Origin of the sequence: Streptomyces solitudinis (assembly GCF_036323765.1) — a bacterium.
Classification (GTDB): domain Bacteria; phylum Actinomycetota; class Actinomycetes; order Streptomycetales; family Streptomycetaceae; genus Streptomyces.
Genome location: NZ_JAZDCW010000007.1, coordinates 1 through 56,588 on the forward strand (window position 1 = coordinate 1; position 56,588 = coordinate 56,588).

At 74.2% G+C, this 56,588-nt stretch carries 49 protein-coding genes, 3 tRNA genes, 1 other RNA gene and 2 pseudogenes (1 of these 55 running past the window's edge); 28 read left to right on the forward strand and 27 right to left on the reverse strand.

Annotation, left to right across the window (positions count from 1 at the left end; translation table 11 throughout):
- Positions 1-98 (forward strand): annotated as a pseudogene (locus tag V1J52_RS18625) (IS5/IS1182 family transposase); the annotation flags it as partial.
- A 205-nt stretch (positions 99-303) separates the two neighbouring features.
- On the opposite strand, the pseudogene V1J52_RS26170 reads toward V1J52_RS18625, so the two are convergent.
- From V1J52_RS26170 to V1J52_RS18640, 4 genes and pseudogenes are all read right to left on the reverse strand, one after another.
- A pseudogene (locus tag V1J52_RS26170) lies at positions 304-426 on the reverse strand (AlbA family DNA-binding domain-containing protein); the annotation flags it as partial.
- A 787-nt stretch (positions 427-1,213) separates the two neighbouring features.
- Positions 1,214-2,047: a cytochrome c oxidase assembly protein gene (locus tag V1J52_RS18630; protein WP_330141017.1), complete on the reverse strand. Its 834-nt coding sequence runs from the start codon at positions 2,045-2,047 to the stop codon at positions 1,214-1,216.
- Entirely contained in the window at positions 2,047-2,607 is a 561-nt protein-coding gene (locus tag V1J52_RS18635; protein ID WP_330141018.1) for a DUF2243 domain-containing protein, read from the reverse strand. Before V1J52_RS18635 ends, V1J52_RS18630 begins: the two co-directional genes overlap by 1 nt.
- A gap of 171 nt (positions 2,608-2,778) precedes the next feature.
- Entirely contained in the window at positions 2,779-3,186 is a 408-nt protein-coding gene (locus tag V1J52_RS18640) for a hypothetical protein (RefSeq protein WP_330141019.1), read from the reverse strand.
- 703 nt (positions 3,187-3,889) lie between these two features.
- On the opposite strand from V1J52_RS18640, the gene V1J52_RS18645 reads away from it, so the two are divergent.
- Entirely contained in the window at positions 3,890-4,522 is a 633-nt protein-coding gene (locus V1J52_RS18645) for a LysE/ArgO family amino acid transporter (RefSeq protein ID WP_330141020.1), read from the forward strand.
- Positions 4,523-4,605: 83 nt separating this feature from the next.
- Here the strand turns inward: V1J52_RS18645 and V1J52_RS18650 are convergent, their stop codons facing one another.
- Positions 4,606-4,959, reverse strand: coding sequence for a helix-turn-helix domain-containing protein (locus tag V1J52_RS18650; protein WP_330141021.1), 354 nt, complete (start codon positions 4,957-4,959; stop codon positions 4,606-4,608).
- Entirely contained in the window at positions 4,910-5,209 is a 300-nt protein-coding gene (locus V1J52_RS18655; RefSeq protein ID WP_330141022.1) for a hypothetical protein, read from the reverse strand. Before V1J52_RS18655 ends, V1J52_RS18650 begins: the two co-directional genes overlap by 50 nt.
- A gap of 561 nt (positions 5,210-5,770) precedes the next feature.
- Between V1J52_RS18655 and V1J52_RS18660 the strand changes: the two genes are divergently transcribed.
- From V1J52_RS18660 to V1J52_RS18670, 3 genes are all read left to right on the forward strand, one after another.
- Positions 5,771-6,001 (forward strand): hypothetical protein, encoded by a 231-nt coding sequence (locus V1J52_RS18660; RefSeq protein ID WP_330141023.1) that lies wholly within the window; start codon positions 5,771-5,773, stop codon positions 5,999-6,001.
- A gap of 297 nt (positions 6,002-6,298) precedes the next feature.
- Complete coding sequence (locus tag V1J52_RS18665) at positions 6,299-6,955, forward strand: SigE family RNA polymerase sigma factor (RefSeq protein ID WP_330141024.1); 657 nt, start codon at positions 6,299-6,301, stop codon at positions 6,953-6,955.
- Between the two features lie 186 nt (positions 6,956-7,141).
- Positions 7,142-8,806 carry a long-chain fatty acid--CoA ligase gene (locus V1J52_RS18670; protein ID WP_330141025.1) on the forward strand — a complete coding sequence of 555 codons (1,665 nt, stop codon included), beginning with the start codon at positions 7,142-7,144 and terminating at the stop codon, positions 8,804-8,806.
- 104 nt (positions 8,807-8,910) lie between these two features.
- Here the strand turns inward: V1J52_RS18670 and V1J52_RS18675 are convergent, their stop codons facing one another.
- Positions 8,911-12,624 carry a response regulator gene (locus tag V1J52_RS18675; protein WP_330141026.1) on the reverse strand — a complete coding sequence of 1,238 codons (3,714 nt, stop codon included), beginning with the start codon at positions 12,622-12,624 and terminating at the stop codon, positions 8,911-8,913.
- Between the two features lie 196 nt (positions 12,625-12,820).
- Positions 12,821-13,249, reverse strand: coding sequence for an SSI family serine proteinase inhibitor (locus V1J52_RS18680; RefSeq protein WP_330141027.1), 429 nt, complete (start codon positions 13,247-13,249; stop codon positions 12,821-12,823).
- A 294-nt stretch (positions 13,250-13,543) separates the two neighbouring features.
- Here V1J52_RS18680 and V1J52_RS18685 point away from each other — a divergent pair.
- Positions 13,544-13,633 (forward strand) — tRNA-Ser (locus V1J52_RS18685).
- A 157-nt stretch (positions 13,634-13,790) separates the two neighbouring features.
- Positions 13,791-13,863 (forward strand) — tRNA-Arg (locus V1J52_RS18690).
- An 84-nt stretch (positions 13,864-13,947) separates the two neighbouring features.
- Here the strand turns inward: V1J52_RS18690 and V1J52_RS18695 are convergent.
- Positions 13,948-14,070, reverse strand: coding sequence for a hypothetical protein (locus tag V1J52_RS18695; protein WP_330141028.1), 123 nt, complete (start codon positions 14,068-14,070; stop codon positions 13,948-13,950).
- Between V1J52_RS18695 and V1J52_RS18700 the strand changes: the two genes are divergently transcribed.
- Positions 14,069-14,293 carry a cold-shock protein gene (locus V1J52_RS18700; RefSeq protein ID WP_330141029.1) on the forward strand — a complete coding sequence of 75 codons (225 nt, stop codon included), beginning with the start codon at positions 14,069-14,071 and terminating at the stop codon, positions 14,291-14,293. The two genes, V1J52_RS18695 and V1J52_RS18700, sit on opposite strands and share 2 nt — an antisense overlap.
- Positions 14,294-14,552: 259 nt before the next feature.
- On the opposite strand, the gene V1J52_RS18705 is transcribed toward V1J52_RS18700, so the two are convergent.
- Positions 14,553-14,714, reverse strand: coding sequence for a hypothetical protein (locus V1J52_RS18705; protein WP_330141030.1), 162 nt, complete (start codon positions 14,712-14,714; stop codon positions 14,553-14,555).
- A 493-nt stretch (positions 14,715-15,207) separates the two neighbouring features.
- On the opposite strand from V1J52_RS18705, the gene V1J52_RS18710 reads away from it, so the two are divergent.
- Entirely contained in the window at positions 15,208-15,924 is a 717-nt protein-coding gene (locus V1J52_RS18710) for a GAF and ANTAR domain-containing protein (RefSeq protein WP_330141031.1), read from the forward strand.
- A 9-nt stretch (positions 15,925-15,933) separates the two neighbouring features.
- Here V1J52_RS18710 and V1J52_RS18715 read toward each other — a convergent pair whose 3' ends face one another.
- The 3 genes from V1J52_RS18715 to V1J52_RS18725 all read right to left on the reverse strand — a co-directional run bounded on the left by V1J52_RS18715 (position 15,934) and on the right by V1J52_RS18725 (position 18,532).
- Positions 15,934-17,103, reverse strand: coding sequence for an FAD-dependent oxidoreductase (locus tag V1J52_RS18715; RefSeq protein WP_330141032.1), 1,170 nt, complete (start codon positions 17,101-17,103; stop codon positions 15,934-15,936).
- Positions 17,100-17,666 (reverse strand): TetR/AcrR family transcriptional regulator, encoded by a 567-nt coding sequence (locus tag V1J52_RS18720; RefSeq protein ID WP_330141033.1) that lies wholly within the window; start codon positions 17,664-17,666, stop codon positions 17,100-17,102. Before V1J52_RS18720 ends, V1J52_RS18715 begins: the two co-directional genes overlap by 4 nt.
- 251 nt (positions 17,667-17,917) lie before the next feature.
- On the reverse strand, positions 17,918-18,532 hold the full coding sequence (locus tag V1J52_RS18725) for an HhH-GPD-type base excision DNA repair protein (protein ID WP_330141034.1): 615 nt from the start codon (positions 18,530-18,532) through the stop codon (positions 17,918-17,920).
- Positions 18,533-18,673: 141 nt separating this feature from the next.
- On the opposite strand from V1J52_RS18725, the gene V1J52_RS18730 reads away from it, so the two are divergent.
- Positions 18,674-19,405 (forward strand): Clp protease N-terminal domain-containing protein, encoded by a 732-nt coding sequence (locus V1J52_RS18730; protein WP_330141035.1) that lies wholly within the window; start codon positions 18,674-18,676, stop codon positions 19,403-19,405.
- 116 nt (positions 19,406-19,521) lie between these two features.
- On the opposite strand, the gene V1J52_RS18735 is transcribed toward V1J52_RS18730, so the two are convergent.
- The gene (locus tag V1J52_RS18735; RefSeq protein WP_330141036.1) at positions 19,522-21,885 is read right to left on the reverse strand and encodes an ATP-binding cassette domain-containing protein; all 2,364 of its coding nucleotides are present in this window, start codon (positions 21,883-21,885) and stop codon (positions 19,522-19,524) included.
- A 187-nt stretch (positions 21,886-22,072) separates the two neighbouring features.
- Here V1J52_RS18735 and V1J52_RS18740 point away from each other — a divergent pair, with 187 nt between their 5' ends.
- Both V1J52_RS18740 and V1J52_RS18745 read left to right on the forward strand, forming a co-directional pair.
- Entirely contained in the window at positions 22,073-22,894 is an 822-nt protein-coding gene (locus V1J52_RS18740) for a TetR/AcrR family transcriptional regulator (RefSeq protein ID WP_330141037.1), read from the forward strand.
- A 56-nt stretch (positions 22,895-22,950) separates the two neighbouring features.
- On the forward strand, positions 22,951-24,003 hold the full coding sequence (locus V1J52_RS18745) for a zinc-binding dehydrogenase (RefSeq protein WP_330141038.1): 1,053 nt from the start codon (positions 22,951-22,953) through the stop codon (positions 24,001-24,003).
- Here V1J52_RS18745 and V1J52_RS18750 read toward each other — a convergent pair.
- The 4 genes from V1J52_RS18750 to V1J52_RS18765 form a co-directional block, all read right to left on the reverse strand.
- Positions 23,993-24,874, reverse strand: coding sequence for a DUF72 domain-containing protein (locus tag V1J52_RS18750; protein ID WP_330141039.1), 882 nt, complete (start codon positions 24,872-24,874; stop codon positions 23,993-23,995). The genes V1J52_RS18745 and V1J52_RS18750 overlap by 11 nt on opposite strands.
- Before the next feature lie 116 nt (positions 24,875-24,990).
- Positions 24,991-25,428 (reverse strand): hypothetical protein, encoded by a 438-nt coding sequence (locus V1J52_RS18755; RefSeq protein WP_330141040.1) that lies wholly within the window; start codon positions 25,426-25,428, stop codon positions 24,991-24,993.
- A gap of 717 nt (positions 25,429-26,145) precedes the next feature.
- Entirely contained in the window at positions 26,146-27,168 is a 1,023-nt protein-coding gene (locus V1J52_RS18760; RefSeq protein ID WP_330141253.1) for a sodium:calcium antiporter, read from the reverse strand.
- A 2,601-nt stretch (positions 27,169-29,769) separates the two neighbouring features.
- Positions 29,770-29,854: transfer RNA gene (locus tag V1J52_RS18765), tRNA-Ser, on the reverse strand.
- A gap of 72 nt (positions 29,855-29,926) precedes the next feature.
- On the opposite strand from V1J52_RS18765, the gene ffs reads away from it, so the two are divergent.
- The 6 genes from ffs (at position 29,927) to V1J52_RS18795 (ending at position 34,873) form a co-directional block, all read left to right on the forward strand.
- An RNA gene (gene ffs, locus V1J52_RS18770) (signal recognition particle sRNA small type) lies at positions 29,927-30,025 on the forward strand.
- 45 nt (positions 30,026-30,070) lie between these two features.
- Entirely contained in the window at positions 30,071-32,416 is a 2,346-nt protein-coding gene (locus tag V1J52_RS18775) for a DNA polymerase III subunit gamma and tau (RefSeq protein ID WP_330141041.1), read from the forward strand.
- A 62-nt stretch (positions 32,417-32,478) separates the two neighbouring features.
- A complete protein-coding gene (locus tag V1J52_RS18780; RefSeq protein ID WP_330141042.1) occupies positions 32,479-32,820 on the forward strand; it encodes a YbaB/EbfC family nucleoid-associated protein in 342 nt (113 codons plus the stop codon).
- Positions 32,821-32,860: 40 nt separating this feature from the next.
- On the forward strand, positions 32,861-33,460 hold the full coding sequence (gene recR / locus V1J52_RS18785) for a recombination mediator RecR (protein ID WP_330141043.1): 600 nt from the start codon (positions 32,861-32,863) through the stop codon (positions 33,458-33,460).
- Entirely contained in the window at positions 33,453-34,187 is a 735-nt protein-coding gene (locus V1J52_RS18790) for a DUF5063 domain-containing protein (protein ID WP_330141044.1), read from the forward strand. The genes recR and V1J52_RS18790 overlap by 8 nt, the downstream gene beginning before the upstream one ends.
- Positions 34,188-34,306: 119 nt before the next feature.
- Positions 34,307-34,873 (forward strand): pyridoxamine 5'-phosphate oxidase family protein, encoded by a 567-nt coding sequence (locus V1J52_RS18795; protein WP_330141045.1) that lies wholly within the window; start codon positions 34,307-34,309, stop codon positions 34,871-34,873.
- A gap of 90 nt (positions 34,874-34,963) precedes the next feature.
- Here the strand turns inward: V1J52_RS18795 and V1J52_RS18800 are convergent, their stop codons facing one another.
- The 3 genes from V1J52_RS18800 to V1J52_RS18810 all read right to left on the reverse strand — a co-directional run bounded on the left by V1J52_RS18800 (position 34,964) and on the right by V1J52_RS18810 (position 41,330).
- Positions 34,964-35,992: a carbohydrate kinase family protein gene (locus tag V1J52_RS18800; RefSeq protein ID WP_330141046.1), complete on the reverse strand. Its 1,029-nt coding sequence runs from the start codon at positions 35,990-35,992 to the stop codon at positions 34,964-34,966.
- Positions 35,993-36,087: 95 nt separating this feature from the next.
- Complete coding sequence (locus V1J52_RS18805; protein ID WP_330141047.1) at positions 36,088-37,959, reverse strand: S8 family serine peptidase; 1,872 nt, start codon at positions 37,957-37,959, stop codon at positions 36,088-36,090.
- A gap of 608 nt (positions 37,960-38,567) precedes the next feature.
- A complete protein-coding gene (locus tag V1J52_RS18810) occupies positions 38,568-41,330 on the reverse strand; it encodes a helix-turn-helix transcriptional regulator (RefSeq protein WP_330141048.1) in 2,763 nt (920 codons plus the stop codon).
- A gap of 169 nt (positions 41,331-41,499) precedes the next feature.
- On the opposite strand from V1J52_RS18810, the gene V1J52_RS18815 reads away from it, so the two are divergent.
- The 5 genes from V1J52_RS18815 (at position 41,500) to dhaL (ending at position 45,880) form a co-directional block, all read left to right on the forward strand.
- Entirely contained in the window at positions 41,500-42,048 is a 549-nt protein-coding gene (locus V1J52_RS18815; protein WP_330141049.1) for an ATP-binding protein, read from the forward strand.
- 61 nt (positions 42,049-42,109) lie between these two features.
- The gene (locus V1J52_RS18820) at positions 42,110-42,811 is read left to right on the forward strand and encodes a DUF4232 domain-containing protein (protein WP_330141050.1); all 702 of its coding nucleotides are present in this window, start codon (positions 42,110-42,112) and stop codon (positions 42,809-42,811) included.
- A 303-nt stretch (positions 42,812-43,114) separates the two neighbouring features.
- Positions 43,115-44,014 carry an SGNH/GDSL hydrolase family protein gene (locus tag V1J52_RS18825; RefSeq protein WP_330141051.1) on the forward strand — a complete coding sequence of 300 codons (900 nt, stop codon included), beginning with the start codon at positions 43,115-43,117 and terminating at the stop codon, positions 44,012-44,014.
- Positions 44,015-44,193: 179 nt separating this feature from the next.
- Entirely contained in the window at positions 44,194-45,192 is a 999-nt protein-coding gene (locus tag V1J52_RS18830; protein WP_330141052.1) for a dihydroxyacetone kinase subunit DhaK, read from the forward strand.
- Between the two features lie 25 nt (positions 45,193-45,217).
- A complete protein-coding gene (gene dhaL / locus V1J52_RS18835) occupies positions 45,218-45,880 on the forward strand; it encodes a dihydroxyacetone kinase subunit DhaL (protein ID WP_330141053.1) in 663 nt (220 codons plus the stop codon).
- Between the two features lie 163 nt (positions 45,881-46,043).
- Here the strand turns inward: dhaL and V1J52_RS18840 are convergent, their stop codons facing one another.
- Both V1J52_RS18840 and V1J52_RS18845 read right to left on the reverse strand, forming a co-directional pair.
- Positions 46,044-46,739: an HAD family hydrolase gene (locus tag V1J52_RS18840; RefSeq protein WP_330141054.1), complete on the reverse strand. Its 696-nt coding sequence runs from the start codon at positions 46,737-46,739 to the stop codon at positions 46,044-46,046.
- Positions 46,740-47,058: 319 nt separating this feature from the next.
- Positions 47,059-47,988, reverse strand: coding sequence for a ScbA/BarX family gamma-butyrolactone biosynthesis protein (locus V1J52_RS18845; RefSeq protein ID WP_330141055.1), 930 nt, complete (start codon positions 47,986-47,988; stop codon positions 47,059-47,061).
- A gap of 176 nt (positions 47,989-48,164) precedes the next feature.
- On the opposite strand from V1J52_RS18845, the gene V1J52_RS18850 reads away from it, so the two are divergent.
- The gene (locus V1J52_RS18850) at positions 48,165-48,848 is read left to right on the forward strand and encodes a ScbR family autoregulator-binding transcription factor (protein ID WP_330141056.1); all 684 of its coding nucleotides are present in this window, start codon (positions 48,165-48,167) and stop codon (positions 48,846-48,848) included.
- On the opposite strand, the gene V1J52_RS18855 is transcribed toward V1J52_RS18850, so the two are convergent.
- Positions 48,838-49,065 carry a DUF5133 domain-containing protein gene (locus V1J52_RS18855; protein WP_330141057.1) on the reverse strand — a complete coding sequence of 76 codons (228 nt, stop codon included), beginning with the start codon at positions 49,063-49,065 and terminating at the stop codon, positions 48,838-48,840. The two genes, V1J52_RS18850 and V1J52_RS18855, sit on opposite strands and share 11 nt — an antisense overlap.
- A 181-nt stretch (positions 49,066-49,246) precedes the next feature.
- Complete coding sequence (locus tag V1J52_RS18860; protein WP_330141058.1) at positions 49,247-49,744, reverse strand: DinB family protein; 498 nt, start codon at positions 49,742-49,744, stop codon at positions 49,247-49,249.
- 225 nt (positions 49,745-49,969) lie between these two features.
- Between V1J52_RS18860 and V1J52_RS18865 the strand changes: the two genes are divergently transcribed.
- The 4 genes from V1J52_RS18865 to V1J52_RS18880 all read left to right on the forward strand — a co-directional run bounded on the left by V1J52_RS18865 (position 49,970) and on the right by V1J52_RS18880 (position 54,593).
- Positions 49,970-51,244: an aspartate kinase gene (locus tag V1J52_RS18865; protein ID WP_330141059.1), complete on the forward strand. Its 1,275-nt coding sequence runs from the start codon at positions 49,970-49,972 to the stop codon at positions 51,242-51,244.
- 418 nt (positions 51,245-51,662) lie between these two features.
- Positions 51,663-52,337 (forward strand): SigE family RNA polymerase sigma factor, encoded by a 675-nt coding sequence (locus tag V1J52_RS18870; protein WP_443075866.1) that lies wholly within the window; start codon positions 51,663-51,665, stop codon positions 52,335-52,337.
- Positions 52,334-53,551 carry a hypothetical protein gene (locus tag V1J52_RS18875; protein ID WP_330141060.1) on the forward strand — a complete coding sequence of 406 codons (1,218 nt, stop codon included), beginning with the start codon at positions 52,334-52,336 and terminating at the stop codon, positions 53,549-53,551. Before V1J52_RS18870 ends, V1J52_RS18875 begins: the two co-directional genes overlap by 4 nt.
- A 103-nt stretch (positions 53,552-53,654) precedes the next feature.
- Positions 53,655-54,593, forward strand: coding sequence for an SURF1 family protein (locus V1J52_RS18880; RefSeq protein WP_330141061.1), 939 nt, complete (start codon positions 53,655-53,657; stop codon positions 54,591-54,593).
- On the opposite strand, the gene V1J52_RS18885 is transcribed toward V1J52_RS18880, so the two are convergent.
- Complete coding sequence (locus V1J52_RS18885; protein ID WP_330141062.1) at positions 54,526-56,331, reverse strand: S9 family peptidase; 1,806 nt, start codon at positions 56,329-56,331, stop codon at positions 54,526-54,528. The two genes, V1J52_RS18880 and V1J52_RS18885, sit on opposite strands and share 68 nt — an antisense overlap.
- Before the next feature lie 157 nt (positions 56,332-56,488).
- A protein-coding gene (locus tag V1J52_RS18890) for a RidA family protein (RefSeq protein ID WP_330141063.1) crosses the window boundary here: on the reverse strand, positions 56,489-56,588 show its 3' end. The gene runs 374 nt beyond the window's last position; the window shows 100 of its 474 coding nt (coding positions 375-474); its start codon lies beyond the right edge, outside the window; its stop codon occupies positions 56,489-56,491.

Here is a 56,588-nt window from a genome sequence, read left to right on the forward strand (position 1 = left end):
GCCTGAAGTCCTGGAGGATCTTCCGCAGATCCCGATGCAGCCCCAACCGCATGACGTCAATCGTCAAAGCTGTCCTCACCCTGGAGCGGCAACGCTGAAGAGGCTCACTGACTCGAAGCCGGGATCCCGCCTACGGGCCTCGATCTTTCTTGTGGCAAGGGCGCTGGTCGCGTGGTGTCGGAGGGATCTGGCAGAGGATGACGTGATGCCTGTCGAGCTCCACGGTGGCCATCTCGGCGCGCACTGGCGGTTCCATCTCGCTACACACCGCAGCAAGATGCGCTTCAGTCTTCGCTGGCTCGCTTACACCGACAACGGTGAATCCGGATTTTCGTCCACGCCAAGGATAATGAGTCCGCCTTGGGCGTTCGCAAACGCGCTCACAGTTTCCCACATTGTGGCTGGCAAGCCGCCCTGCGAGCGCTTAACCTCGCACGTGTAGTGATCCGCCGAACCGACGAAGCTTCTCTAGCAAGTCATGCAGCTCGTTCTCAGTCACATGCCTACCTCCTGAGCACTGTGGTGCCTAAGAGTACCCCTCATGCAAGTGTCGGAACACTCATGAGACTGCATGAGAGCTCAGGGGGCTTGCATGATGTTGCATCGTCTGCATGAGAGTCGGCGAGTCGGAGGCGATCGCCGTCAGCCACCCAGTCCCCGACTTCCGTCCCATCTGCCTGGTTCGCCGACGGACGGGATAGGAGTCCCTCCACCGCTACGGCCCACCCGTCGGCACCCGCCCGTGGTCCTCTCCTCGAAGTCGGAGCCCGCCCGTCGAAGGCATCGGGCCGAACGCGAGGCGATCAGAGTGTGGACTCATCGGTTACCCCTCCTTGCGGATCGCGGGGCGGGAATCGCTCGCCACTCTTGCCGGCTGGTGCGGCAGTGGCTCTCACGGTCGCCGGGTCCCGGGGGCGGCCACTGGGCAGTCCGGCAGCCGGCCAGACTCACCTCGGTTGTCTCCAGCCCCAGTTGTCTGCAACTGACTTGAAAGCTGGCCAGTGCTGTGAGGGAAGGATCTTGAGCAAGCTGGCGGACTCCGGAATGCGGTGGCTCGTGGTCAGTTCGATGAGCTGTGCCGCGCCCACCGACCTCGTGAGGCAGCAGAGCGACCTCTTGCTCAGCAGGGTGTCCGAGCTTCAGCGGTAGACCGGCTGGAGGCTGCCCGAACGAGGTCCTGCCGGTGGTGGCGTAGGCGGCGTCAGGGAGGGCCCTACGCCCGCGCCGGGCCGGGGACGTGTGGGGTGCCCGGGGTGGGGTGTGGGCGGCGTTCGGGGCGCCAGGTGGCTACCAGGGCGGCGGCGAGGAGGAGTTCGGCGATGTCGCCGCCGTAGTACATGATCTCCGCGCCGCCCCGCACCTCGGGGATGGGGGCGTGGATGTGGGTCCCGAAGCCGCCGTACATCAGCTGCGAGACGGTGGCGTGCACGGCGATGGCGCAGCCGAGGTAGACGAGGCGGGTGCGTACGCCGGGGCGGGAGGGGGCGGGGTCGGGTCCGGCGATGGCGTGGGCGAAGAGGCAGCCGGACAGCAGGAAGTGGGCGTGCAGCAGCCAGTGCCAGCCCGGATGGGCCAGGGTGGCGTTGTACAGCGGGGTGAAGTAGAGCACCGCGAGGCTGCCGGTGGACAGCAGCAGGGCGACGGCCGGGTGGGCGAGGAACCGGGCGGGACGGCTGTGCAGCAGCGAGGTGAGCCGACGGGCCCGGGGGGCGGGCAGGGTCCGCAGCAGGAGCGTCACGGGAGCGCCGAGCACCAGGGCGAGCGGGGCGTACATGCCGATGAGCATGTGCTGGACCATGTGGCCGCGGAAGTCGCCGTGGGCGAAGGACGCGACCGGTGGCAGGAGCGCCACGGCGAGGAGGACCAGCCCGGTGAGGAATCCGGCCGTGCGCCAGGGGTTCCAGCCCCGCGCCGGGTTGCGGCTCCGCGCCTGGTGGACGAGGTGGAGGTAGCCGCCCGCGCAGGCCAGCACGGCGAGCGCGGGCGGCAGGATCTCCGGCAGGCCGGGGCCCGCGCTGCCGTGCACGGGATGCGCGTCGTGGTGCATCAGGCGTCTCGTGCCGTCCGGCGGGCTGCCGGGGCGTCGGGGTCGAAGGGGCGGCCGCTGCGCTGGAGCAGCCAGCCGCCGACGAGCAGCAGGGCGCCCAGGGCGAGGAAGCCGAGGTCCCACCAGAGCTGGTGGGGTCCGCCGTGGACGTGGTGGATGCCGAGGATGTGGTGGTCGAGGACGCCCTCGACGAGGTTGAAGAGGCCCCAGCCGGCCAGGACCCAGCCCCACAGCACGCGGGACGTCCACACCGCGCGCCGGTTGTGGGTGACCCGGGAGTACAGGACGGCCAGGCCGAGCAGGACGGCGAGCCAGCACACGGCGTGGAAGACGCCGTCCCACACGGTGTTCATCTCCAGCCCGGACACGGTGCCGGGGTCGTAGTACTTCACCCCGATGCGGTCGTCGTCGGTGCTGGTGAGCATGTGGTGCCACCGCAGGAGCTGGTGCAGCGCGATGCCGTCGACGAACCCGCCCAGCCCGACGCCCAGCACGGTTCCGGGCAGCTTCAGGCTGGCCGGTGCCGGGCCGGTCCTGGTCCCGCCCACGGTGGTTGCCATCGCCGCGTCTCCGTCCCGTAGGTACCCGTAGGTAACGGTGTGGGTGCTCTCCGACTGGACGGGGTATCCCGGATGGCCGCATGCAGTCTTACGCATCGCGGCTGGTTCTCGCGTCCGGCTGCCCGGCGCCCCGGTAGCCATCGGCTGCCGGGCGTCCGCGCCCTCGGGCCGTCAGGTGACGTGGGCTCGCAGGCGGTCGCTGAGCGCGACGTCGTGCGGCAGCTGTGCCAGCTCCGCCGCGCGCACGTCGGCACCGTGTCCCTTGAGGATGTCCGCCAGGTAGGCCCAGTGGGCGGCGGCCGCCTCCTCGTGGGTCCAGCCGTCGAAGGGTTCGTCCGGTCCGACCACCATCCGGGACGTCTCCTCGATGTCCTCGACCGAGGTCCACGCCCTGACGTCGGGCGGCTCGGCCGTGCGGGCGACGAAGGGCGTGGACGTCCAGCCCCGGTCGTTGAGCAGCGTCACGCTGCGGCCGTCGGCGAGTACGGCTTCCAGCCGGGCCGACACCGACAGGTTCCGGGCGTCCGTGGCGCCGTCGTTCAGGTCGACGTGGGTGACGAAGCGGATCACCGCTGTCATTCCGGCCTCCTCCCCGGCTCGCCGGGTGCTGGTCCGGGCGGGCTCCCGTCGTACGGTAGCGGGCCCGCGCGAGGTACCGGTAGCGGGTTTCGGGAGGGTTCCGGGGCGGCCCCCGGCGCACGGTGCCGGTACGGGTTCGGCGCGGCTGCTCCTCGTGCGCCTCCCGTGTTCTCCGCCCTCCCCGGGGCGCGTCATGCCTCCGCTCCGGAGAGCTTGACCCACCGTAGTGATCATGACCACCATGGGGTGGTCGTCAGGGGGCGGAGCAAGGGCGTGCGCGCCGGGGTGCGGAGCCGGGCGACGCCGGACGCGGGATGACCGGACACGCGGTTTCCGGTTCCAGCGGTTTCCTCCACGTGCGCGTGACCGAGTGCCGTGCGGCTTCCTGCACCCGAACGGAACGCTTCGTTCGTGCTTTTCGAGTGAGAGGCCTCGGTGGAAGGAAAGCCATGGCAGGTGGCCGAATACCGTCCGCGCCCCTGAGCGACGTCCCGTCCGGCGGGAGGAGACGCATGCCGAAGGGCGCCCGGATGTGCGCCCCGGGAAGAGGCGGGACCGGTGTGCTGGCGGCCTTACCGCCCGCCGGGACGGTCACGTGCGCCGGGACGGTCACACCCGGCTGGGCCGTCACGCCACACATCGAGACGTACAGCCGGACGTGCGGTGAGTCCTCCGCGGACGTCGTACGGCGCGCGTGCACGGCGTGGACGAAGGCCGGCCGGTGACCGTCCTGCTCGAAGGGTTCGTGCTCGGCCTCGCGTACGCGGCGCCGATCGGCGCGCAGAACGTCTACGTGATCCAGTCCGCCGCGGGCGGGCCGCTGCGGAAGTCCCTCCGCGTCGCCCTGGTGGTGGCCGCGATGGACATCTCCCTGGCGCTGGCCTGCCTGTACGGCCTGGGCGCCGTCCTGACGTGGCTGCCCTGGCTGCGCACGGCGATGCTGGTGGTCGGAGCCGCCTTCCTGCTCTGGATCGGCATCGGGCTGGCCCGCCGGAAGGCCGGGGCCGACGGGCCCTCCGAGGCGGAGGGAGGGCCGGCCACCTACGCCTGGGGTGCGGTCGCCGCCACGGCGTTCACCCTCACCTGGTTCAACCCGCAGGCGCTGATCGACGGCACGCTCCTGCTCGGCGGCTTCCGGGCGCAGCTCGCGGACGGGGAGGTGCCGGTGTTCGTCGCCGGGGTGGCCGCGGCGTCGACGTTGTGGTTCAGCACGCTGACGGTTCTCGTCGGTTCGTTCCGCAGCCGGATGGGGCCGCGCGTCATGACGTGGATCAACCGGGTCTGCGGCGTGGCCTTGTGCGCGCTGGGGGTGCGGCTGGCGGTCGGCCTGTTCTAGGCGCGGCGGGGCGGGCGCCGCGGAGGGCGGGCGCGCGCGCCCCGCTGGCGGTGCTGCAGCAAGGGCGGCTCCCCCCGGCGCGTTCAGCTCGCGCGGGGGTGCCCCTGGGCGTAGTGGCGCAGGGCTGACGCGGGGATGCGCGGGGCGCCGTCCAGGGTGACGGTGGGGAGCTGGCGGCTCTGTACGAGGCGGCGGACCTCGGCGCGGGTGGCGCCCAGCACGCGGGCGGCGTCCGCGTAGGTCAGAGCGGTCGTGGCGGGCCGTGGCGGGGACGAGGGCTCGATGGGCCCGTCCGCGTAGGCGGGCGTGGACCGGCTGACGGCGTCGGCGACCTGGTGCCAGAAGCCCGAGCGGGCCGGCCGGCAGGGCCGCCGGAAGGCCGGGGTGTCACGGGCCAGGGAGTTGCGCGTCGCGGCGCTGAGCGAGGAGTGGGACATCAGTGCCGGTGCCTCCTTCGGCAGCAGTGCTGCTCGGTTCCAGCGTGGACGGCGTGGTGTGGCGCATCAGCTGCTCCACGATCTTCGGAGCGGCGATGCCCACGATCAGGGCGCCCAGGGGCCCGGCGATCTGCTCTGAGGCGGCGAAGGCCGCTGCGAGCCCGGAGCCCAGGGCCGTCCGGATGACGACCGCGACGCAGTACGGCGTCAGCGGTACCTCGCCCGGCACGTTCCATGGGAACCCCTTCACTCGCTGGATAGCCCGGTACAGGTCGAGTCCTTCGACGGCTGCGGCGCCACCGAGGCCCCAGATGCAGGCTACCCACCACAGCACCGGATAGCCCCTCCTCCGCTGGCCGCAACACGGGTAGACATACAGCTTCGCGCGAGAGACGGCGCGGTTCCAGTCGGATGGGCGGAGACGGTCCGGTTCCGGCCAGGGGCGGGGGACGCCCACGCGGGTTCCCCTGCGGTCCACAGGCGTGGCGGGGACGGCGGGTCACCGCAGGAATTGGCCGAAAGCGGACGGGTGTGCTGACGGCGGTCGGCGGAGGCGCGCGGCCGGTCGGCACGGTGGGCGGCCGGTCGGCACGGTGCCCGGCGGGGCGGAACGCCGGAGCCGGGGATGAGAACGCGCCGCATAGGAGCGATAGAGGTTTATCTACACGTCGTCATTCGTGCGAGGGAAACGCGCCGGTGTGGGTGGTTGGCAGGGGTTTGCGCAGGGCAGCGTTGGCCCGACGATGTCGTCCGTGGCCGGGCGGTCGGCCAACTGACCCGGCGGCACCCCGAGTCCGTAACTGGAGGAAATATGGCACGTGTCCGTACTGCTCGCCTGGCCGCCGCTGTCGCCGCCGTGCCCCTGGCGTTAGCCCTCTCCGGCGGTGTGGCACAGGCCGACAACGGTGCCTTCGCGACCGGCGGGGCGCTCGCGGAGGTGACGGCCAACGAGCAGGCCAACACGGCCACGGTCAGCGGTGGCCCGGCCATCACGGCGATCGACCAGGAGAACGTGAACGTCACCTTCTCCCCGCTCTGGTGAGGGAGTAGACGCCTCCTGGGGAAGGGCGGCGTCAGGGAGACCGGAGAGGTACGCGCAGCGCGGCCGCACCGAGGTGCGGCCGCGCTGCCGTGTCGGCGGACGGACGGTGCCGTGCGGCGCGGCGCGGCGCGGGGACGGCGGGCGGCGCGGACCCGTGTCGGGGGCAGCCCTGAGAGCGGGACGGGGACTCCTCCACCCCTGGGAGGTGCGGTACGAAGGGCACTACAACCTGAGGCGGAGAACGCTCGGCACCTGCGGCCGATCCCCGTGTACCGCGCGCGCTCCTAGCGTTGAGCCATGACCACGCCTGGGGCCTCCGCCGGCATCACCGCCACCGTCACGCCGCTCGTGCCGAAGCGCTCGGCCGAGCGCGTCCCCGACCGTGCTGCCGCGTGCGACGACCGCGCGCCGCGCTCCGTCGCGCGGCCGGTGGGGCAGCGGACGGTGCCGCCGACGTTCACGTCCTACGTGCGGGCGCGCGGGCCGGTGCTCCTGCGCACCGCGCGCTCCCTCACCGCGAACCCCTGCGACGCCGAGGACCTGCTCCAGACGGCCCTCACCAAGACCTACCTCGCCTGGGAGCGCATCGAGGACCACCGCGCGCTGGACGGGTACGTGCGCCGGGCGCTGGTCAACACCCGCACGTCGCAGTGGCGCAAGCGCCGCGTGGACGAGTTCTCCTGCGAGGAGCTGCCCGAGCCGGACGCGGCGCCCGCCCCCGACCCGGCCGAGCAGCAGGCCGTGCGGGACGCGATGTGGCGGGCGGTGCTGAAGCTCCCGGCGCGGCAGCGGGCGATGGTGGTGCTGCGCTACTACGAGGACCTGAGCGAGGCGCAGACGGCCGAGGTGATGGGGGTGTCCGTGGGGACGGTCAAGAGCGCGGTCTCCCGGGCGCTGGCCAAGCTGCGGGAGGACCCGGAACTCGTCGCCGGCACCCGGGACGCCGCGGCCTGACCGCCAGGGGCGGTCAGGCCCGCCCCCACGTCCACGGGCGGGTGTGCCCGTGCGTGCTCCGAGCCGGACAAACGGACCCGGTCCGAAGCTCCGCCGGTGAACGACACGGCTCCCGGGTAGTGACATACCGCGCGGTATGCCATGAGAATCGCGGGACGATTACCCGTACGTAACCCGGGAGGACCCGTGCTCAGCACGATGCAGGACGTACCGCTCAACGTGAGCCGCATCCTCACGCACGGCGCGAAGGTGCACGCGAACGCTCAGGTCATCACGTGGACAGGCGGGGGCGAGCCGCAGCGGCGCAGCTTCGCGGAGATCGGGGCGCGGTCCGCGCAGCTCGCGCACGGCCTGCGCGACGAGCTCGGTGTCACGGGCGACGAACGTGTGGCGACCCTCATGTGGAACAACGGCGAGCACATGGAGGCGTACCTCGCCATCCCTTCCATGGGCGCCGTCCTGCACACGCTGAACCTGCGGCTTCCTCCGGCCCAGATCGCCTGGATCGCGGGCCACGCCGCCGACCGGGTCGTCATCGTCAACGGCACGCTGCTGCCGCTGCTGATCCCGCTGCTGCCGCACCTGGGGACGGTGGAGCACGTCGTCGTCGCGGGTGAGGGCGACCGGGCCGGTCTCGCGGGGGCCGCCGAGGCGGCCGGGGTACGGGTGCACGAGTACGAGGAGCTGATCGGCGGGCGTCCGACGACGTACGACTGGCCGGAGATCGACGAGCGCCAGGCCGCCTCCCTGTGCTACACCTCCGGCACCACGGGCGACCCGAAGGGCGTGCTGTTCAGCCACCGCTCCATCTACCTGCACGCCATGCAGACGAACACCTCCGAGGCGTTCGCCCTGGGCAGCGGTGACCTGTCCATGCCCGTGGTGCCGATGTTCCACGTCAACGCCTGGGGCATGCCGCACTCCGCCTTCATGGCGGGCACCTCGATGCTGATGACGGACCGCTTCCTCCAGCCCGGGCCCATCGCCGAGATGATCGAGACCCTCCGGCCCACGATGGGCGCCGCCGTCCCGACCATCTGGCAGGGCCTGCTCGCGGAGCTGGAGGCCAACCCGCGCGACGTGTCGTCCATGTCGCAGGTCGTCATCGGCGGTTCCGCCTGCCCGCCGAGCCTCATGCGGGCCTTCGAGGAGCGGCACGGCGTCACCCTCGTGCACGCCTGGGGCATGACGGAGACGTCGCCGCTGGGCACCGTCTCCCACCCGCCGGCGGGGCTGAGCGAGGAGGAGCGGTGGTCGTACCGGCTCACCCAGGGAAGGCTGCCCGCCTCCGTCGAGGCCCGGCTCGCGGCGCCCGACGGCACCTTCGCGCCCTGGGACGGCGAGAGCACCGGTGAGCTGGAGGTGCGCGGGCCCTGGATCGCCAGCGGCTACTACGGCGGCGCGGGCTCCGACGAGCCGCTGCGGCCGGAGGACAAGTTCAGCCCCGACGGCTGGCTGCGCACCGGGGACGTCGGCAAGATCTCGCCCGACGGCTACCTGACGCTGACGGACCGGGCCAAGGACGTCATCAAGTCCGGTGGCGAGTGGATCTCGTCCGTGGAGCTGGAGGGGCACCTCATGGCGCACCCGGACGTGGCGGAGGCGTGCGTCGTCGCGGTGCCGGACGAGAAGTGGGGCGAGCGTCCGCTCGCCACGGTCGTGCTGCGGGAGGGCGCGACGGCGGGCTTCGAGGAGCTGCGCGAGTTCCTCGGCCGCCACGTGGCGCGCTGGCAGCTCCCGGAGCGGTGGACGCTGATCCCGGAGGTGCCGAAGACGTCCGTGGGCAAGTTCGACAAGAAGGTGCTGCGGAAGCGGCACGCGGAGGGCGGACTGGACGTCACCACCCTCTGACGCGCCCCCGGCGGACGTACGCCCGCCCGCGTACGTCCGCCCGGGTGCGTCCGCCCGGGCGGGGTGTGCGCTCGCGTGCCGGGGGGCCGGGGGCCGGTGGGCCGCTAGTTCGCGCCGATCTTCGCCAGCAGGTCCACGATGCGCCCCTGCACCTCGGCGCTCGTCGAGCGCTCAGCGAGGAACAGGACCGTCTCGCCCGAGGCGAGGAGGTCCAGCTCGGCCGGTTCCATGCGCGCGGAGGTGTAGACGACGAACGGGGTGCGGTTGAGGTGCCCGTTCACCCGCAGCCAGTCGATGACGCCCGCGCGGCGGCGGCGGATCTGGCACAGGTCCATCACGACGAGGTTGGGCCGGAGCTGCGCCGCCAGGGCCGCCGCCTCGCTGTCGCTCGACGCGTGCGTCACCTGCATGCCGCGGCGCTCCAGCGTGGCGGTGAACGCCTCGGCGATCGCCGCCTGCTCCTCCACGAGCAGCACCCGGGGCGGGTGCTGCTCACTGTCGCGCGGTGCGAGCGCCTTCAGGAGGACGGCCGGGTCGGCTCCGTACGCCGCCTCCCTGCTGGCCTGCCCGAGCCCCGCCGTGACGAGGACGGGCACCTCGGCGGCGACGGCCGCCTGCCGCAGCGACTGGAGGGCGGTCCGGGTGATCGGGCCGGTCAGCGGATCGACGAAGAGGGCCGCCGGGTAGGCCGCCATCTGCGCGTCGACCTCCTCACGCGAGTGCACGAGCACCGGACGGTAGCCGCGGTCGGTCAGCGCCTGCTGCGTCGAGACGTCCGGCTCGGGCCAGACGAGGAGGCGCCGGGGGTTGTCCAGCGGCTCGGGCGGCAGTTCGTCGTCCATGTCGCGGGGGCGCGGCGGCGTCCCCGCGCCGCTGTCGGTGACCTCGACGGCGCCGTTCGGGCCGTCCAGCGGCTCGGGACCCTCGGCGGCCCCGGCCGCCGGGGCGCCTATGGCGAACTCCCGGGCCAGGCCGTCGGAGGCGGCCGAGGGGGCGGGACCGGCGCTTCCCTGCGCGGCTCCGGGCGCGGGGGCGGGACCGGCCGGGCGGTGCGGTGTGCGGTGCGGGGGCGCGGGCGGCTGCTCGGGGACGTGCTGCCGTTCGGGCGCGCGCTCGGGCGGCGGCGTCGCGGTGCGCTCGCGTTCACCCTCCGCGGGCGGCGTGGCCAGCTTGCGGCGCCGCCCGGTACCGGCTGGCGGCGTCGCGGGGGCGGGCTGGCTGCCGGACGGGACGGCGGGGGCGCCCTGCGCGGACGCCGGAGACGGGTCCGGGGGCGGGGTCGGCGGCACCGGGGGGCGGGGCGGGAGCACCGGCTGCGGGGCTTCCGCCTCCTCGGGGGCGGTCTCGCCGGGGCGGCGGCCGAACGGCAGGCCCTGGCCGAGGGTGCGCACGCTGAAGCCGCCCGAGGAGGAGTCCGCGGGCGGTTCCGCGCCGGGCGCGGGGAGCGCGGGCTGACCCGGCTGCGGGGCCTGCGGCGGGTGCGGCGCGGGGTACGGGGCGTCGCCGCCCAGTATCGGGCTGCGGGCCACCATGGGCTGTCCGGCGTGCGGGTCCTCCGCCCCCGGCGGCTCCTGGGCGGGCTCGTGGGCCTGTTCCCGGGGAGGCACGGGGGGCGCCTGTTCCTGGGGAGGCGCGGGCTTCCGGCGACGCCCGGTGGGCCGGTCCTGCGGCACGGCCGCCGGTTCCGCCGCACCGGCCGGGACTCCCGGTTCCGGGGCGTGCGGCATCCCCGGTCCGGACGCACCGCCCGCCCCCGGTTCCGGGGCGTGCGCGCCGGGCGGCACGGGGAGACGCGGCGGTTCGTGGGGGGCCGGGACGCGCGGTTCGTGGGCGCCGGGGACCCGCGGTTCCGGGGAGCCGGGCACGCGCGGTCCGGGGGAGCCGGGCGTGCCCCGTTCGAGGGAACCGGGCACGCGGGGTGACGGAACCGGGGCGCCCGGCGCCGCGCCGGTTCCGGGCGCGGCAGGACCCGGCCCGCCCGGACCGGGCACCGGCGTCCCCGGAACCGGCGCGTCCGGCGCCGCCGGTTCCGTCTCCGGCGCCCGGTCGGCCGCCGCGGGCGGCAGCGCGAAGGCGGCCCGCCGCGGAGCCGCTGCTGCCGCCGCCCCGTCCTCCGGACCGGGCCGGGCACGACGGCCCCGCCGTCCGGTACCGGGCGCCACCTGCTGCGGGATCTGGCCCGCCACGGAATCGCCCGCCCCGTCCGACTCCTCGCCCACCGGACGCAGGGCACGCCGTGCCCGCCGCCCCGTCGGCGTCTCCGCGACCGGCTGCCCCGGCACCGGAGCCGCCCCGGGGGCCGCCGGAGCCGCCTCCGGCTTCCGCTCCGGCACCAGGCTCTCGTCCACGTCGCCGAGCGGCACCTCCAGCACGTACGCGCTGCCGCCCGGCACCTCGTGCGTCTGGAGCACACCGCCGTGCAGCCGGACGATGCCGCGCACCACGGGCAGGTGCACCGGGCTGCCCCCGCCGTGCGGGCCGCGCACCTCGATCCGCGCCACCGCCGCGTCGCCCCCGCGCTTGGCGGCGGCCACCACGATCGTCGAGTCGCCGCCCCCGGCCGTCGCGTTGCCCGTCGCGTCCACCCCGGCGACGTCCGCGATCAGGTGGGCGACGGCGAGCGCGAGACGGTCCGGGTCCACCACGGCCTGCACCGGCGGGGCGTGCACCGCGAACTGCGCACGCCCCGGGCCGATCAGTTCCACCGCGCCCTCGACGCCCGCCGAGATCACCGCGTCCAGCGCGACCTGCTTGCGCTCCAGCGCGTCCTGCCCCGTCTCCAGCCGCTGGAAGCTCATGACGTTGTCCATGAGCGTCGTCATCCGCGTGTACCCGGCGGACAGGTAGTGCAGCACCTGGTTGGCCTCGGGCCACAGCTGGCCCGCCGGGTCCGCCGCGAGGCCGCCCAGCTGGCGGCGCAGCTCGTCCAGCGGACCGCGCAGCGCGTCGTTGACCACCGCGAGGAGCTGCTCGTGCCGCGCCTCCAGCGAGTCCAGCGCCCGCCGGTCGGTGAACGTGATGACGGCGCCGACGAGCTGGTCGCCGTCCCGCACCGGGGCCGTCGTGATGTCCACCGGCACCGGACGGCCGTCCTTCGCCCACAGCACCTGGCTGCGCACCCGGTGCTTCCGCCCGGAGCGCAGCGTGTCGGCCAGCGGCGTCTCCTCGTACGGCAACGGCGAACCGTCGGCCCGGGAGTGGTGCACCAGCGGATGGAGCTGCTGCCCGCCCAGGTCGCTGGCCCGGTAGCCGAGGATCGTCGCGGCGGCGGGGTTGACGAGCACGACCCGGCCCTCGGTGTCCGTGCCGATCACGCCCTCGGCGGCGGCCCGCAGGATCATCTCCGTCTGCCGCTGCTGCCGCGCCAGCTCCGCCTCGGTGTCCAGCGTGCCCGTCAGGTCCCGCACCACGAGCATGAGCAGCTCGTTGCCGGTGTAGCTGTTGCCGTGGTCGGCGTAGGCCGCCTCGAACGGCGACTCGTACGTGGTGCGGCCGTCCTCCAGGTTCGCGCTCGTGACCTCGACGGGGAACTCGGCGCCGTCGATCCGGCGCGCGATCATCCGCGTCGGCGGCGTCCGCCCCTCCACCTGCTCATCGGGCCTGCGCATCGACCCGGGGATGCGCTTGGAGTCGAAGGCGGGCAGCAGGTCGAGCAGCCCGCGTCCGATGAGCGCGGTCCCGGGGGCCTCGAAGACCTCCAGGGCGATGCTGTTGGCGTTCACGACGGTGCCGTTCGCGTTGACCAGCAACAACGCGTCGGGCAGGGCGTCGAGTATGGCGGCGAGGCGAGCAGCGCCTCGGGACGGCCTGCTGCTCACGTCGGCGTTCCTCCCTGCTGTGCACGTGGGAGCCCGGTCGGTCTGCCTGCGGCGCCGGGCGTGTCACACAGGGAGTCTACGGGCACCCGGCGGTCGTGCCACGGTGGATGCGGGCGGCCGGACGGCACGCGGGAGGAAGCCGCCGCACCCACCCGGAGCGGGCCAATCCGGGGGTTTCCGGGGCCATCCGGGGGCGTCAGCGCACCTCGGGCAGCGCCGGCGTCATGGCGTCCCAGCGGTCGATCTCGCAGCCGTTCGTCCGCTCGAACCGGGAGTCCACCTGCCGTCCACCCCACGTTCCGGTCACCCGGGCGGTCTGCGGGCCGCCGTAGATCTGCGTGCACATCACGTCCTGGCCCACCGGCTCCCACAGACTCCTGGCCCGGGTGCGGGTGGCCTGGTCCACGGCCGCGCAGGCGTCCTGCGCCGCCGGGTGCGTTCCCCCGGCGGGGTGGCACCGCAGCTCGAACTGCTCGGCCTCGGCCGCGTCCTCCTCCTGGTACGTGATGACCAGCCGGTCCGCCGGAGCCTGGGAGGGGGGCGGGGCCGGGCAGGCCAGCGCGGACCCGGTCACAACGGACAGCGCGGCGGTGAAGACGACGGTGATGGCGGTACGGCGCAACATGACGGCTCCCTTGGGTGAGGGGCCACGCTCCGGCCCCACCTACCTAACGCTGCACCGCGCCCCCCGTTGCGCAACTCGACCCGAAGGGAGCACCGGCCACCCGGGCGAACCGCCCTCCCGGGGGAACCCGTCCGGGCAGCCGCGCCGCGTGGAACGGGCCCGGGCGGGACTGCCGTGGGCCGCCGGAGGGCTTTGCCCAGCCGCCCGTCCGCCGGGTAGTCTGAGCGGCGATTGGCAGCAGCCCCGCAAGCTGTGCCATCATCTGCGCACACGCCGCGTCGTAGCGGGGTGTCGGGAGGCTTCGCCTAGTCTGGTCTATGGCGCCGCACTGCTAATGCGGTTTGGGGTTACCCCCCATCCCGGGTTCAAATCCCGGAGCCTCCGCTCGATCACCATGATCACCAAAGCCCCGGCCCGAGCGCCGGGGCTTTCGCGTTTTCCCAGCTCAGGCCGGGTGCGGGCAATGGATTTCGTCTCCAGGCGGAGGTCATGTAATGTTGTTCCCGCAACGCCGACCGGCCGAAAAACGCCGGGTCGACAAGCGCTCGTAGCTTAACGGATAGAGCATCTGACTACGGATCAGAAGGTTGCAGGTTCGAATCCTGCCGAGCGCGCAGCAGATCAAAGCCCCCTCGGGATCATCCCAGAGGGGGCTTTTCCGTGGCTGTGGCTGCGAGCAGCGAAGTACAGCAACGGCGTCAGCCGCTACCGCCCACCGCGTCCGACAGCTTGCCGATCGCGTCGCGCACCCCGTCCTCGCCCGCCTCGGCGTAGACCTCCATCGTCATGGCGATCCGCGAGTGCCGTAGGGTTCCGTCCATGGTGACTGCGACTGTCCGCCAGTGGGACGACGAGGAGGGGTGGGGCGTCCTCGACTCCCCCGAAACCCCCGGCGGTTGCTTCGGTCACTTCTCCGACATCCAGGTGACCGGCTTCCGCACGCTGTCGCCCGGACAGCAGGTCGACCTCACGTGGGAGGCACCCGGCTTCAAGCAGGACGGGTACGACTACCGCGCGGTCAGCATCGTGCCCCGGTCCGCCTGACCTCCACAGCCGACACCGACGACGGCGTCCGCCCACGTCCCCCGGCGGCCCGCCACGCCACCGCCCCCTTCAGCACCCAGCAGACCCGCGCCTCGTGCCCCATCCGCTGGCAGTCCTACGGCAGTCGCGCGTCAGCCTCGTCGTGTTCCGACCTCGTCCGCGGCCTCCTCCGTCCGCCGAGTCCGGCACCTCGAACTCGTACCCCACGCGGACCGTGGGTGCGGGCTGGCGGTCGTCGGCCAGGGCGCGTGCAGGAAGATCAGTAGAGGATGACTCTCCAGCGCTCGACCCATTGGAGCCGTTCGCCGCCTGTTCCGCGGATCAGAATCCGGTCGTCCTCCACTTGCCACACGGTGCCGTACAGCGTTGCGTGTGGGAGGTCTGCCCGTACGGTGTCGTACACCTCCAGGTCGGTTTCCACCGGCCGGGACCAGCCATGTCCGCAGCGGTCGCAGTTGTATCCGACCACATGGCTGCCCGCGAGATGGGCCGGTGCGCCCAGACGGACTGCCTCGTGGAAGCAGCGGGGGCACGGATCTGCGGTATGAGCGCCTGAGGACCGGGACACCAGGAAATTCTGCCGCAGCGAAGCACAGCAATCCAAGCGGGCGCCGGCGTCCGACAACGCCCGCCGCGCCCCGGCCCGCAGCCTGTACGGCGCCCCATGACCGATCCGGTCGGAGCCGCGGTCCGATCGTTGCCGGTCCGACGGTGCGGGACGGGCGTGGGCCCCGGGGTCGGGCGGTTCCCGCCCCGGGGTGGGGCGGACGTTTGTGCGATGCTGGAGGCGGCGTCCTGTCCGGCTGTGGCCGGGTGGGCGTCTGACGCTGGGAGGTCTTCTCGGCTCGCTCCCGTAGCCCCTGGCGCCGTTCACCGGCATCTACGGCGGGCGAGGTGTCCGCACTGGGGTTTCCATGGCACACGACGGCCCGGATCTGACGAGTCTCCTGCTGGAGACCGACTCCCTCGACGGGTTTCTCGACGCGCTGGCCGCCCACGCGCTGGCGTGCACGCCGACGGCCAGGGGATGCGGCATCACCGTCAGCCGCGAGGGCCGCCCCGTGACGGTGGCCAGCGCGGGGAGCAGCGCCACGGAGCTGGACGAGAAGCAGTACGGGCTGGACGACGGGCCGTGCCTGCGGGCTCTGCGCTTGGGCGAGGAGATCATGGTGCCGGACATGCTCGCCGAGCGGCGTTGGGGCCCCTACCCCTCCTACGCCGTGGCGAGCGGCGTTCGCTCCTCGTTCTCCGTGCCCGTCGCCGCCCGCACCCACACGGCCGGCGCGCTGAACCTGTACTCGGCCGAGCCGGAGGGCTTCGCCGAGTCGGACGTGACCCGGCTGCGCGGGATCGCGGCCGAGGCGACCGGTGCGATCGCGCTGGCGCAGCGGATCTCCGACGCTCAGGAGTTCGCGGAGCACCTTCAGACCGCGCTGGCGTCGCGCACCGTCATCGACCAGGCCATCGGCATCATCATGGGGCAGCGGCGCTGTGACGCCGAGCAGGCGTTCGACGTGCTGCGCGGTGCCTCGCAGAACCGGAACGTCAAGCTCCGGGATCTGTGTGCCGACCTGGTGACCAACGTCGGCGGGCGGCCGCCCCAGGAGCGCGGGCTCCGGCCACGTCCCTGAGCCGGGACGTCAGGGGCGGGGGACGACGGTGGTGGGCTTGCCGACCAGGGCCGTGGCGACGTAGCGGTCCACGCCCGGCAGCGCGGTGGCGCGCAGGGCGATCCGGCGCAGCAGCAGTTCCCACGGGGAACCGGGCAGGAACCAGCGGGCGGCGTTGCGGGCCACGCGCTGTTTGCCGACGGTGACGGGGTGCCACGCGCGTTCGTAGCCGTCCAGCGCCGCCGGGACGGACGCGGCCCGTTCCAGGTGCCGGGCGAGGACATGGGCTCCGGCGACGGCGAGGGACGCGCCCTGGCCCGCGAGGAGCGAGACGGCGTAGCAGGCGTCGCCCAGGAGCACGGTCCGCCCGTGGCTCCAGCGGTCCATGGTGACCTGGGCCACCTGGTCGTAGTACACCTCGTCGGACGGCGGGCACAGATCGAGGGCGCGTGGGGTGATCCAGCCGAGCCCGGCGTAGGCGCGGCGGACGGCGGCCCGGGGATCGGCCGGGAGGGACGGGTCCGGAGTGCGGTGGACGGTGAACGCGGCGACGCGGCCGTCCCGCAGGCCGTAGAAGCCCATCTGGCGTCCGGCGGTGTCGGTGAGGTTGAACCGGCCGGCGACGGCGTCGCGCAGTCCGGGGTCGGTGAAGAGGTAGGCGGCCGTGTGGAAGCCGAGGTAGCGCAGGAACCGGTCCTCCGGGCCGAAGACGAGTTCCCTGACGGTGGAGTGGATGCCGTCCGCGCCGACGAGGAGGTCGGCGTCCAGGGCGGTGCCGTCGGTGAGGGTGACGCGGACGCCGTCCGGGGTGTCGTCCACCGCACGGGGGCCGGTGCCGTAGCGCAGTTCCACACCGGGGCGCAGGTGTGCGCGCAGGGCTCGTTCGAGGTCGGGGCGCATGATGCTGAAGAGGCGGCCGTCCAGGGCGTCGGCGAAGCGCTCGTAGCTGAGCCCGGCCCGGCGCCGTCCGCGTGCGTCCCGGTACGCGGCTTCCTCGACGCGGTAGGAGACGTCCAGCAGCGCGGGCAGGACGCCCATGTCCTCGGCGGCGTCGTAACCGGGGCCGAAGAAGTCGATCATGTAACCCTGGGCGCGCGGCCCGGGTGCCTTCTCCAGGACGACGACGTCCCAGCCGAGGGTGTCCAGGCGCTGGGCGCAGGCGAGACCCGCGATGCCCGCGCCGCAGATCACGGCCTTCACCGGTGGTCACCGGCCTCCCGCTGGGTGAGCATGCGGCGGAGTACGGGTCCCACGGCCGCCGGGGTCAGCGCCGGGTTGAGCGGGCGGTGCAGCATGACGCCGTCGACGGCGGCCGTCAGGACGGCGGCCGTCGGTCCCGGGGTTTCGGCACCGTGTTCCGTGAGCCAGCGGGCGATCCGGTCCCGGGCGTCCGTGAGGACGTCCGCGATGCCGTCCCGCAGTGCGGCGTCCCGGGCGGCCCGCAGGTACGCCTCGGAGAACAGCAGCGACGCGGTGTCCTGGGCCGAGTGGCCGTCGAGCGAGGCGAGCAGCCGCTCCAGACCCGCGTCGAGCGAGCCCGCGTCGTCGAGGAGGGCGGCGAGTCCGTCGAGGAGGCCGCGCATGCGGTCGAGCGCGGCCTCGGTGAGCAGCGCGTCGAGTGAGGCGAAGTGGTAGTGGACGAGCCCGGCTCCCACACCGGCGCGTTCGGCCAGCGAGCGGGTGCTGACGGCGGACCATCCGCGTTCCGCGATCAGCTCCACCGCCGCGTCGAGCATCTTGCGCCGTACGTCCTGCGTGGCCATGTCCGCTCCCGGGGTCCGCGGGCCGCCTGGGATGCCCGCCTTGGGCGAACGTACTGGGCGACCGCTTTGGGCGTCTGCCCAAAGCGTAGGACGCCGAGGAACCCCGGACAAGTGCGGAGGCCGCGCCGTCGGCGCCGGGCGGGGTGAGAAGCAGGGCGCCGCGCGGCTGTCCCGCGTCCGCGGGCTCCCCGGCGGCCGTTGGGGGGGGAGGACGGGGCGGGGCTCCGCCGGGAGTCGTCAGGCGCCAGCGGTCAGCCGTTCCCGGCGGCGCGTCCTCGCCGCCCTGCCGGGGTCTGCTTCGCGGCGCGTTTCAGTTCCTGCTTGTGGGCGCGGACCTTGGCCAGGGACTCCGGTCCCGTGATGTCGGCCGCCGAGCGGTGGGCGCCCTCCTCGCCGTACGGGCCCGCGGCCTCCCGCCAGCCCTCGGGGGTGACGCCGAGCTGCTTGCCGAGCAGGGCCAGGAAGATCTGCGCCTTCTGCCGCCCGAACCCGGGCAGCTCGTGCAGCCGTTTCAGGAGTTCCGCGCCGGAGGCGGCGTCGCGCCACACCGCCTGGGCGTCGCCGTCGTAGTGCTCGACGAGGTACTGGCAGAGCTGCTGCACGCGCTTGGCCATGGCGCCGGGGTAGCGGTGGACGGCGGGTTTGGCGGCGAGCAGGCCGGCGAACGCCTCCGGCTCGCAGGCGGCGATGCGGTGGGCGTCCAGGTCGTCGTCGCCCAGCCGTCGCGCGATGGTGTGGGGGCCGGAGAAGGCCCACTCCATCGGGACCTGCTGGTCCAGCAGCATGCCGACGAGTGCGGCCAGCGGGCTGCGGCTGAGCAGCGCGTCGGCTTCCGGCTGCTGCGCGAGGCGGAGGGAGGGTGTCATGTCTTCATGGTGGCCCCGCCCGGGAGCCCTCGCACACCGTCGAGGGAGCGGTCGGAGCGGTCGGGCCGGACGGACCGGACGGACCGGGGAAACTGTCAACCTCGGGTTGACGCACGTCAAGTGTCAACCTACGGTTGACGCATGGGAGAACCAGTGCGCATGACCAACACCGTTCGCCTCGACGACCTGATCGAGGCCATCAAGAAGGTCCACACCGACGCCCTCGACCAGCTCTCCGACGCGGTCATCGCCGCGGACCACCTCGGTGACGTGGCCGACCACCTCATCGGCCACTTCGTCGACCAGGCCCGGCGCTCGGGTGCCTCCTGGACGGACATCGGCAGGAGCATGGGCGTCAGCAGGCAGGCGGCGCAGAAGCGGTTCGTGCCCAAGGACGCGGCACAGCCGAACGACCTCGACCCGAGCCAGGGCTTCGGCCGCTTCACACCGCGGGCCAAGAACGTCGTGGTGGCGTCGCAGAACGAGGCCCGCGCGGCGGGCAACGAGCGCATCCGGACCGAGCACCTCGTGCTCGGCCTGCTGAGCGAGTCCGACGGCCTCGCCGCACAGGCGATCACCGCGCAGGGCATGACGCTGGACACCGTCCGGCGGGCGGCCGTCACGGCGCTGCCGCCGTCCGCCGGGGAGGTGCCCGACCTCGTTCCCTACGACCCATCGGCGCAGAAGGCGCTCGAACTCACCTTCCGGGAGGCGCTGCGGCTGGGCCACAACTACGTCGGCACCGAGCACGTCCTCCTCGGGCTGCTGGAGCAGGAGAACGGTGACGGCGTGCTGACCGGCCTCGGGGTGCGCAAGGCGGCCGTCGAGGAGTACGTCGCCACCGCCCTGGCGTCCTTCACCGCCGGGGAGTAGGCGCGGCGCGTGCCGCGCCCCCGCACCCCTGCGCGCCCGCGCCACCCGCGCCCCCGGGCCGTCCGCCCCCGGACCGGCGCAGGGCGGGGGCGGACGTGCGGTGGCGGGGGCTGACGTCAGGCGGTCGCCGCCGCGCCCCCCGGGCCCGCGCCCACGTACGCGCGCAGGTGCGTGGCGGTGAGCGTGTCGCCGTGCGCGACGAGGTCGGCGGGCGTGCCGGTGAAGACGACCCGGCCGCCGTCGTGGCCGCCGCCGGGCCCGAGGTCGACCAGCCAGTCGGCGTGGGCCATGACGGCCTGGTGGTGCTCGATGACGACGACCGTGTTGCCCGCGTCCACCAGCCGGTCGAGCAGGGCGAGGAGCTGGTCCACGTCCGCCAGGTGCAGCCCGGTCGTGGGCTCGTCCAGGACGTACGTCGCGGCCTTCTCCGCCATGTGGATGGCCAGCTTGAGCCGCTGCCGTTCGCCGCCGGAGAGGGTCGTCAGCGGCTGGCCGAGACGCAGGTAGCTCAGGCCCACGTCCACCAGGCGGCCCAGGACGGCGTTGGCCTGCCCGGTGGGGAAGAACGCGTGTGCCTCGGCGACGGACATGGCGAGTACGTCGCTGATGTTCTTCCCGCGCAGGGTGTAGGTCAGCACCTCGGGGGTGAAGCGTTTGCCCTCGCACTGTTCGCAGACGGAGGCGACCCCCGCCATCATGGCCAGGTCCGTGTAGACGAGCCCGATGCCGTTGCAGTTGGGGCAGGCGCCTTCGGAGTTGGCGCTGAACAGCGCGGCCTTCACGCCGTTGGCCTTGGCGAACGCGGTGCGGACGGGGTTCAGCAGGCCCGTGTACGTCGCCGGGTTGCTGCGCCGTGAGCCGCGGATCGGGGACTGGTCGGCGACGACGACGCCCTCCCGGCCCGAGAGCGAGCCGTGGATCAGCGAACTCTTCCCGGACCCGGCGACGCCGGTGACGACCGTGAGCACGCCCTGCGGGATCTCGACGCTGACGTCCCTGAGGTTGTGCAGCCGGGCGCCGGTGATCGACAGGTGGCCGCGCGGCCGGCGCACCTCCTCCCGGAGCCGGGCGCGGTGCTCCAGGTGGCGCCCGGTGAGCGTTCCCGAGGCGCGCAGCCCGGCCACGTCGCCGCTGTAGCAGATCTCGCCGCCCGCCGAGCCCGCGCCGGGGCCGAGGTCCACGACGTGGTCGGCCAGCGTGATCACCTCGGGTTTGTGCTCGACGACCAGCACCGTGTTGCCCTTGTCGCGCAACCGCAGCAGCAGGTCGTTCATGCGCTGGATGTCGTGCGGGTGCAGCCCGATGGTGGGCTCGTCGAAGACGTAGGTGACGTCCGTGAGGCTGGAGCCCAGGTGACGGACCATCTTCACCCGCTGCGACTCGCCGCCCGACAGCGTCGCGGAGGACCGGTCCAGGCTGAGGTAGCCGAGTCCGATCTCGACCAGCGAGTCCAGCAGGTCGCGCAGCCCGCCCAGCAGCGGCGCGACGGACGGGTGGTCGACGCGGCGGACGAACGCGGCGAGGTCGCTGATCTGCATGGCCGAGCACTCGGCGATGTTGACGCCGTCGATCACCGAGGACAGGGCGGCGGCGTTCAGCCGGGCGCCGCCGCAGTCCGGACAGTCGGCGAAGACGACGGCGCGGTCCACGAAGGCCCGGATGTGGGACTGCATCGAGTCGCGGTCCTTGGCCAGGTAGAGCCGCCTGACCTTGGTGACGAGCCCTTCGTACGTGACGTTGTTCGCGCCGATCCTGATCTTCGTCGCGGGCTTGTGGAGGAAGTCCTCGCGCTCGGCCGGGGTGAAGTCCCTGACCTTCGTGTCCGGGTCGAAGAGGCCGGAGTGGGCCAGCCCCTGCCAGTACCAGGAGCCGACGGCGAAGCCGGGGGCGGTGATCGCGCCCTCGTTCAGCGACCGCTCGGCGTCCACCAGCTCGGCCACGTCGATGTCGGACACCTGGCCGATGCCCTCGCACGTCGGACACATGCCCTCGGCGGTGTTGAAGCTGAAGGCGGTGGAGGTGCCGACGTGCGGGGTGCCCAGGCGGCTGAAGACGATCCGCAGCATCGTGTAGGCGTCGGTGACCGTGCCGACGGTCGAGCGCGAGTTGGCGCCCATCCGCTCCTGGTCCACGACGATCGCCGCGCTGAGGTTGCGCAGCTCGTCCACGTCGGGGCGGCCCGCACTCGGCATGAACGACTGGATGAACGCGGTGTACGTCTCGTTGATCAGGCGCTGGGACTCCGCGGCGATGGTGCCGAAGACGAGCGAGGACTTGCCCGACCCGGAGACGCCGGTGAAGACGGTCAGGCGGCGCTTGGGGAGGTCGACGGAGACGTCGCGCAGGTTGTTCTCCCGCGCGCCGCGGACCTGGATGACGGTGTGGCGGTCCGCCGGCTGGAGGCGGCCGGAGGGGGCTGCGGCCTCTGCGGGCGCTTCGGCCTCTGCTGGGGCTTCGGGTGTTTCGGTTTCGCGGTGCATCCGGCTGGTCCCTTGCTGCGAGTCGCGGTCTGGGGCGTCGGGGCTGAGACGTGACAGGTGAGGCCTGGGGCTGAGGGCGTGGGGCTCGGTGGGCGCGCTGTTTAGCGTACAGCGTACTCTATACAACGTACAAGAAACGCCGGACCCGGGTGCGCGGACCGCTCCGGAAGCCGGGAAGGATGGCCGCATGGCCAAGGAACGAAGCAGCTCGGGCGACCCGGCCCGCACCCTGGAACTGCTGTGGCGCGAGCCGGGGAGCGAGGGCGCCCGGCGCGGACCCCGGCAGGTCCTCAGCGTGGACGCCGTCGTCCTGGCCGCCGTCGGTGTCGCCGACGCGGGCGGGCTGGAGGCGCTCACCATGCGCGGCCTCGCCCGGCGCCTCGGCGTCACGCCGATGACCCTCTACACCTACGTCCCCGGCAAGGCGGAGCTGCTCGACCTGATGCTCGACGCCGTCTACCTGCGGATGCCGCGCACCGACCACGCCGGGCAGCCCTGGCGCGACCGGGTCGCCGCCGTCGCAAGCGAGAACCGCGAGCTGTACCGGCGCCACCCGTGGGTGGCGGTCCTCGGCGTCTCCCGGCCCCCGCTCGGGCCGGGGACGATGGCCAAGTACGAGCACGAGCTGACCGCCTTCGACGGCCTCGGGCTGGACGACGTCTCCATGGACGCGGCCCTCACCTTCGTGCTCGGCTTCGTCCACTCCGTCGCGCGCACCGCCATTGAGGCCGAGGACACCGACCGGGACAGCGCCCTCTCCGACGCCCAGTGGTGGGCCGTGAACGCGCCGCTGCTGGACCGCGTCCTCGACCCCGGGCGGTACCCGCTCGCCACCCGCGTGGGCAGTGCGGCGGGCCAGGCCCACCAGGGCGTGTACGACGCGGAACACGCCTACGCGTTCGGGCTGCGGCGGGTACTGGACGGCCTGGCCCGCCTCGTCGAGGGGCCCGGCGCCTCCGGCTCCACCCCGCCCGGCGCCTCCGGCTCCGACCCGCGCGGAGACGCGTAAGGACGCCCGGGCCGGGGAACCGGGGGCCCGGACACCTCCTACGGAAGGACCGCGTCATGCCGAAGACCATGCTCGCCGGACGGCTCGACGTCCGGGCCGGGAGCTTCGCCGTGGAGAACGTGCCCGTGCCGGAGCCGGGACCGGGCCAGGTCCGCGTCCGGGTGCGCGCCGCGGGCGTCTGCCTCTCCGACGTCCACCTCATCGACGGCAGCCTGCGCCCCCAGTTCCTCACCGGGGACCACGTCACCCTCGGGCACGAGGTGTCCGGGGAGATCGACGCGCTCGGCGAGGACGTCCCCGACCGGTGGACGCCCGGCGACCGGGTCCTGCTCCAGGCCGGGGAGCGCTGCGGGATGTGCCCCAACTGCGTCCGGATGCGCGAACCGTGCCTCCAGGTGCGCACCCGCGGCGTCGACTACGACGGGGGCTGGGCCGAGTACGCGCTCGCCACCCACCACACGCTGGTGCCCCTCCCCGACGACCTGCCGTTCGAACAGGCCGCCATCATCCCGGACGCCGTCTCGACCCCCTGGGCCGCGATCACCGCCACCGGACGCACCCGGGCGGGGCACCCGGCGGGGGTGTGGGGCGTGGGCGGGCTCGGCGCGCACGCCGTCCAGCTCCTGCGGCTCGTCGGCGCCGCGCCCATCGTCGCCGTCGACCCGTCCGGGGCCGCCCGGGAACGGGCCCTGGAGTACGGCGCCGACCTGGCGCTCGACTCCGCGGACCCGGAACTGGCCCGGCAGGTCCAGTCGGTGACCGGCGGGCAGGGCCTGGACGTCGCCTTCGACATGGCGGGTGTCCCCGCCGTACGGGAACAGGCGCTGACCTGCCTCGCCCGGGAAGGCCGGCTCGTCCTGGTCGGCCTCACCCCGCAGCCGCTCACCGTCCGCGACGGGACCCGGTTCAGCTACCTCGGACAGGAACTGCTCGGCCACTACGGCTCCGAGGCGGAGCACGTCACCCAGCTCGTGGACCTCACCCGGTACCACCGCCTCGACCTCGCCCGGTCCCTCAGCGGCACCCTGCCCCTGGCGGACGCGGCCGACGCCGTACGGCGCCTGGAGGACAAGAACGACAACCCGGTCCGCCTGATCCTCACCCCCTGACCCCGCACGCCGCTCCCTCCGCCAGCAGACGGCGCATCGACGCCGCGGCGGTGACGGCGGCGTCGGCGCAGCAGTTGTTGAACAGCACGTGCACCTCGTCGGCCTCCTCCGCCATGGCACGGACGCGCGGCACCCACTCCGCCAGCTCACCGGACGTGTAGGAGTGGCGGAACCGGTCCTCCTTGGAGCCCGTCCCCCAGTCGGGGCTGCGGCCGTGGAACCGGACGACCGCGAGCCGCCGCGCGGTGACGGGAGCGACCGGCGGCAGCGAACCGGGCAGCCCCTGGGCCACGTCCACCGCCACGGCGGAGAAGTCGCGCCGCGCCAGCCCGGCCTCCGTCGCGGCCCGCCGGTCACCGCGCCACCAGTCCGGATGGCGGAACTCGACGGCCACGGGCCAGCCGTCGGTGCGCGTCCGGCACGCGTCGAGGAACGCCTCGGCGCGCGGGCCGGGCGCGAACCACGGCGGGAACTGGAACAGCACGGCACCCAGCCGGCCCGCCCGCCGCAGCGGCTCCAGCGCCCCGCCGAACCGCTGCCACACCTCGTCCAGCAGCCCCGGATCGGCGCCGTGCCGGGACAGGGCGGGCCGCAGCTCGGCGGGCAGCGCCGCCGGACGCGTCGGATGACCGGTCAGCAGCGAGAACGCCTTGACGTCGAAGCGGAACCCCGGTGGCGTCCGCTCCGCCCACAGGTGGCTGTTGCGGGTGCCGGGCAGCCCGTAGTACGTCGCGTCCACCTCCACGACGGGGAACCGCTCGGCGTAGTACCGCAACCGCCCCTCCGGCGTACGCCGCTCCGCCGGGTACCACCCGCTCGCCAGCAACGCCCGGTCCGTCCACGAACACGTCCCCACCGCGACCTCACCCATACCGCCCGGCTACCCGGACCCGAACCGAACGTGCCCCGCACCCCGCACCGGTCCCGGCGTCCTGGCCTGCCCGGGCTGTCCGTGTGCCTCCGGCGGACCGCCGTGCGGTGTCCCGGCTAGTGCCGGGGGCCCGGTGGTCGTCGCAGGCTCAGGTACGCGTTGATCAACGCGATGTCGGCCATGTCCTTGGGCCGTGGGGAAGCGGTCTTCCACGCGAGGACTGTCCGCAGGGGGCAGAAGGGTATGTCTTGCACCAGCTCCGCCGAGTCGATGAGGACGTCCGGTTCCGGTACGCCGGGAAGCCACCGGTCGAAGACCTCGATGTCACCGCCGAAGAGCCGCACCACGCGGCCATGGCCGGACGAGGCGGGACTTGGGTCGGCCCTGCTCAGTGCCTTCTCCCACGCCGCGCCCCGCGCGACGACGTCGAGGTCCCCGACCCCGTCCCTGAGCCCGTGGGCGAGCAGCGGGCCGCTGCCGGCCACCACGTAGTCGGTCGTCGGCATGCCGAGCGACAGCAACGTGCGGATGAGGAAGTGCCGACACAGTGCCAAAGGATCTCCTGGGGGCTGTCAGTCCGACTGCGGCACGTGCGACCGTATCCATCACCGATGACGCGGTGGCGCCGGTCGGCGTGGCGATCACGGCACCTCTCGACACGTGCCCGTGATGAACCGGGCAACCGGGCGGAGCGGTGCCGTTCCCTCACCAGAGCCCGGCGCGGCCCTGCGGGGTCACAGGTCCTCGGTGCGTCCGGTGCGTCGAGGTCGGTGCCGGTCTCGACGTGGGAAGGCTCCTCGTCCAGGATGACCTTGCCCATCGCCTCCGCGATGCTGCTGAGCAGCGCCGCCTTGCGAGCGGCGAAGAAGGCGTCGAAGTCGTCGGCGGCCACGAGATCCGGGCGGGCCAGGTGCGAACGGATGCGTTCGTGCACGCCTTCGGCGGAGGTCTCCGCGTTCTTCACCAGCCGCTCCGGGTACGCGGACGGAGCCGCGCCCCCGATCACCCTGTTGGTACGGGTGGTCAACGGCCTTGTTGACGGTCGGGTCGTACGCGTGCGAGGTGTGCCCCGCCTTCTCACACCACGTCTTGGGGACGATGTGGTGGAAGCAGGCGAACTCCCCGCCCCGGCAGGCCGAGTACCGTGCCGATGGCCGGATATCGCGTGTCGCGCACGAGGTTCTGGGCGCGACGTGACGACGACGCACCGATGGGAGGAGGCTCTGGGGCCGCGTGCACAGGGGCGGTCCGGGGGTGGGACCGGGGGCCGGTCAGAAGGCGAGGGTGGCGGTGATGGCGATGTAGACGCCGACGAGGAGGATGCCGTCGAAGCCGAGGCGCATCCATCCGCGCCGCTGCCGTATGAGGAGCCCGCCGAGCAGCACGGTGGTCATGACGAGGGCGCCGGCGGTGAGGAAGAGCTGGTCGACTCCCGCCGCGTGGTGGAGGGAGCCGCCCCGGTAGGCGATGTCACCGATGACGAGGTTGAGGGCGTCCAGGCAGTTGCCGCCGATGATCGCGGCGATGGCGAGGGTCAGCGCGCCCCGGCGGACGGCGGCGAGCGCGGTGACCGTCTCCGGCAGCGCGTTCACCACGCCCATGAGGACGGCGCCGACGAAGCCCTCGGACAGGCCGCTCTCGTCCACCAGGGTCTCGGCGGCGCGCGCCACGGTCCAGCCGGTGACCACCACGAGCGCGGCGAACGCGCCGAACCGGACCCACAGTCCGCTGAGCCGCCGCCCGGCGGCCGGGTCCGTCTCGTCCGGCTCGTCGGGGACGGTGTCCTCGGTGCGTATGGCCACCCACGACGACGGCGGCCGGTCGCTGATCAGCCGCAGCCCGCCCCAGTAGACCGCGACCATCACGGCGGAGGCCGGGTGCACGCCCAGCAGCGTGGCATCCGGGCTGAAGGCCGCCATGAGGGCGACGCCGAGGAGGACGATGAGCAGGCAGCCGAAGAGGATGTTCGGCAGCGAGGCGGCGGCGTGCTCCAGGTTCACCCTGCGGTACGCGGCGTCCGCGACGACGACGGCGAGCGTCTGCGCGGCGATGCCGCCGACGGCGTTGCTGTAGGCCAGTTCCGGTCGGTCGCCGGCGGCGCTCACCGCGGTCATGACGATGCCCGACAGCGAGGTCACCAGGCCGAAGAACACCGCGCCGAACAGCGCCTCCCCCTGCCCGGTGCGGTCGGCGAGCACGTCACCGAGACCGGCCAGCCGGACGCTGGCCACCACCATGACCGCCCCCGCGACGGCGAACAGGGCGAGGCTCCACCCCAACGGCCACGGGCCCATCAGGGCATCGAACACTGCGCACTCCTCGCTGGCGTCGGCTGGCCGGACCCCCTATCCGCTACCACCGAAAGCGGCCGGTAAGCGTGCGTGCTCCCGGGCGGACGTGCCCGTCCGGGCCTCACGGGCGGGGCGCCGGGTGGGTCCCCGGCCCCTCCGGCCGGGTGGCGGTGCGGCGGGGACCGGTGGTTTCGGCGGTGACGAGCCGGCGCGCGCCGTGCGTCCGGAGCGCGGGAGGCGGGCCAGGGCGCCCGCCGCGTCCGCTGGCCACGGCCTGCGAACGCACCGCCGGGTGGCACAGAAAACCTGCCATGGCGAATGTAGACATCCGCTCTCGGTTCGGTTAGTGTTTCCAGTGTTGCGACGGAAGGTCTGCGATACGCGGTAGAGGACGAACTACCGCGCACAGGACATGGCGTGGCAGCGGGGTGCGAGGCCCGGATGTTGGCAGGGGTCTCGGGCCGGCTGCCAGGCCGGGCGGCTCCAGGGCCGCCGACGCAGGAGTACAAGGCAGTACCCGTTACACGGAGATGAGAGGAGCCGGACGCCATCAGGATCGCCCGCACCGGAGCATGCTGACCTGTGCGGGAACCGCAAGGCCCCGGATTGGAAGGTGGTCCCCGGTCACGCAGCCGCGATCCCCGCACCCCGCCCGCTTCCGTGGGCGCCCGTGCGGATACAACAGGCCGACATGAACACCAGTCGGTAGATGGTGTTGAAACCTCGGGGCCCCGGCGCTGAAGAAGCGCCGGGGCCCCCGTACGCGTGGCCGGAAGAACCAGTGGATCCCGGGGGCGGACGAGGCCGGAATGCGACCTGGACGGGCGGCGTGACGGCGCCGAGGTCGCCGGTACCGGCCAGGACTTACGCGTGCCTGTCGGCTCTCTCGTCACCGGACACGAGGAGCAGCCGCAGTGAGGAATTTACATACCTCCTGCCGGAGGAGAAGCTCCCTGGGTACTCTGCGACCGCACGCACGTCATCACCCGCGACAAGGTTCCTGTCGCCCTTCTCGCAGACCCTCACCTGGGGGCGGAAGAGTCAGGGCCGAGTGCAGAAACCGTATTCCGCGAGCTGCTCTCTGATGAGCTGACTCAGGTACTCCCGGCTGGGCGGAGCACCCGGGTCGCCCTGCGGGCCGCGGGGCCCCCGGGGGCCCGCACAGCCGGGAGGCCCGGGTTCACCCTGGGGGCCCTGGGGCCCCCTGGGCCCGGGAGGTCCTTCGCGGCCGTCCGCACCGGCCTGACCGTGCTCGCCGGGCTTCCCGTCCCTGCCGTCCCTGCCGGGTGGGCCTTCGCTGCCCTCCGGCCCCTGGGGGCCTTCGGGGCCGGGGGGGCCGCAAGGTCCGTCACGGCCCTGCGGCCCCTCCGGTCCCCGCGGCCCCTGCGGTCCGGGGGGACCCTCCGGGCCGGGTGCACCGGGCGGGCCTGTGGCCCCGGTGCACCCGGCAGGACCGGCGGGGCCCGCGGGGCCCGTGCACCCGGTGCGGCCGGGAGGGCCCTGTGGCCCCGGTGGCCCCTGCGGACCGGCTGGCCCTTCCGGGCCGCACGGTTGTTCCGGAGGTGGGGTGCATGGGGGGCTGGGGTCGCACGCGCCGGTGTCAGCGGCGCGAAGCTCCTGGTCGGTGGGAGTGCTTGTCTGAGCCGTTGGTGGGGTGGTCATGGAACCTCCCGGTTTCTTCGAACACACAGCACACGGTGGTGGCGGCCCCGGGCAGGAGTGATCGCATCACCGGACGAGACGACACTCGTCGCGCGTCATGACGGGACGACTCCGAAAAGAGCGGATAATGCGTTCATCTTGTCGACGACCCGCATGCGGTAAGAAAACGAACGATCATTCCGCTTTCCGTGTCTCCTCTCAATATTCCACATCCCTGGTGGATTAAGCTCACTCAAAAAGGATCGAACAAAGTGGTATGAAAGAAAAGCTTCTCATTCTCATTTAATTTCGATGTTGCCGACGTGTGCTGGTGGGGCGTAGCCGTGTGAGCGGCGGACGACGCCCTGCGTGAGGCGGGAGCTCCGCCTGCCCGCCTGCCCGAACCCTGAGCCCGGGCAGCGTGCGCCGTCGCTCGGCCAGCGCCGTGCGGCGGTAGACCACTTCCTCGTGGGGCGCGAGTGACCGCACGGCCTCTCCTGCGGCCGGGCACCCCGGACCGGCGTCGGCGATGTTCGCGGAGGGGCGTCGCGGCGGGAGGAGATGGCGTCCGCGGTGCTTCCGCCACCTCCAGATTCGGACGAACGTGGCCGGCGACGAGGGCGCCACACTTGCTGCCCGTCGGTGCCGGTCACTGTGGCGAGGCACACTCGGGCTGGTTCCCGCCCGCCGGGTGCCTGCCGGAGAAGCCTGTGCCTGCCGGAGGAGAAGGCGGTGCACCTTGAAGACGCTCGTGCCGTCGAGCACGGCGGGGGAGGGCGCGCCGGCTCTACGCGCCCGGGCGGGGGAGGGCCGGGCGGGCGGGACATGTGGTCCCGGCGGCGGCCTGAGCGCTGGCGGCAGGCGGCCCGGCGAGCAGACCTCTCCCGGCGCCGCGACCACTGACGCCGAAGGCCCCCACAGCAGGCTGCGGGGGCCTTCGACGTTCAGCCCGGTGAGGCTGGGCGGAGGATACGAGATTCGAACTCGTGAGGGGTTGCCCCCAACACGCTTTCCAAGCGTGCGCCCTAGGCCACTAGGCGAATCCTCCGCCGTGAACAATACAAGACGCTGGGGGGTGGTTGCGAACTCGAACCCTGGGCGGGGGATCGGGTAGGGTGGCGGCAGCCCCTCACGTGGCGCTATCTGACTGAACTCCCCCAGGGCCGGAAGGCAGCAAGGGTAGGTTGGCTCTGGCGGGTGCGTGAGGGGCGTTGACGTTCGCGGGGCGGGCCGCTTGTCCGTGGGCTCCGATACCGTCGTACGCGTGTCGTCCCTCGCGCTGTACCGCCGCTACCGCCCCGAGACCTTCGCCGAGGTCATCGGGCAGGAGCATGTGACCGACCCGTTGCAGCAGGCGCTGCGGAACAACCGGGTCAACCACGCGTACCTGTTCAGCGGGCCGCGCGGGTGCGGGAAGACGACCAGCGCGCGCATCCTGGCGCGGTGCCTGAACTGCGAGCAGGGGCCCACGCCGACGCCGTGCGGGGAGTGCCAGTCGTGTGTGGACCTGGCCAGGAACGGCGGCGGTTCCATCGACGTGATCGAGATCGACGCCGCCTCGCACGGTGGTGTGGACGACGCGCGTGAGCTGCGGGAGAAGGCGTTCTTCGGGCCCGCGTCGAGCCGTTACAAGATCTACATCATCGACGAGGCCCACATGGTCACGTCGGCGGGGTTCAACGCGCTGCTGAAGGTGGTCGAGGAGCCGCCGGAGCACTTGAAGTTCATCTTCGCCACGACGGAGCCGGAGAAGGTGATCGGCACCATCCGGTCGCGCACCCACCACTATCCGTTCCGGCTGGTGCCGCCGGGCACGCTGCGGGACTACCTGCACGAGGTGTGCGGGCGGGAGCGGATCCCGGTGGACGAGGCGGTGCTGCCGCTGGTGGTGCGGGCCGGGGCCGGTTCCGTGCGGGACTCCATGTCGGTGATGGACCAGCTGCTCGCCGGGGCCGACGAGGCCGGTGTGACGTACGCCATGGCGACGGGGCTGCTCGGGTACACGGACGCGGCACTGCTGGACGAGGTGGTGGACGCGTTCGCGGCCGGGGACGGCGCGGCGGCGTTCACGGTCGTGGACCGGGTCATCGAGGGCGGTCACGACCCGCGCCGGTTCGTGACGGATCTGCTGGAGCGGCTGCGGGACCTGGTGATCCTCGCCGCGGTGCCGGACGCGGCGGAGAAGGGCCTCATCGAGGCTCCGGTGGACGTGCTGGAGCGGATGCAGGCACAGGCCGGCGTGTACGGCGCCGCCGAGCTGAGCCGTGCCGCCGATCTCGTGAACGCCGGGCTGACGGAGATGCGCGGCGCGACGTCGCCCAGGCTGCAACTGGAACTGATCTGCGCCCGCGTGCTGCTGCCGGGCGCGTACGCGGACGAGCGGTCGACGCAGGCCCGGCTGGAACGGCTGGAGCGCGGCGTGGGGGCGCTGGGGACGGGTTCCGGGGCTGTGTCCGGGGCGGCCGGAGCGGCCGGGACGCCGCCCGTCCCGGCCTCGCCCCCTGGCCCGGCACCGGCACCGGCACCGTCCCCGGGCGCGGGGCACGGAGCTGCGGAGGCGCCCGCGCCCGCCCCCGTCCCTTCCTCCTCGCCCGCGCCCGCGTCGGAGGCTTCGGCGCCGGGTGGCGGCGGGCGGCGGCCCGGGGCGTGGCCGACGGCGGGCGCCGGCGCGGAGGCGCCCGCACCGGCCGCTCCCGCGCCGCAGGCGCAGCCCCCGGCACCGGCACCCGCTCCGGTCGCGCAGGGGGCGGCTTCCGGGCCGGGCGGCGGTGACGTGACGCAGGTGCAGCGCATGTGGTCCGACGTGCTGGACGCCGTGAAGAGCCGACGCCGGTTCACCTGGATTCTGCTCAGCCAGAACGCGCAGGTCAGCGGGTTCGACGGCACGACCTTGCAGCTCGGGTTCTCCAACGCCGGGGCGCGGGACAGTTTCGTGAGCGGCGGCAGCGAGGACGTGCTGCGCACCGTGCTGAGCGAGCGGTTCGGCGTGCAGTGGAAGATCGACTGCGTGGTGGACGCCGGCGGCCCCGGCGGAACCGGCGGCGCCCCCGGCTCCGGTGCCCCCGGCGGCTTCGGCGGTGGCGCGGGGGCTCCGGGCGGCGGGTTCCGCGGCGCCCAGGCCCCGCCGCAGGCGGCGGCCCCCGCGCAGCCGTCGGGGTTCGGCGGGCCGTCCGCGGCACCCGGGCCCGGTTCCGGGCCGCCGCCGTCCGCGGCTGCCGGGCCGCCGCCGGTTCCGTCCGCGTACCGCGGTCCTGAGTCCTCGGCGCCGGGGTCCGGCGCGGGTCCGGCACAGTCCGCGCGCCCCGGCCCGGCGAGCGGTTCCGGCCCGGCCGGTTCCCACGCGGCCGGTTCCCACGCGACCGGTCCGCCCCCCGCCGGCCGCGGCCCCACCGGTTCCCACCCCACCACCGGCCCCACCGGGACCGGGGCCGGAACCGGCCCGGCCCCCGGTCCGGGGCGCCCCGGACCGTCCGCGCCGCCGCCCGTCTCCGTCGAGGACGACATCCCCGAGGACGACGACCCGGACCTGGACGAGACAGCGCTCTCCGGCCACGACCTGTTCGTCCGCGAACTGGGTGCGACGGTCGTCGAGGAGATCGAGCACGAGTGAACCGGACGGCAGCGCGGCGGACCACGTAGGCTCGGCACACGAGCGAACGAGAAGGAGAAGCCGTGTTTCCCGGTGGTGGGCAGGGCGACATGCAGCAGCTGCTGCAGCAGGCCCAGAAAATGCAGCAGGACCTCGCCGCGGCCCAGCAGGAGCTGGCCGAGACGCCCGTGGAGGGCTCGTCCGGCGGTGGTCTGGTGAAGGCGACGGTCTCGGGGGCGGGCGAGCTGAAGGGGCTCGTCATCGACCCCAAGGCGGTGGACCCGGACGACACCGAGACGCTGGCCGATCTCGTCCTGGCGGCCGTGCGGGACGCGAACGCCGCGGCCCAGCAGTTGCAGCAGGCCAAGCTCGGCCCGCTCGCGCAGGGGCTGGGCGGCGGCGGCATGCCCGGGCTCCCCTTCTGACGGACGTCTTGGATCGACCTCACGGATACGGGGAGCAGCGGTGTACGAAGGCGTCGTCCAGGACCTCATCGACGAGTTGGGCCGGTTGCCCGGCGTCGGTCCCAAGAGCGCCCAGCGGATCGCCTTCCACGTCCTCCAGGCCGATCCGGTGGACGTGCGGCGTCTCGCGCAGGCGCTGACCGAGGTCAAGGCGAAGGTGCGGTTCTGCGTGGTGTGCGGGAACGTGGCGGAGGAGGAGCAGTGCCGCGTCTGCCGTGATCCGCGCCGTGACGCGTCGGTGATCTGTGTGGTCGAGGAGCCGAAGGACGTGGTGGCGATCGAGCGGACGCGCGAGTTCCGCGGCCGGTACCACGTGCTCGGCGGCGCGATCAGCCCCATCGAGGGCGTCGGCCCGGACGATCTGCGCATCCGGGAGCTGCTGGCGCGGCTCGCGGACGGCGCGGTGAAGGAGCTGATCCTGGCCACGGACCCGAACCTGGAGGGCGAGGCCACGGCGACGTACCTGGCGCGCATGGTCTCGTCCATGGGTTTGCGGGTCACACGCCTGGCCAGCGGTCTGCCGGTCGGGGGAGACTTGGAGTACGCCGATGAGGTCACGCTGGGGCGGGCCTTCGAGGGGAGAAGGTTGCTCGATGTCTGACATCACCCAGTCCGGCACCGCGCGGCAGTCCGGTGCCGCTGAGCCCGGTGGCGCTCAGCGGGAGGATCTGCGGCACGACGGCGGGGCCCGCCCCGACGACTTCGCCGTGCAGATCGCCGACCAGATCGAGAGCTTCATCGTCGCCGTCACCGAGGTGGCGAAGGGGGACGAGCCCGCGAGCGCGGTGCCGTTCCTGCTCCTGGAGGTGTCGCAGCTCCTGCTGGCGGGTGGCCGTCTGGGCGCGCACCAGGACATCGTCCCCGAGGAGCGGTACGAGCCGGACACCGGCCCGGAGCCGGACGACGTGGACCAGCTCCGCGAGCAGCTGGCCACCCTGCTGGACCCGGTGGACGTCTACTCCGAGGTCTTCGACCCCTACGTGCCGCGCAAGGCTCCCGTCGCCTGCCGCATCTCGGACGACATGGCGGACGTGATCACCGACCTGCGGCACGGCATGGCGCACTACCGGGCGGGCCGCACGTCCGAGGCGCTGTGGTGGTGGCAGTTCTCGTACCTGTCCAACTGGGGCTCGACGGCGTCGGCCGCGCTGCGGGCGCTCCAGTCGCTGGTCGCGCACGTCCGGCTGGACACGCCGCTGGGCGAGCTGGACGGCCTGGACACCGACAGCGACGCCGCCGGGGACGACGGCGAGCTGGAGCGGGAGGCCGGTGCGGTGATGGTGGCGGAGATCGCCGTACCGCTGGGCATGAGGCCGAACGGCGGCTGACGGAACGATCCGCCCCCGGGACGGCGCCCCGGGGGCGCGTGCCGGTGGCCGTCCGCCGCGATGAGTTCCGCCGACGGGCGGGGTCCGAACAGGTGAGGACACCCGACGGAGGAGTGGCGATGACCGAGCGGATGAGGACGGGCCGGACGACGACGGCCACGACGGCCCGGGAGCCGCAGGCGGTGCTGGACGGCCGGTTCAGCGACGCGGAGGCGGCGGCGACGCCGTGGCCGGTGGCGGCCGAGGGGCTGGCGGCGGCGCCGCTGTACTGGCTGACGACGGTGCGCGCGGACGGCCGCCCGCATGTGACGCCGCTGATCGGCGTGTGGCACGAGGACGCGCTGCACTTCTGCACCGGCCCCGGCGAGCAGAAGGCACGCAACCTCGCGCACAGTCCGCACTGCGCGCTGACGACCGGCCGCAACACGCTGGACGAGGGCGTGGACCTGGTCGTGGAGGGCGAGGCGAGCCCGGTGACGGACGCGGCACGGCTGGCGGCGCTGGCGGCGGCGTACGTGGCGAAGTACGGCGAGGACTGGCGCTTCGAGGTGCGGGACGGCGCGTTCCACGGCGGAGGGGGCCGGGCGCAGGTCTTCGCGGTGGTGCCGACGCGGGCCTTCGGCTTCGCCAAGGGCGGCAGCTTCGGCCAGACCACCTACCGCTTCCCGCCCAGCACGACCCGGTGACCCCACCCGGTGATCCCACGCGGTGACGCCTGTGCGGCTACGCGGAGACGCCCCCCCCGACGTCATCGGACGTTCAGCCGGGGCGGGGCCTCAACCGGTGACGGCGTCCAGCGCGGCGCGGGTGGGCGGGTCGGCTCCGGGGCGGGCGCAGGCGAGCGCGGCGGCGGCGGTGCAGCGGTTCAGCACGGCCGTGATCTCCCCGGCGGTCGTGAGCGGGGCCCCGGAGGCGACGGCGTCGAGGAGTGCGGCCTGGAAGGCGTCCCCGGCGCCGACGGTGTCCACGACGTCCACCGGGGGCGCCGGGACCTCGGCGCGGGTGCCGGCGGTGACGGCGAGGGCTCCGCGCGCGCCGCGCGTGACGACGACGATCCGGGGCCCGGCGGCGAGCAGGGTGCGGGCGGCCTCCTCGGCGGGGACGGCGGGGTAGAGCCAGGCCAGGTCCTCGTCGCTGGCCTTGAGCACGTCGGTGACGGTGGCCAGGCGCAGGCACGCCTCGCGGTAGGCGGTGCGGTCGGGCTGGACGCCGGGCCGGACGTTGAGGTCGGCGGCCACGGTGCGTCCGGGGGAGCCGTGCAGCCACCGGCACACCTCCAGCACGCGGTCGGCGCCGGGCTCGACGACGGTGGCCAGCGATCCGGTGTGCAGTACGGCGGTGTCGGGCGGTACCGGCAGTTCCCGGGGGTCCCAGGCGGCGATGAAGTCGTAGGTGGCGGAGCCGGTGCGGTCGACGTGGGCGAGGGCGACGGTCGTGCGGCCGGACGTGGTGGGGGCGCGGCGCACGTCGAGGCCGGTGCCGGAGAGGTGGGCGGCGACGAGTTCGCCGGGCGGGTCGTCGCCCCAGGCGGTGACGAGGGTGGCGGGGCAGCCGAGGCGGCGCAGGCCCACGGCGACGTTGGCGGGGCTGCCGCCGGGGACGGGCAGGACCTCCCGGGCTCCGGCCCGCCAGAGCAGGTCCACCAGCACCTCCCCGACGACCGTCACCCGCCGTCCGGCCGGTGCCGCGCCGCCCGCCGCCGCGCCCGGCTCCGGCCGGGCCCCGTCGGCCGCCACTCCGTCCGGCGCCGACCCGTCCGCCGTTCCGCCCGGCGCCGCGTTCTGCTCCTGCCGCGTTCCGTCCATCGCGCACCTCCTGCACGCACCGTACGCGTGGGCGAGGGCCTGCCCACGCCCCCTCGGCGTCGGCAGGCCCTCTGGGGTCCTGGAGTGCTGGCCTGTCAGAAGGTCAGGCTCCAGGAGTCGATGTACCCGGTGTCACCGCGGTACGTGTCGTAGACCCGCAGCCGCCAGGTTCCGTCGGCGGCCACGCCGGAGGCGTCGACGGTGTACGTCTGGACGACGTTGTCGGCGCTGTCGTAGTACGAGGAGGTCTTCAGCCGCTCGTAGGCGCCGTTCGGGGCCACGAGGTCGATGACGAGGTCGCCCCGGAAGGTGTGCTTGATGTCGACGGCGACCTTCAGGTCCGTCGGCGCGTTGCCGCCGCGGCCGGACACGGTGACGGGCGAGGTGACGCCGGTGCCGTTGTCCGGGATGGCGACGTCGTCGGTGTTGGCGAAGGTGCCGCCGGACGGGGGCGGCTCCTCGCCGCCGCCGTCACCCAGCGAGGCGAGGGTGCGCGCGGCGTCGGCGAGTCCGGCGCCGCAGCCGCCCGGGCAGGAGCCGGGCAGGGCGCGGGCGCTGTTCTTGATCGCGGCCTCGATCTGCCCGGGGGTCAGCGTCGGCTGCGCCTCGTACATCAGCGCGGCGAGGGCGGCGATGTGCGGGGCGGCCATGCTGGTGCCCTGGTAGGCGGCGTAGTTCTCGCCGGACGGGCTCGACGTGCCGCTGTTCAGCGTGGACCAGATGCCGTTCGCGGCGCCGGCGGCCGTCTCACCGCCGGGGGCGGCGATGTCCACGATGCTGCCGTAGTTGGAGTAGCTGGCCCGGTTGCCCTGGCGGTCGCTGGCGGCGACGTTGACGACGCCCGCGCAGCTCGCCGGGTTGAAGGAGGCGGCGTTCTGGTTGCTGTTGCCCGCCGCGACGACGACGGTGGTGCCGCGCTGCACGGCGCCGTTGATGGCGTTCTGGGTGCCCGCGTCACAGCTTCCGGAGCCGCCGAGGCTGAGGTTGATGACGTCGGCCGGGGTGGGGTTGGCGGGGACGCCGCGCACGGTGCCGCCGGAGGCCCAGGTGATGGCGTCCATGATGTCGGAGGTGGTGCCGCCGCACTTGCCGAGGACGCGGACGGGCTGGATCCTCGCGTCGTGGGCGATGCCCGCGACGCCCTTGCCGTTGCCGGTGGTCGCGGCGATCGTCCCGGCGACGTGGGTGCCGTGCCAGGACGAGTCGCGTGCGGGGCTGGGACGGCCGTCGGGGAGGGTGCCGCACTCGCCGGTCCCGGACCAGTCACCGGGGTCGGCGGCGTCGTTGTCGCGGCCGCCGCCGTCGCGGGCGCGGGCGGCGTCGGAGATGAAGTCGTAGCCGGGGATGACGTTGGCGGCCAGGTCGGAGTGGGCGACGTAACCGGTGTCGATGACGGCGACGGTGACGCCGTCGCCGGTGGCGGTGTCCCAGGCCCCGGGGACGTTCATGCCCGCGGTGGACTCGAAGAGGTCCCACTGCCGCGTGTAGTAGCTGTCGTTGGGCGTGGCGGTGGCGTACATGCGGGTCTCGGGGACGACGTAGGCGACGTCCGGGTCCTCGCTGAACTCGGTGATGACGTCCCGCACCTGCGGGTCGTCGAGCTTCCCGCCGAGGTCGAGGAGGGCGGCGCCGGTGCCCAGGCGGCGGTCGAAGTCCACGGACTTGCCCGCCTTGCGGCCCTTCGCGCGGGCGTCCTTGCCCGCTTCGGCGTCGGAGCGGGCCTCGGCGGCGCCGGTCCTGTAGCCGACGATGAGCCGTTCGGTGGGGGTCTGCGGCTGGGCGGTGTCGCTGCCGCCGGTGGTGCCGGGGGTGGCCGCGGGGACGGCGGAACCGCCGTCCCGGGCGGGGACGTTGGCGGTGGGCGCGGTGGCGCCGGCCGCCGTGGTGGCGCCGGTGCCGAGCAACGCGGCGGCGGTGACCGCGAGGACGGATATGCGCAGGTTTCTGCGGTGTCTCGAACCGTTCAACGTGCTGCCTTTCACGGGCCCGCTCCGGGCCTGCCGGAGCGGGTGGGGGGTGGTGCCGTTCATGACAAGCGGTGTCGTCCGCCCGGCCGCCCGTGGGATTGCAGACGGTGTGGGGGGTGCGGCCGGGGCACGGGCACGGTGGGGCTGCGCGGCGGCAGGGGCCGGGCCGGGACGCGAGGGGTGGGGGGCGTCCCGTGCCCGGGTGCCGGACCGCAGGTGCGCATGCCGCCGCCCTGTTCGAGCGACGGCACCGCACCAGCTCCTCCGGTGCCGGTGCACGACACCGGTCGGCCGTCCGTCCGCCGTGGCGTGTCCCCCGCAGCAGGCGAACGTCTGACCGAGCCGGTGCCAGGAACCTACGGTCGGGAATCCGGGGAGACCTATCCGGATACCGGAACCTACGGATACGCAATTAACCTGCCGGGCGCGGAGAGTTGGTCCAGTCCTGACCTGCGGTTTTCTCCACGCCTTCGGCTTTGTCCGCAATCGCCGCGCCGGGCGGGCCCGCAGCGCCCCGCAAGGTCAACGCCTCGGTGGGGCCGCCGCGCCGGGCGGGCCCGCAGCGCCCGGCGGCCCCGTGCCCTGGCCCGCGACGGCGTCCGGCCGGGTCAGGGGGCGAGGTCCTGCCGGGAGGTGGTGCCGAGCTTGCGCATGGCGCGCGCGACGTGCTGCTCGACGGTGCGGGGGGACAGGTGCAGCGTCGTGGCGATCTCCCGGTTCGTCAGCCCGGTGGCCGCCAGTTCCGCGACCTCGCGTTCGCGTGGCGAGAGCTGGTCCTTGTAGGACGGCCGCCCCGGCGGACGCCGGTCCTCCTGCGGCTGGTGCGCCCGCAGGACGGCCCGCGCCCGCGCGGTGTCCCACACCGCGCCCAGCGCCGTGAACTGCTCGATGCTGCGCGTGACCTCCTCGACGGCCCCGGCGGCACGCCCGGCGCCGTCCCCCGCGCCCGCGCCCGTCTCGCCGTCACCGGCCTCCGGGCCCGTCCCCGTGGCCGCCGCGGCGCCGGCGCCCGCGTCCGCCCCGGCCGGGTCACCGGCCGCCAGGGCGCAGCGGCCGGCGGCTTCGGTCGTGAGGGCCCGGGCGTACGGGCGGGGGAGGGCGGCGAAGGCGGCGGCGGCCTCGCGGTAGAGCGGCGCGGCGCCGCCCGGATCGCCGCACGCCTCGGCCAGCGCCGCCCGGGACCAGACCAGGGCGGCGGCGGACGTCGGGGAGTCCAGCCCGGCCAGCCCGTCGGCGAACTCGGCGACCATGGCCCGCGCCCCCGGGGCGTCCCCCGCCCGCGCGGTGGCCTCCACCGCCCACGGGGCCAGCTCGGCCGCCCACACCCACACGCCCTTCTGCCGCAGTTTCCCCCACGCCGCCCTCGCCTCGGCCGCCGCGGCGGCGCCGTCCTGCCGGGCCAGGGCGAGGCGGATCAGCGCGGCGGACGCGGTGGCCGCGAGCGGGGCCGCCGCGTGGTCGGCGGACGGCGCGTCCTTGCCGGAGAGCCAGTTGACGGCGCGTCCCCACTCGCCCTGCGCCACGGCGAGCACGCCGAGCACGGTGCGGGCGTCGGCGGCGATGACCGGCATGTCGGCGGTGTCGGTGACGAACGCCTCGCACTGGGCGGCCAGCCCCTGCCACGCGCCGGTGGACCACTCCAGCAGCAGCCGGGCACCCAGACCCGTCTGCTCGGTGTAGGGGGCGCCGCTCTTGGCGGACAGGTCGAGCCCGGCGTCGAGCAGTTCCCCGGCCCGCTCGTAGTAGCCGAGCCACACGGCCGCGTCGGCGGCGTTGCACAGGCCGCGCGCCGCGTGCTGGCGGCAGCGCGGGTCGGGGCTGCCGGTGGGCAGCGCGTCCAGGAGCCGCCAGCCGCGCGGGTCACCGTAACTCAGCAGCACCCCGGCCCGGTTGGCGGCGACGGCGGCCAGGACGACGGCGTCGCCGCTCTCGGCGGCCGCGTCCTGCGCCCGGTCCAGCCAGCGCAGGTGCGTCGCCAGGGTGGCGCCGGGCCAGTACGGCATGGCCAGCGCCGACATGGCGCGGGCGGCGAGTTCGGGGCGGCCGCGCAGCTCCTCGGCGGCCCGTTCCAGCTCGGCCCAGCCGCTGCGTCCCATACCGACCTGGTTGCACAGCAGCAGCCCGAGGTCCAGCCGTACCTGGCCGCGTACGGCGGCGGGCAGCGCCGCGTCCTCGACGAGCTGCGCCAGCACCTCGACGGTCTGGTCCGAGCGCAGGCCCACCACCGCGCTGCGGGCCAGCATCGGCGCGAGCCGGGCGCGGGCCTGCGGCGGCACGGCCGGTGACGCGAGGGTGTGCTCCAGCAGCCCGATGGCCCGCTGGTGGTGCCCCTCCTCCGCGGCCTGCCGGGCGGCCCGCTCGACGGCGCGGAGCCAGCCCCGGACGCGTCCGCTGGCCAGCCGGTGCCGGGCGAGCTGCGTCCACGGCACCGGTTGCCTGCGGGCGAGGACGTCGGCGGCGCGGCCGTGCAGTTCCGTCCGCACCGGTCCGGGCAGGACGTCGCGCACGGCCTCGGCGGCGACCGGGACGGGCAGCCCGTACCGGCCGTCGGGCCGTTCGGTGAGGGCGGCGCCGCGCAGGGCGGCGAGCAGGGCCGCCCGTCCGGCTCCGGCGGGCAGCCCGGCGACGGCGAGCAGTTCCCGCGCGTCCACCGGTTCGTCGAGGACCGCCGCCGCCCGCACGACGGCCCGGTCCGGCTCGGCCAGCGCCGCCGTGCGGCCGAGGACGAGTTCGGCCAGGCGTACGGGGGCCCCGGCCGCGTCCACGTCGGCGGCGGTGCAGCGCTGCCGGGCGGTGTCGCGCAGGACGCCGAGCAGGTCGGCGACGACCTGCGCGACGCCGCCGGTCCGCTCGTGCAGCCGCGCCGCCGCCTCCGCCGTGCAGCGTTCCGCGCCCAGCGCCCGGGTGGCGGCCTCCGCGACCTGCGCGGGCGTCCACGGCCGCACGCGGTGCCGCAGCACGGTGAGCCGGGGCGGGTAGGGGACGGCCGCGCCGAGCGGCAGCCCGGGCGCCGACAGCTCCTCGGGGCGGTAGGTGAGGACGGCGACGAGGCCGTCCGCCGGGTGTTCCAGCAGGCGGCGCAGCCGGCCCCGCACGGCGGTGTCCGCGCGGTGGACGTCCTCCACGACGAGCAGCGCCGGTCCGTCGGCGGTGGTCTCCAGCGCGTCCGCGCCCGCCTCGGCGCGGTGGACGGCGCGGTGGGCGTGCGCCGCCTCGGGCAGGCCCAGCAGCCGGTGTGCGAGCGTGCTCTTGCCCGTGCCCGCGGCGCCCTCGACGAGGAGCAGCAGCGGGCCGCCCGCCGTCCCGGCCAGCGTCCGCCGCACCCGCCGCTCCCAGGGCGGCTCACCCGCCGTGTCCGTGCCGATGCTCACCGCTGCCCCTCAGGTGTTTCCGGGTTCTTTGCGTATCCGTATTACGGCGGGCACTGATTGTTTCGCCGGTGTGCCTGCGGTGAGCGTGGTGCTACCAGTGGAAGACCAGGACGCGGGTCCCCCGGGGGAGCCGGTTTCAGGCCGCGGAACCAGCGTGCAGGAGAGCCGCATGATCACCGCACCGCAGCAGCAGTCGCCGTACGCCGCCGCGCGTACCGGCCCCGGCGGCATGCCCGGCGGTGTGAGCTGCACGCTGCCGGTGACCCCGGCCGCCGCGCCCGCGCCCGCGCTGCGCCGGTTCGCCGGGCGCACCGCACGGCAGTGGGGGTTGCCGGAGGCCGCGCACGAGTCGCTGACCGTCATCGTCTCCGAGCTGGTCACGAACGTCATCCTGCACAGCGGCAGCCCGGATGTCACCCTCGGGCTCCGCCTCACCGGCCGGGTGCTGACGGTGGAGGTGCGTGACGCGGGCCTGTGGCAGGTCCGTACGGCCCCGCGCCGGGAGCCGCTGGACGACGTCTCCTGCGGACGCGGACTGGTCCTGGTGGAGGCGTACGCGGCGCGCACCGCGGTGCGCCTCTCGCCGGGCGGCACGACGGTGCTGGCCGACATCACCCTGGACGGCGCCGCTCCGGAGGGCGCCGCGGTGGACGCCACCGCTCCGGCCGTGGACGCCCCGGACGAGGGCGGCCCGTCCGAGGGCGGGCCGGGCGCCTGAGCGTCCCGGACGGTCCTGGCCAGTGGTTCACGCGCCGTGCGACGATCACGGGGTGAACCGGATGCAGACGAACCGCGCACGCCGCCTGCTGGGCGCCGTGGTCCTCGGCGTCGGTCTGACGCTGACCGGCTGTGGGACGCAGTCCGGGACGGCGCCCGCCGAACCGGCCGCCCCGTCCCCGCCCGGCGCCGACCCCTCCGAGCCCTGGTTCAAGGTCCGCGCCGACGAGCTGGCCACCGGCGCCCCGTCCTCCCCCGGCGCCACGCCCGAGCTGCCCTTCGGCTACGAGCTGAAGCCCCGGCCGGGCGAGAGCCTCCCGCCCCCGCCCGCCGACTGCGCCGACGGCGAGGGCATGCTCGTCCGGGCGGGCATGGTGGAGGCCGCCACGGGCCTGCGGGCGCTCGGCCTGCGGCTGGTCAACTGCGGTGACACGCCCCACACCGTCGACGGCTACCCGGACGTGCGCGTCCTGGACGACGAGCGGCAGCCGCTGGACGTCGCCGTGCACGACGGCCCCCGGGCCGTCACCGGCGGGGACGAGCCCGGGCCGCGGCCCGTCACGCTCCGGCCCGGCGAGGAGGCACGGGCGGCGGTCTACTGGCGCAACACCTACGACGACACCACCCGCCTTCCGGTGCACGGCACCCACCTGGACGTCGCCCCCGCGCCCGGCGACCCGTGGCAGACGGTCACCCCGGACGGCGGCCTGGACCTCGGCAGCACCGGGAAACTGGCCCTCAGCCCGTGGAAACCCGCGGCCTGACGCCCGCTGCGGACGGTGAGCTGCCTTCTCACCGCGGTACCGAGGCGGGGACTCGTGAGGGCCGGGCCGGGAAGGCCGCCTGAGCCTCCGGCGCCCCGACGGGATCTCAACCGCCGCCAGGACCGGGAGGTGTGAGGCAGCGCGCGGGGCGTACTCACCCGGGTGCGCGTCGCGGAGGCGCCGGTGTGCGGCGGGTGAGCCACTTCTCCGGGCCCGGGAGCTTGGGGCGGCTGTTCCGTTGACAGGGCTACCGGCCGGTAGCAGCCTGCGGGCGTCCAGGAGTCGCCGCCCTTGGAGGTCACCGTGTCCGAACGCCATGCCCGTACCCCGCGCCTGCGGGGTGCCGCCGTCGCGGCCCTGAGCGCCGTGCTGGCCGCGACCGGTCTCACCGCGTCGCCCGCCGCCGCGGCGGAGCCGGAGACCGGCCGCTACGTCGCGCTGGGGGACTCGTTCACCTCCGGCCCCGGCATCCCCGGGCAGGACCCGGACTCCGGGATCTGCGGCCGCTCCGAGCGGAACTACCCGGCCCTCGTGGCGGAGCGACTCGGTGTCACCTCGTTCACCGACGTGAGCTGCGGCGGCGCCGTCACCGACCACATGACGACGTCGCAGTTCGGCGTGGAGCCGCAGTTCCGGGCCCTGAGCGCGGACACCGAGCTCGTCACCGTCGGCATCGGCGGCAACGACATCGGCTTCGCGGGCATCGTCCTGACGTGCGCGTTCCTCGCCGTCTTCGACCGCGACGGCACGCCCTGCACCGACCACTACACGCGTGGCGGAACGGACACGCTGGAGCAGCGGTACGCCGAGGCGGAGCCGAAGGTGGCCGCCGTGCTCCGCGGCGTCAAGGAGCGCGCGCCCGGGGCGCGGGTGCTGCTGGTCGGTTACCCGGTCCTCACACCAGCCTCCGCCCAGGAGTGCGCGCCCGGCAACCCCAACGCGGACGTGTACGCGCACGGGGACGCGCCGTACCTGCACGCCACGCAGCGGTCGTTCAACGAGCGGCTGCGGAAGGTGGCGGAGGCGAACGGCGCGGCCTTCGTGGACACCTTCGCGCGGAGCGCGGGCCACGACGCCTGCCAGGCCGAGGGCGTGCGGTGGGTGGAGGGCGTCCTCGACGTGCGGGACGCCTTCCCCGTGCACCCGAACGCGCTCGGTATGCGCGCCAGCGCGGACGCGGTGCTGGACACCCTGGACCGCTGAGCCGGAGCGCGTGACCCGGCGCGTGGCGCCGCGCGCGATCCGGCAGCCCGCGCCCCCCGGACGCACGTGAACGGACGTCCGGGGGTTGCCGTGCCGCCCGGGCCACCGCAGGATGGGCACAGCGATGCGGCCGGTCACCCGTGAGTGCCGACTGGTCCAGACAGATGTCAGGAGCTGCCGTGGCCTCGTACTTCGCCCGATCGTCCGAGTCGCTGGTGTCCGACGCGCTGGAGGGCTTCGCCCTCGCTCACGGCGACGTGGTGGAGCACCACGCGGCGCACGGCTTCCTGCGGGCCCGCCACCCCGTCCCGGCCCGCCGGGTCGGGGTGCTGTCGGGCGGTGGCAGTGGCCACGAGCCGCTGCACAACGGGTTCGTGGGCGCCGGGATGCTCGACGCGGCCGTTCCGGGCCGGGTGTTCGCCTCCCCGCACAACCGGCAGGTGTTCGAGGCGTCCCGGGCGGTGGCGCGAACCGACGGCGTGCTGCACATCGTGAAGAACTACACCGGCGACAAGATCAACTTCGGGATCGCGGCGGAACGCCTCGCCCACGAGGGCGTGCCGTGCGCGCGGGTCCTCGTCGACGACGACCTCGCCTCGGAGTCGGCGGAGATCGCGGTCGGCCGGCGCGGCACCGGGGCCACCGTGCTGGTCGAGAAGATCGTGGGCGCCGCGGCCGACACCGGGCTCGGGCTCACCGAGCTGGCCGAGCTGGGCACGGCCGTCGCGGCCCGCTGCCGCAGCGTCGCCGTCGCCTCGGCGGCCCAGACGGCGCCCGGCGGCGAGGGCCCGGCCTTCACGATCCCGGCCGGGTCGTTCGAGTACGGCGTCGGCATACACGGGGAGCGTGCGGCGCGCTCGCTCGACCGCGAGCCGCTGGACGTCCTGGTGCGCCGGATGGGTGACGCGCTGCTGGAGTCGCTGGCGCCGCCGCCGGGAGCGCCGGTGATCGTGCTCGTGAGCGGCCTCGGCGCCACCACCCGGCTGGAGCTGTACGCGGCGCTGCGCGAGCTGGCTCCGGTGCTGGCGGCCCGGGGCGTGGAACTGCGGCGCAGCCTCGTCGGCGACTACGTCACGGCGCTGGACATGCGCGGCTTCTCGCTCACCCTCCTCGTCGCGGACGAGGAGGACGTCAAACTGTTCGACGCGCCGGTGCACACACCGGCATGGCGGTGGTAGTCCACGAGGTCTGGGGCTGGTGGTCATGATTTACGACGTTTCGTACACCGACGGCTGGGTCCGGCGGTTCGCCGAGTCGGTGCACGGCACCGAGCCCGAACTGACCGCGCTGGACCAGCGGACCGGCGACGGCGACTTCGGCGTGAACCTCGCCGCCGGGGTGACCTCGGCGGTCCGTGCCCTGGACGGGGCCGCGGGCGCGGCCGGGACGGACGACGCCTCGGCGCCGCTGCACGTCCTGGCCACCGTGTTCCTGGACGAGGTGGGCGGTACGAGCGGCCCGCTGTTCGGGCTGCTGTTCCAGGAACTGGCCGCCGCCGTCCGGGCGGCGGGCCCGCACCTGACCACCCCGGCGCTGGCCGCCGGGGCCGGGGCCGGTCTCGCGGCGATACGCCGGGTGGGTGAGGCGGCGCCGGGCGACAAGACGCTGGTGGACGCGCTCGTGCCCGCCGCCGAGGCGCTGGAGCAGTGCGCGGACGGCGTGAAGCCCGACAAGGCGCTGGCCGCCGCGGCGGAGGGCGCCTGGAGCGGTGTCCGCGGCACGGCCGAGCTGCGGGCCCGGCGCGGCCGGGCCAGCTACCTGGGCGAACGGGCCTCGGGCGTGCCGGACCCGGGGGCCGTCGGCGTCGGGCTGCTGTTCGCCTCGGCGGAACGGCCGGTCACCGCGCTCGCGCCGCTGCTGCCGTAGCCGCGTCCCGTCCGCCTCCCGCGACGGGCGTCCGCCCGGCGCGTGTCCGGTGCGCCCCCCGTCGCGGGACCGGTGCGTGCCCGGCGCCGTGCCGTCGCACCCGGGCGGTTCCGGGGCGCGGGCCGCCCCTCCGTGGCGGCCCGCGCCCCGCCGCCGTGCGGCGTTACCGGGACAGCGGCGCGAGCGGCGCCCGGCTCCTGGCCCAGGCGAGCAGCCCGGGGTCGTCCAGGGTGCGGACCCACAGGTCCACCAGCGACAGGCTCTCCGGGTCCGGGCGCGGTCCGACGCCGATGACCCGCAGTCCGGCCCGCACGGCGGACTGGATGCCGCAGAGGGAGTCCTCCACGGCGAGGCAGTCCTCCGGCGCCGCACCGCAGGCCCGTGCGGCGGTGGCGTACACGTCGGGTTCGGGTTTGGGCCGCACGTCGCCGTCGGGTACGACGACGTGCGAGAAGCGGCCCAGGAGCCCGGCCGTGCCCAGGCAGGACTCCACGACGTCGCGCGGGCAGTTGCTGGCCACGGCCAGCGGTGCGAACTCGGCGGCGCGTGCCACCAGCTCGGCCGCGCCGGGCGTGGTGACCGGGTCCTGCGCCACGAGGTAGCGGAAGCCGGTGAGGAGCTGCTCCGTCATCACGTCCGCCAGCTCGGGGCGGCCCGCCGCCTCGGCCATGAGGCGGCCGCAGGCGGTGAAGTGCACGCCCTTGGAACGCTCGGCGAACTCCGGTCCGGGGAAGACGCCGAAGGCTTCGAGCACCAGCTCCCTGGCGCCCTCCCAGTGGCGTTCCGTGTCCATCAGTGTGCCGTCGCAGTCGAATACGACAGCGTTCGGCGTCCAGGCGAGAATGCGTTCTTCTGTCATGCGATTGCCCTCCAGGAATGGGGCTGGACGACTGCGGCCCGCATGCTTTCCACGCAGGAACGGTCGGCGGGTCCGGGGGAAAGGTTTCCGCGCGGCATGCGGGCGGGTTCCGCGCCGGAACGCGGCCGGTCCTGCTTCCCGTGCACACGGGTAGCAGGGGGTCGTTCCGCCCGGTGGCCGGGCCGGGTGGAACATAACGAACGCTACGTTAATTTCTGCAGGCCCTGTAGTCAATTACCTTCGTAAAGGTGTGAAGAAATTAATAATCAGGGAAATGCCTTTATGGTTTACGGTCTCCGCCGCTTTCCGGTGCTTTCCTTCACTCGGAATAGTGAAGAGTCCCGGCGGCGGTCAACACGTCGCCGTGCCGTACGCGGAAGACGGCCACCCGCCCGTGGAACAGGACGTAAACGCGGGCCTGCGGACGCAGTTCGGTGAATCCGAGGGCGGCCAGCCGGCCGGCGACCGGACGCGTCCGCGTCCCGTCGCCGCACAGCGCAGCCGCCTGGCGGGCGGCCTCCAGCAGCACCATGCCCGGGACGTGGTCGCTGCCGTGGTCGAAGAAGAACGGGTGCCACGGATCGGCCGGGCTGATCAGCGGCGCGCCGCCGTCGTGCGCCAGCATGGCGTCCAGCGGCGAGGCGAGCGCGAGCCGTCCCGGTCCGGGGCGCGGCTGCCCCGGGGCCGCGGCGTCCTGCGGCACGGCCGTCACCCGCGGGCCGCGCAGCTCCCGGTACCGGGCCGCGCCGAGCATCCGGGCCGTGCCCGCGGCGACCGCGAAGGGCCGTCCGCCGTGCCGGAAGCGCGCCGTCAGGCGCAGGCCGCCCACCATGCCGGAGGGGTCCGTGCGGACGTGGGAGACGGCGACCTCGCAGACGACGTCCGAGGCGCCGTCCACCGCCCGGGGCTCTGCGTCCGGATCGAGCGCGTAGGACGTCTCCCGGATCAGGAAGTGCGCGTCCGGATCGACGCCGTAGTACCGCAGCGGCACGTAGATGCCGAGCTGCCGCAGCGTCTCCACCACCATGAGCGGATGGTGGCGGCCGTCACCGCCGCGCGGGAAGGTGGGATGGGACCGAGTCCACTGGCTCGCCGCCTCGAAGCGCCCGCCCCCGGCCGACCGGACGTCCGTGAGGAGCACCTCCGCCACCGAGACCCGGTGGACCAGCTCCCGCGCCACGGTGCGGGACCAGCTCAGCGCCCGGTCCTCGCAGGCCGGCGCCGGGTACACCTCGTCCGCGGGGTTCATACCGAAAAGCAGATAACAACTTCGGCCGGGCCGCTTGCCAGTGGGTCTGGGACAGGCAGCACGTCACCCGTGCGGGTGTTGATGGGCCGCATCGGCAGTAAAGGGAGAAATGGCGCACGCCGAGCCAATAAGTTCCACCCGGTCCATCCGACACGACGGCCAGGAGTGGGAAGCCCGTGCAAAAACGCGCCGAGACCACCCGCAGATCCATTCTCGAAGCGGCAGCGCACCTCTTCGACCAGCGCGGATTCTTTGGCACGAGCATCAGCGACATCAGCGCCCTGTCCGGACGCACCAGCGGCGCGATCTATTTCCACTATACGAGCAAGGAGAACCTCGCCGCCTGCGTGGTCCGCGAGCACTTCGCCACCTGGCCCCCGCTCATCGCCCGGCACGCGCCCGCCGCGCTGCCCGCGCTGGAGGGCACCGTCCGGCTGAGCTTCGCGGTGGCGAGGGCCTTCCGCGACGACGTCGTGGCCCGTGCGGGCGCCCGGCTGTCCGCCGAGCGCAAGTCCATCGAGGCGGACCTGCCCGCGCCCTTCGTGGGGTGGATCGGCACGGTCACCGGCCTGCTGGAACGGGCCGGGGAGGAGGGGGACCTCGCTCCCGGCGCCGTCCCGGCCCGCGCCGCGCACGGCGTCGTCTCCGCGTTCTTCGGCCTGCACACCGTCGCCGACGCCCTGGACGGGCGGCAGACCATCGAGGCGCGGCTGCACGACCTGTGGCTGCTGCTCCTGCCCGCCCTCCAGGCCGACCCCGATTCCCAGGGCCTGCTGGAACGGGCGCGGCGGGGCTTCACCGAGGAGCTGCCCCGGCCCGCCGCGCCGCCCCGGACGGGAGCGGGAGCCGTCAGCCGCTGAGGACCGAGTCGTCCTCCACCCGGGCGCCGGGCAGCCGGTGCCGGGCCGCGACCAGGGCGCTGTCCACGTCCCGGGTGCCGGTGGAGACGCACAGGGTGTACGCGAGGTCCTCCATGCGCTGGCGCACCTCGGGGCTGCCCTCCTCCGCGTGCAGCGCGGCCAGGGTCTCGTACTCGGCGACGAGCTTGCTCAGAACGGCGGGGTGGGCCATCAGCACGGTGGTCTCCCTTGGTCATGCCCTACAGGTCGTTGGGGCGGGGTGGTCTGCCGTCGCTGTTACCCCGGCCTTCGCCCCGCATGCACCACCCTCCCCAACTGTCTTCACCACGCACGCATCCCCGGGGAACCGCCCCCGCACCGCGCACGCCCGACCCCGGCGGGTGAAGGACGGGAGCCGGTCAGCCGAGGATGCCGGTGCGGCCGTCGGTCTGCTCGCGGAGGATGTCGGCGTGGCCCGCGTGGCGGGCGGTCTCGCCGATCATGTGCCCGTAGATCCAGCGCAGCGACACCTCACCGAGGAGGGCGTGCCTCCCGGTGTGGTCCAGCGGCAGGTCCGCGGCCGAGCGGCGGGACAGCTCGCACGCCGCGTCGTACGCGGCGATCAGCACCTCCGGCGTCTCCCCGGGGCCGATCTCCCAGTGCGCCTCCTGCGTCGGGGGAGGCGGCGGGCCCTCGCCGAGCAGGACGTGCCGGAACCAGATGCCCTCCACCGCGGTGAGGTGCTTGACGATCCCCGACAGCGTCGTGGACGAGGGCACCAGACGGCTGCGGGCGGCCTCGTCAAGAACGCCGGCGAGCTTCGCCCGCACGATGTCCCGGTGGAAGTCGAGGAAGGCTTCGAGCACCTCGCGCTCACCGGCGGTCGTCACCCGGGCGGGAACTGGCAGATCCGTCACGGGGGCGATGCTACGGCCGCGCACGGCCGGCCCCAGGGGCGGGGGCGGTGTGAGCTGCCTTACGTTTCCGTGTGTCTCCGCCCGGAACGGGCAGGGGTGCCCGCTGAGCGGGTGTGCGTGTCTCAGGATGCGGCTCCGGGAGGCCGGACGGCGTCCGCTCGATAAAATGTGCCGACCGAGGGCCCCGGCTAAAGGGTCCGGTGAGCTGAGAAACGAGGAGCGCACGTGAGCCTAGTCGTGCAGAAGTACGGCGGCTCCTCCGTTGCCGACGCAGAGGGCATCAAGCGCGTTGCCAAGCGGATCGTCGAGGCGAAGAAGCGCGGCCACCAGGTGGTCGTCGTGGTCTCGGCGATGGGCGACACGACGGACGAGTTGATCGATCTCGCCAGCGAGGTGTCCCCGGTCACCTCCGGCCGCGAGTACGACATGCTGCTGACCGCCGGGGAGCGCATCTCCATGGCCCTGCTGGCCATGGCGATCAAATCGCTGGGCCACGAGGCGCAGTCCTTCACCGGAAGCCAGGCCGGGGTGATCACCGACTCCGTGCACAACAAGGCGCGGATCATCGACGTGACGCCCGGTCGCATCAAGACGGCCGTGGACGAGGGCAACATCGCCATCGTCGCCGGTTTCCAGGGCGTGTCCCAGGACAGCAAGGACATCACCACGCTGGGCCGCGGCGGGTCCGACACCACCGCGGTGGCGCTGGCCGCCGCGCTGGAGGCCGAGGTCTGCGAGATCTACACCGACGTCGACGGCGTCTTCACCGCCGACCCCCGGGTCGTGAAGAAGGCCCGGAAGATCGACTGGATCTCCTTCGGCGACATGCTGGAGCTGGCCAGCTCCGGCTCCAAGGTGCTGCTGCACCGGTGTGTGGAGTACGCACGCCGCTACAACATCCCGATCCACGTCCGGTCGTCCTTCTCCAGCCTGCCGGGCACGTGGGTCAGCAACGAACCGCGAGTAGGGGACGAACCGATGGAGCAGGCGCTCATCTCGGGAGTCGCGCACGACACCTCCGAGGCCAAGGTCACGATCGTCGGGGTCCCGGACAAGCCGGGTGAGGCGGCGGCCATCTTCCGCGCCATCGCGGACGCCGAGCTGAACATCGACATGGTGGTGCAGAACGTGTCGGCGGCGTCCACGGGCCTGACCGACATCTCCTTCACGCTGCCGAAGACGGACGGCAAGAAGGCGATCGAGGCGCTGGAGAAGCGCAAGGAGACGATCGGGTTCGACTCGCTGCGCTACGACGACCAGGTCGCCAAGATCTCCCTGGTCGGCGCGGGCATGAAGACGAACCCCGGCGTCACGGCGACGTTCTTCGAGGCGCTGTCCAACGCGGGCGTGAACATCGAGCTGATCTCCACCTCGGAGATCCGCATCTCGGTCGTCACCCGGCAGGACGACGTCAACGAGGCCGTGCGCGTCGTGCACACCGCCTTCGGGCTCGACAGCGACTCCGACGAGGCCGTCGTCTACGGCGGCACCGGGCGCTGACGCGAGGAACGACCGCGCCGCGCCGCACGCGGCGCGGCACCTCCGCCGGGCGGGGGCCACGGGTGATCACCCGTGGCCCCCGCCCGCGCGTGCGACCAGGGCCGATACACCCTCGCTCCTCCCCGCGTCCCTTGTGACCGCATCCGCGTCGAATGCCCCGCAGTTGTGATCAAGTTGTGGTGATCGTGACTTGATATAGACCAACGGCCTGACAGAGGATTTTGACGCGCCCATTGCAACCAGAGGCCGGGCGTCCGCGTCTTCGGGTCCGCACGCCGCGCACAGACGCCGGTGGGGGTGGGGCGGCGTGCGACGGGGCGAACGGAAAGTAGGCGGTACGCATGGGGGCGTTTCGTGCATCGTCGATCACGATGCCGGACGCGTACAACCCTGACGGGGGGAAGCGTGTCCAACAGGCGTGGCAGAGGCACTCGCAACGACGGCTGTCCTACGGCGACCCCGCACACCCGCACCACGACGGGTGGCGGCGGCCGGGGGCACGCCCGTGACAGCACACTGGCCGGTCTCCCTGGGGACGGCGGCGCGGCCCGTGCCGCACCCCGCAGAGCAGAGCGAAGCTGACGGGGGGACGGCGGCCGTGGGGACCACCGTCGACCACCTCACCGAGACCTACCGCGCCCACTACCGCTCGCTGCTCGGCCTCGCCGCGCTGCTGCTGGACGACACCGCCTCCTGCGAGGACGTCGTCCAGGAGGCGTTCATCCGCGTCCACTCCGCGCGGCGACGCGTCAAGGACCCGAACAAGACGCTGGCCTACCTGCGGCAGACCGTCGTCAACCTCTCCCGCTCCACCCTGCGCCGCCGCATCCTGGGCCTGAAACTGCTGGCCAAGCCCATGCCGGACGCCGCGAGCGCGGAGGAGGGCGCCTACGAGGCGCTGGAGCGCGACGAGCTGAAGCGGGCCCTGCGCGGGCTCCAGCGGCGTCAGCGCGAGGTGCTGGTGCTGCGATACTTCGCCGACATGACCGAAGAACAGGTGGCGCAGACGCTCGGCATATCCCGGGGCTCGGTCAAGGCATACGGATCGCGCGGCATCGCCGCGCTGCGCGTCGCGATGGGAACACCGGCATGACGACGGGCAGGAACGGACGACCGGGCGACGGGCACGATCCCGCGGACGGCCGGGAGCACGGCGCCGGACACGGCAGGCCGGGTGGGCCCGAGGGGCACGACGGGCAGGACCCCGCGGACGCCGAGGCCCTGCACCAGCTGATGCGGGACGTGGTGAGCGGCATCCAGCCCTCCCCCGACGCGCTCGACCACCTCCGGCGCGCCGTGCCCGCCCGCCGCGCCCGGCGGCGGCACACCGCGATCGGGGCCGCGGCGGCCGTGCTCGTCACCGCCGTCACCGTCCCGGCGCTGATGTCCACCGGCGTCGTCCCCGGCCCGCTCGGCGACGACGGCCGGACGAACGCCGCGCACAGCGGCCGGAACGACGGCGGCGAACCCTACGGCGGCCGGGAGGCGGCGGGCCCGGCGGGCGGCGCCGCCGACGAGGGCCCCGACGGCGGCACCGGCGGGGAGGGGACGACGTCCCCCGCCGAGCCGACCCGGGGCAGCTCCAGTTCGCCCGACGGCACGGACGCCGCGGGCGCCGCGTCACCGCGCTGCGCGCGCGACCAGCTCGGCGAGCCCGTCGTCCGGGTCGGGGAACCGCAGGAGGACGGCTCCGTCCACGGCTCGTTCCGGCTGGCCAACGTCTCCGGCGACAGCTGCCGCGTCCCCGGCGGCGACCAGCTCACCGCGACGGCGCGGGGCGCGGCCGACCCGGCCGCCGTCACCGTGCTGGAGCACACCGGGGACGGCCGGGTCACCGGGCTGCCCGGCCCCGGCACCTCGGACGAGCTGGTCCTGCGGCCGGGCGACTCCTACCAGGTGCGCTTCGCGTGGCTGCCGGACACCGCACGCGGCGCGAACGGCTGCCCGGCACCGCCCGAGGAGCCCGCTTCGGGCAGCCCGGGGCCGGGGCCGGAACCGGAGCCGGAGCCCAGCACCGGCGACGGCACGACGGGCGGCACCGGCGGCACCGAGGCGCCCGGCGACGTGGAGGGCGGCGAGGAGGCCCCCGGCGACGGCGCGACGCCCTCCGAGGCGGGCGGCATGAAGCCGCTGTCCGACTCCGGCTCGGGCACCGGCGGCAGCCGGGACGACGACGGCCGGGGCGCGGCCACCGCCGTCGTGCTGCGCTACGTCCCCGCCACCGGCGAGCCGGCCGTGCCGCCCGCCTACCTCGACGACGTCTGCGCCGGGACGGTCTACCGCACCGGTGCGCTCCCCGCCGACTGACCCGCCCCGCGCCCGTTCCGCGCCGTCTCCGCGCCGCCTCGCGGGCGGGCGCGCCGGCGGGGGCGGGTCCGGCGCACCGGCCCGGTGCCCGTACCGTTGGGGTGTGTACCGGTTCCTGCTGACCCCCCGCTGGTGGGCGCTCAACGTCTTCCTCGTGCTGTCGGTGCCGTTCTGCCTCTTCATGGGGAGCTGGCAGCTCAGCCGCTTCGAGGACCGGGTGGACAGCCACCAGGAGAACGAGCGGCTCGCCGAGCGGGCCGCCCGGCAGGAGCCCGAACCGCTGGACTCGCTGCTGCCCGTCGACCGGGAGACGTCCGGGCGGATGGCCGCCGCGCACGGCCGCTTCGACACCGGGCACCAGTTCCTCGTGCCCGACCGCACGCTGGACGACGAGCGCGGCTTCTACGTGCTGGGCCTGCTGCACACCGCCGGGGACGACGGCCGGGTGCTGCCCGTCGTACGCGGCTGGCTGCCCGGCGACCCGGACCCGGCCCGGGTGCCCGCGCCCCCGTCCGGCCAGGTGCGGGTCACCGGCGCGCTCCAGGCGTCCGAGTCCGGCGGCCCCGTCGGCCTGCCCGAGGGGCAGCTCGGCGCGATCAGCGCCGCCTCGCTCATCAACGTCGTGCCGCACCGGGTGTACGACGCCTGGATCACGGTGCAGGACGCCGAGGGGCCGCTGACGCCCGTCCCGCCCGCCGCCGCGCGGGGCAGCGGGCTGGACATGAAGGCGTTCCAGAACCTCGGCTACACCGCCGAGTGGTTCGTCTTCGCCGGTTTCGCGGTCTTCATGTGGTTCCGCTTCCTGCGCCGCGAGGTGGAGGTGGCCCGCGACGCCGCGCTCGGCCTGCCGCCCGACGACGCGGGCCCCGCCGCCGTACGGCATCCGGCCGCCCCGGAGGCTGCCGCTCCGGAGCGGGAGGCCCCGGAGCCGGCAGCACCGGAGGCGGCAGCCCCGGAGCGGGCCGGAGGCGGCGTCACGGCCGCGGCGGTTCCAGGCCCAGGTGACGCAGGGCGAACCCCAGCTCCAGAGCGACCTGCTTGATCCGCTCCTCCACCACCAGCGAGCCGTGCCCGGCGTCGTACCGGTACACCTCGTGCGGGTGGCCGCGCCGCTCCAGCGCCTCGATGTAGTTCTCCACCTGCCGGATCGGGCAGCGCGGGTCGTTGACGCCCGCCGAGACGTACACCGGCGCCCGCACCTCGTCCACGTACGTCAGCGGCGACGACGCCCGGTACCGCTCCGGCACCTCCTCGGGCGTGCCGCCCAGCAGCGTGCGGTCCAGCGCCTTGAGCGCCTCCATCTCGTCCGCGTAGGCGGTGACGTAGTCGGCCACCGGGACCGCCGCGATGCCCAGCGCCCACGCGTCCGGCTGCGTGCCCAGGCCCAGCAGCGTCAGGTAGCCGCCCCAGGAGCCGCCGGCGAGCACCAGCCGCTCCGGGTCCGCGACGCCCGACTCCACGGCCCACGCCCGCACCGCCGCGATGTCCTCCAGCTCGATGAGGCCCACCCGGTGCTTGAGCGCGTCCGTCCAGGCCCGTCCGTAGCCGGTGGAGCCCCGGTAGTTGACCCGCACGACGGCGAAGCCGTGGTCGAGCCAGGCGGCCGGCTGCGCGGCGAAGGCGTCGCTGTCGTGCCAGGTCGGGCCGCCGTGGACCTCGAAGACGGCCGGGAACGGGCCCGGCCCCTCCGGGCGCTGGACCAGGGCGTGCACCGGCCCGCCGGGGCCGTCCACCCACACGTCCTCCACCGGCAGCGAACCCGGCGCCGCCGGACCCGGCGGGTCGAGCACCACGCCGCCGCGCGTCGAACGCACGGCGGGCGGCTCGGCGGCGGAGGACCACAGGTACTCCACGCTGCCGTCCGGCCGGGCCGTCGCGCCCGACACCGTCCCCGGCGGCGTCTCGACACGGGTGAGCGTGCCGTCCGCGAGGTCGTGGCGCCACAGCTCGCTGCGGGCGTGGTGGCTGTGCACGACGAGGAGGGCACCGCCGTCCGGGTACCACTCGGCGGACACGTCCCCCGGCAGGCCGATGGCCGGTTCGCTCGTCTCGCCGGTGACCGGGTCCCAGACCATCGGCTCCCAGCGCCCGCGCCGCTGGTGGCCCACCAGCAGCCGGGTGTCCCCGGCGGCGGGCGCGAACCCGAGCACGCTCAGGCCCAGTTCCCTCGTGCCGCCCTCGGTGTCGTCCAGCTCGGCCACCGTCGTCCCGTCCGGGCGCACCACGCGCAGCGCCGCGTGCATGGCGTCGCCGTGCTCGGTGTGCTCGATGACGATCAGGCCGCCGTCGTGGCTCAGGTCGCCCACGCCCGCCGACTCGCGGTGCCGGTAGATCTCCACCGGCTCGCCGCCGGGCGGCACGACGTGCACGGTGGTGCCGTCGGTGTCGGTGGAGCTGCCGACGACGGCGGTGCCGTCACGCCCGAGCGCGAGCCCCGCGGAGTACGCGGGCGCGAGCCCCGGCACGGCCGCCTCGTCGGCGCCCGCGGGCCCGGCGAAGGGCTGCCGCATCCAGACGCCGAACTCGTCGCCGTCGGTGTCGGAGAACCACCAGATCCACTGGCCGTCCGGGCTGAGGACGCCGTCGGTGGTGCCGTTGGGCCGGTCGGTGACCTGCCGCTGCTCCCCGGTGGCCCGGTCCCAGGCGTACAGCTCGTAGGTGCCGGTCGCGTTCGACACGAACAGCGAGCGGTCGGGGGCGTCCTCGGCCCACTCCGGCAGCCCCACGCGGGGCGCCCGGAACCGCTTCTCCCAGTCCGGCATGTGCGTCGTGTCAGTCATGCCTCCATGAAACCCGATGCGCCGGTGCGCCCGGTCGGCGCCGTGGCACTCCGGCGCCTCCCCGCACGGCCCGCGCGGCCCCCGCACCGCCCCGGGCCCCTGCGGGCGGCCCGCCCGGCGCCCGCACGCCGGGCGGGCGCCGGGCGGGCCCGCGGGGTCAGTCGGAGACCTCGACCTGGATCTCCACCTCGACCGGCGCGTCGATCGGCAGGGCCGCGACGCCGACCGCGCTGCGCGCGTGCACACCGCGCTCGCCC

Excerpts from the sequence above, each read along its gene's own strand:
- V1J52_RS18700 (WP_330141029.1), top strand. The coding sequence starts at position 14,069 with ATGGTGACTGCGACTGTCCGCCAGTGGGACGACGAGGAGGGGTGGGGC.
- V1J52_RS18695 (WP_330141028.1), bottom strand. The coding sequence starts at position 14,070 with ATGGACGGAACCCTACGGCACTCGCGGATCGCCATGACGATGGAGGTC.
- V1J52_RS18640 (WP_330141019.1), bottom strand. The coding sequence starts at position 3,186 with ATGACAGCGGTGATCCGCTTCGTCACCCACGTCGACCTGAACGACGGC.
- V1J52_RS18875 (WP_330141060.1), top strand. The coding sequence starts at position 52,334 with ATGACGACGGGCAGGAACGGACGACCGGGCGACGGGCACGATCCCGCG.
- V1J52_RS18650 (WP_330141021.1), bottom strand. The coding sequence starts at position 4,959 with ATGTCCCACTCCTCGCTCAGCGCCGCGACGCGCAACTCCCTGGCCCGT.
- V1J52_RS18680 (WP_330141027.1), bottom strand. The coding sequence starts at position 13,249 with ATGTTGCGCCGTACCGCCATCACCGTCGTCTTCACCGCCGCGCTGTCC.
- V1J52_RS18630 (WP_330141017.1), bottom strand. The coding sequence starts at position 2,047 with ATGCACCACGACGCGCATCCCGTGCACGGCAGCGCGGGCCCCGGCCTG.
- V1J52_RS18665 (WP_330141024.1), top strand. The coding sequence starts at position 6,299 with ATGACCACGCCTGGGGCCTCCGCCGGCATCACCGCCACCGTCACGCCG.
- V1J52_RS18660 (WP_330141023.1), top strand. The coding sequence starts at position 5,771 with ATGGCACGTGTCCGTACTGCTCGCCTGGCCGCCGCTGTCGCCGCCGTG.
- V1J52_RS18720 (WP_330141033.1), bottom strand. The coding sequence starts at position 17,666 with ATGGCCACGCAGGACGTACGGCGCAAGATGCTCGACGCGGCGGTGGAG.
- V1J52_RS18750 (WP_330141039.1), bottom strand. The coding sequence starts at position 24,874 with ATGGGTGAGGTCGCGGTGGGGACGTGTTCGTGGACGGACCGGGCGTTG.
- V1J52_RS18740 (WP_330141037.1), top strand. The coding sequence starts at position 22,073 with ATGGCCAAGGAACGAAGCAGCTCGGGCGACCCGGCCCGCACCCTGGAA.
- V1J52_RS18845 (WP_330141055.1), bottom strand. The coding sequence starts at position 47,988 with ATGAACCCCGCGGACGAGGTGTACCCGGCGCCGGCCTGCGAGGACCGG.
- V1J52_RS18730 (WP_330141035.1), top strand. The coding sequence starts at position 18,674 with ATGGGAGAACCAGTGCGCATGACCAACACCGTTCGCCTCGACGACCTG.
- V1J52_RS18820 (WP_330141050.1), top strand. The coding sequence starts at position 42,110 with ATGCAGACGAACCGCGCACGCCGCCTGCTGGGCGCCGTGGTCCTCGGC.
- V1J52_RS18885 (WP_330141062.1), bottom strand. The coding sequence starts at position 56,331 with ATGACTGACACGACGCACATGCCGGACTGGGAGAAGCGGTTCCGGGCG.
- V1J52_RS18790 (WP_330141044.1), top strand. The coding sequence starts at position 33,453 with ATGTCTGACATCACCCAGTCCGGCACCGCGCGGCAGTCCGGTGCCGCT.
- V1J52_RS18760 (WP_330141253.1), bottom strand. The coding sequence starts at position 27,168 with ATGGGCCCGTGGCCGTTGGGGTGGAGCCTCGCCCTGTTCGCCGTCGCG.
- V1J52_RS18735 (WP_330141036.1), bottom strand. The coding sequence starts at position 21,885 with ATGCACCGCGAAACCGAAACACCCGAAGCCCCAGCAGAGGCCGAAGCG.
- V1J52_RS18635 (WP_330141018.1), bottom strand. The coding sequence starts at position 2,607 with ATGGCAACCACCGTGGGCGGGACCAGGACCGGCCCGGCACCGGCCAGC.
- V1J52_RS18745 (WP_330141038.1), top strand. The coding sequence starts at position 22,951 with ATGCCGAAGACCATGCTCGCCGGACGGCTCGACGTCCGGGCCGGGAGC.
- V1J52_RS18725 (WP_330141034.1), bottom strand. The coding sequence starts at position 18,532 with ATGACACCCTCCCTCCGCCTCGCGCAGCAGCCGGAAGCCGACGCGCTG.
- V1J52_RS18800 (WP_330141046.1), bottom strand. The coding sequence starts at position 35,992 with ATGGACGGAACGCGGCAGGAGCAGAACGCGGCGCCGGGCGGAACGGCG.
- V1J52_RS18815 (WP_330141049.1), top strand. The coding sequence starts at position 41,500 with ATGATCACCGCACCGCAGCAGCAGTCGCCGTACGCCGCCGCGCGTACC.
- V1J52_RS18710 (WP_330141031.1), top strand. The coding sequence starts at position 15,208 with ATGGCACACGACGGCCCGGATCTGACGAGTCTCCTGCTGGAGACCGAC.
- dhaL (WP_330141053.1), top strand. The coding sequence starts at position 45,218 with ATGATTTACGACGTTTCGTACACCGACGGCTGGGTCCGGCGGTTCGCC.
- V1J52_RS18795 (WP_330141045.1), top strand. The coding sequence starts at position 34,307 with ATGACCGAGCGGATGAGGACGGGCCGGACGACGACGGCCACGACGGCC.
- V1J52_RS18840 (WP_330141054.1), bottom strand. The coding sequence starts at position 46,739 with ATGACAGAAGAACGCATTCTCGCCTGGACGCCGAACGCTGTCGTATTC.